Here is a 57,671-nt window from a genome sequence, read left to right as displayed (position 1 = left end):
CGGCCACGAAAGTGGCTCCATGGAGTCCTTGGGCCGGCCCGAACGATTCCCGCGGAAGGCTGTGCGCGATCATGAAGTGGCGGCGAACGGTGAGGCTGAACATCGTTAGGCCTGGTTTCCTTCCCGGTTCGGAGGCTCGGGGTAGGCAATGACGTGGCAGAGATCGTCAAGCTCGCCGTTTTCCAGGCCGTCGAAGACCTCGGGTAGCTCCTCGAACGGTGACTCTCCCGTGAGGAACGCGTCGAACACCGGGTCCCGCAGCAAAGACACCGCCAGCTGCAGCCGCTCGCTCGACGTCCTGCGGTGCCGGCGCGAACGGGACACCACCCCGACTTGGCTGGCGCGGATAGATAGGCGCCGGGCGTGGAAGTCCTCCCCCAACGGCAAAGAAACAGCCCGGTTGCCGTACCAAGAGAGCTCGATAATCTCGCCCTCGTCACCCACGAGCTGCAGACTGCGGGCCAATCCTTCATCGGTGGCCGAGCAATGGAACACGATGTCGCAGTCCTGCTTTGCGTCGTTCGGAAGGACGAATTCCACCCCCAGCGATTCCACGAACCCGCGCTTCCCGGGATCCGTTTCCACGAGTTGCAAGCGCCCAAGCGGGAAGCTGCGCAGCAGTGCTGCGGTCATGCCGCCCACCAGCCCGGCCCCGACGACGGCGATCCTGTCGCCAAGGCGGGGTCCGGCTTCCCAGAGGGCGTTGAGGGCAATCTCCGCGATGCCGGTCAGCACGGCGCGGCGTGGCGACACGCCCTCGGGTATCCGGGTGAGGGATGCGATCGGAACCACGTAGCGGTCCTGATGGGGATGCAGGCAGAAGACGTTCTGGCCGGTCCAGTCTTCGGGGCCTTCTTCAACGACGCCAACCGACAGATAGCCGAACTTGACCGGCGCCGGAAAGTCTCCCGTTTGATGGGGTGCACGCATGGCCTTCGCAATCCGTGCCGGCACGTGCGCTTCGTGGACCACCAGTTCGGTGCCCCTGCTGATACCTGAATACAACGCACGAACCAAGGCCTGGCCCGGCGCCGGAGCCGGAAGCTCCTCACGCCGAAGTTCACCTTGGCAGGGGCCCACGGTCCAGTAGGCCAATGCCGTTTGTGTGTGCTGCTGTGCTCGCTGCGGGAGAGTCATCGTGTCTGTGAATCTAGCCCTGCGGCTGCGTTTGCGGAAGCGATGGTGCTGAGGAGGGGCGGGCCGTGTGGGCGGCCGGTCGTGGGCCGGCCGTCTACGGCAGGACCGGCGGGGCCGTTTTGGGGAACAGGCCTCCACTCCGGTACCCTATTTCAGTTGGTGACGTGTCCGAGCGGCCGAAGGTGCAACACTCGAAATGTTGTTTGGTGTAAAAGCCAACGTGGGTTCAAATCCCACCGTCACCGCCAATGAAAACCCCCGGGAAACCGGGGGTTTTCTGCATTCTCAGGAGCTTCGTGGTGCATTTTTGGTGCATGTTTCGAGGAATTGCAGCTGGGACGGAATGCCAATGCCCGCGCATGAGCCGTGGCGACTGTTCCGGCGGCGGCGCCAAGATCGTTCACCTCAGAGATGGAAGTTCCATCTGGGCCAGCCTCTTCACGGCTTCGGGAGTCACCCGGCCCCGTTCCTTGTCCAAGGCCAGCCTCAACTGCGCGGCGAGAATGTTGCGACGCAAATACAGAGCCATTTCTCTCCGCGACGCCGGATCCCTCCGGAGCTTCCCGTCGGGCGTTCTCAACGTGACGAAGGGTGACGGCAGCTTTGGGGGCGTTAGTTGTGCTAGTCGTACTACTGCCCCCGGCGTCTTGCGTCCCTGGACTTCGTCGAGGGTAATCCGGAGTTGGGCCGCCCGGATTCCGCGCCGTATACGCAGGATGGTTTCTTCCCTGGAGGACCAGTTCTCGTCATCATTGGCGACCATCGGGGCGTCCCTCTCTGCGCGTTGCGTCCGTGATTGCAGAGAGCCCAATAACCGCCAAGGCTCTTTGTCTAATAGGGGAGGCCCGGCGCCCAGCACGTCTTTACGCTGGCTGTCTCTCGGCCAGGTAGGAAAGCGTGGCATCCAACAAGTCTGCGATGTCTTGCCCACATGCGCTACCGAACTCAATGTCGATCATGGCTTGGAACCGTAAAGTGCCGTCGCCATAGAATGCCGGACGAGTACGGCGCCTATTGTTTTTCTTGCCATCCGCCAGGGCCGCTCCGGCGAAGCCGTGGCGCACGACTTGTTCCCAGTCACCTTTTGAGGTCGGCCGTGAACTTCTCTCAACAACATGCCCTCGCACCATTCACTCGATGGCAGCAGCGGCATCGATTAGGTACTCTCCGTGTCGAGTTCCGTTCACATCGCCTCGAGGGAAGTCACTACGCATCAGATCACCGATGGGAAATGACTCGCGCGTTCCTCACCAAGGCAGACATGGATCCGGTCACCCGGGCCGGCGGACTGCTTGTGCTGCTCCACGGCATACAGCTGACCCGAATAGTCGTGATCACGCGCTCACAGATCGACGCAACGTCTCGACCCGTGAAACTCATGGTCGGCGCAGAACCGATCGAACTGCCCGAGGTTCTCGGAGAGGCGATCGTTCAACTGCTTGATGCGCACCGGAACCGTTCGGAACCGTGGCTCTTCCCCGGCAGGAACCCAGGCCGGCCCCTCACTCCCGGTCCGTTGAGCCGTCGACTTCGCAATGAAAGGCTTCTTGCCGGCAGCGCACGCGTCACCGCTCTGATGGAGCTGACTCGACAGCTGCACCCTCGCATCGTGTCCGACCTGCTCGGCATCACACCCGCGTCAGCCGCTGCATGGTCCTGCGGTCGTCAAGTTTTTGAGACAGGTTCGTCGTTGGTTAGGCGGCCAGGGATTCCTGGGCGCTGGTGTGGTGGGCTGCATGGGCGGTGGCTGGCGGGACGCCCCCGGCCCGTCGGTTGGGCCGGCGGCGGTTGTACCAGCCCTCGATGTAGTCCATCACGGCGGTCCGGGCGGCGAGCCTGGAGCCGAAGCGGTTGTGGTGGTAGAACTCGGTCTTCAGGTGCGAGAAGAAGTTCTCGGCGACCGCGTTATCCCAGCAGACCCCGACCTTGCCCATGGACTGGGTCACCGCGTTGGTGCCGCACCATTTCTGGAATTCCTCCGAGGTGTATTGGGTGCCCCGGTCCGAGTGAAAAATAACGGAGTGCCCGGCGAGGTGGCCGTGGTTCCGGGCCATCCGCAGCGCAGCCGTGCACAGGCTGGCGCGCATGTGCTCGGCCATGGACCAGCCGATGACCATGCCGGAGAAGAGGTCGATGACCGTGGCCAGGTAGAGCCAGCCCTCGCCGGTGCGCAGGTAGGTAATGTCTCCGACCAGGCGGGTCCCGGGCACCGTGGAGTTGAAGTCACGTTTCCCCTCGGGATCGAGCATGTGGTTCTCGATGTGGGCGGTCTTGGCCTGCGGGTCCTGGAGCGTGGTCTTTTTCCATGCCTGGGTGCGGATGGCGCGCAGGCCGTGCTCGCGCATGATGGCCCCCACGGTGGGGGCGGAGACCCTCACCCCGGACGCGTTCAGCAGCAGGGTCAGCTGGTCCCGGCCGGCACGCCCGGACTCCTTGGTGTAGAGCTCGGTGACCGCGGTGACCAGCTCCTCGTGCCGGACGGCGCGGGGCGAAGGGCCGGCAGGGTTCCGCCACCGGTAGAACGAGGCCCGGGAGACGTTCAACGCCCGGCACAGCCACGCCACGGGATGGTTGGCCTTCTCCGCTTCGATGAACTCGTAAAAGTCCTCTACTTTTGCTTCGCGGCAAAGAAGGCGCTGACTTTTCCCAGGAACTCGACCTCGGCCTTCAACCTCGCGTTTTCGGCCAGCGCTTTCTGGTGCTCGTCCCACGCCACCGGCCCCCGGTCCTCAGCTTGGGCAGGGGCGTCCGGTTGCCTGTCCCTAGACCTGTGAACCCAGTTTCCCAGCGTGCTTTCCTTCACCCCGATCTCCTGGGCGATCTGCTTCACAGGCCGGTCCGAGGACAAAACCAGTCGAACCGATTCCTCCCGGAACGCGGCGTCGTATGTCTTTCTGCGTGTGGTCATCTGAAACTGAGGCTCCCATCAAGCTGTCTCACAAAACCATACGACCGCAGTCCCGTCTCGCCGGCGGCGAATGGTCAGAATATCCAGCCCCGCGAAACTAGAACGGTTCCCGTTCGACGAAAGGATCGAACCGTGCTCGACCGACCTGATATTGTCTGCATCGGGACGTTACATGAACGTGCCGCGGCGCTTGAATGCGGCACCAGGCGAGAGCTGGCAAGACATCATCGGCCTGAAGCCGGACGTCCTTGCCCACTTCCACGAGTCTGCACAGGAACCCCACTCTCCTTCACAACGACGCTGATGTTGGTTGGGACCTGCTGAGGTGGAGGTGACGGCAGCGAAACGCGGGGAGGCGGGTTCTGATCCTTACCCATGATTTCTCCTAATTCGAAATCGAGAACTGACCTATCACGAAGAGCCACGACACAGCGAGAAGTATCCCGCCACAATGGAACCACCGCCGCAGGCCCTCCAGGCGTTCATTGTCCTGATCGTGTACCGCAAGCTTATCGCCAACAAGTGCCCATTCGACGGCATACTCGCTCATTCCCTCCGTCAGAGCGTTCCGGGCGAGCAACGTGGCGTCGATCTCGCCCCCACGCTCGACCCTCAGACATCGAAGACCACAACACCCAGACACCAGCGCTGCCAGGACGGCCAGAACGGTGAAGAAGGCTGGGAGCGAGACATGTACAAGCTCGCTATACTCGGGTAGGCCTGGCAGACGCCTCAGAACACCAAAGATCTCCTTGACAGCACTTTGAATTCTCGGTGCTTGCGCTCCAAGAGCCGCAGTCGCCGCTCCTGCCAGGAAGATGGCCCGAGTACGCATCGCGTCATGTCGCTTGTGGGTAAGTTCGCGTTGGCGGTTCAGTTCTTCATGAACGAGTCGAAGTTGCGCCGCCGGCAACTCGCCGATCTGCTTCGGATCATGGTCAGTCTCTGGTGGCATTGCATGAATCTCCTCGGAGATCAGGCCAAGCCCGGCTGGGTCAGTGCCTTCGGAGGAGGTCTGAGGGGCGGCTCGGTGCACCGGGGCGTCCTCAAGGCGATCGTCCATTGATCGAAGCCCTTTCGTCTACCTACTTAACTTGCGGCTATGCCGGGCGATGACCTGCAGAGCAGTTAGCCGGTTTTGTTCAAGACTGGCCGCTACGGATTCCGCGTCTGCCCAAGAGCTGTTGGCGGCCAACCCTTTGATGAACGCCTCGACGTCCGTGCGGAGATCCGTGAGGTCATCTTTCGTGATCACACGGGTCCTGGATGGAACATGAGCCGCAGCTTCAAGCTTCTCACCAGGGTGAAGCAGCACCGGGATCGGCTCCTGATCGTCTGGGTATCGATCTGCGAACCACCCCATGGAATGCACCAGCTGCTCAGCCTCGCTTTTGACGATCACTGGGTTGTTCCGCGAGATGTCCGTCTTCAACTCGATGACTGCATACTGGTTGTGAGTCAGAGCCCATAGGTTGTCTGGCCCACCGTCCCGGTCTTCCTTTTCAGGACGGCTGGACCCGAACCCAAGGTGCAGCCCGAGGAGCCTGATCTGTTCTTCGGCGCGGTCTGCCGCGAACTCGACGCCCCAGGCGATGTTGTCGAACAACGACGCCACGGCGAGCTCCATGGTTCGCGGCTCACAGTAATTGGCTCCCAAGTACTCTGCAGCAGCCTTACCCTGAGCGGCAGGACCGGCCAGCTTCTTCCTGGACGGCGCAATCCGTGGCTTAAGGACTCCTGAGTTGAGCTTGCGGGCAGCCGCCAGGGTCTTCTGCGCGGCGATCGGGTCAACGAAGTGCTCGTAGGTGGCGAGTTCCTCCAGGCACCACCCTTTGAGCAACGGATCGGTAACCGTGTCGATCGCTCCTCGGAGGACCTGTACCGCCCCGTCCGCGTCGCCGGCCGCTGCTAGATTGAAAGCCCAAAGGCCCAGGCTTCATTGTCGGCCATGTTCGGCGGCCACCGAGCGAGAATAGAGCGACGTCTACATCTCGCGCAGTCCAGGACTGCCCGTGGAGTCAACTTGGTCGGATGGCACCGACACTCGCTGGGGATGTTCTTGTCGGGTTCGTTGAGACCACTCATGCAGACAGTCTGGCAGGAGCCTCCGATGGTGCAAGGGCCGCCAAATTCTGTTAAATTTCTAGCGCATCGCGTGACGCCGCCTGAAGGGTGCAGCGAGCCGCCCAACCTGGCGAGGGCCCCATTGTGGCCTTGTGACTAGTCGCGACTGAATATTCCGCGATCTTCAACGCTTAGACCAGGCTCGTGTACGTCGTCCATGATGGCGACCTCGTCGTCCGGAATGTAAGACCGGCGAACTTCAACAAGCGAACCGGGCATGATTCGACAGCAGTCGAGCAGGTCCCGGACCTTGAATGCAGATTCCTCACAGTCGCAAGCTCACCCCCCGACCTTGGCAATCGGCGATCACGGGTTTCGGAAGTTTCTTGCCGTGTTGGTGTCACGTTTCGGAAACTCGTGACACATACAGGGTGCCTGGCATGGGAGGGGGTGTGAATTGGCTCGGACTCAAGGCGGGTTACTTGACTTCAACCTGCCGGACAAACACAGGAGCACTGAAGTTTCCTGCAGAAACGCTTCACTATTAGGGGAGTTAGATTGAAGAACATCAACCGTAGAGCCTCGGTCGCTTTGGGGGTTACTACTCTTCTTGCCGGGTCGATGCTTGTCGGATCAGCGGCGTTTGCCGACGAGGGGAAGACAGGGTCCGACCCAACAACGACCGGCTGTTACATCAACTCTTACGAGATCAAGTCCTGGTCGCTCAATGACCAATACTCCGGTGCTCGGGGCATCGCGACCGTACAGGGGATGTTCTCGTCCCGGTCCGACTGCTTGACCAACTGGACCAACATCTACGGGTGGGCCAATGGGTACCACTACAATCCCGCCATCACAAGGCTCACGGACTGGGCTACCTACGGCGGACCGACCGGTTGGGGAGCAAATGGAGCCGAACACAGCCCCCAGGTGTACGCGCCAGGATCGACTTGCGTCAGGATTCAGGGGTACATCTACCGCGACTCCGACAATCGAGACGTAGGCAGCCAGTATTCGGATGTTTGCTGACCTATCAGCAATGGGGGGCGCCTTCAACGGGCGCCCCTTCGCTGTGCGCAGACGGGTACAAAACGGTTGGTTACTCTTGGGGAGATCAGAATTGAAAATGAAGTCTCGGACGGCAATTCTCGCATTGGGGGTACTCGGCCTATTGACCGGGTGCACCCCCGGCTCCGGCAAAATCCGCCCGGCGGGCCTCAGGGCCCTACCGCTGTGGAGCATCTACATATGAGCTATCTGTCCGACGAAGTGCTCACGCTGAACGCCTCCGTCACTGAACTCAACTACCGCTGTTTAGCAGACAATGGCTTCCCGGAGTTCGTCGCAGTTCTCCCGGCTCAAAAGGCCAACAAATTCCGGACAATTCCACCGAACCTTGACTTCAAGGCGATGTTTGACGATGTAACCCGCAGCCCCTGGTTTGAAACAAAAGACGACGCCAAGGCGCTCGGGTACGGTCGAAACGCCAAAGGTTTGGACACTCGGGTCGTTGTTTCGGATCCGGCCTTTCTCGCAGTGGCCAAGGAGTGCGGGGACAAGGTTCAAGCCAAGCTTCCCGGCAGCCATGATGTCCTTGCGACGTATGCCGATATTGGCGTGAAGATTATTAAGGCGATCAATGATGCCGGGGAAAGCAGCTTCAAAGCATCCAGCGGCGCGGTCTATGACTGCATGGCGCAACACAAGTTCCCGGTCTCATCCACAGCACCTAACAGGGTGGCCCCCTGGGGAGTGGACTTCGGTGTTCCGCTGGGAAGCCAGCCGCCCAGACCTCCTGCGAACGACCCCGTCTCAAGCCATGGAGTGAACATCATCCCTGCCGTGCCTGGATCGGAGTATGCCCCGTCTGCTGAAGAGAAGGAATCGGCAACGATCATGTTCAATTGCTCGATTGAAACCGGTGTCAGGACACAGTGGAAAAAGTCCGTCGACGATGCGATCCGTGCCACTCTGGCAGAGAATCAATCTTCCCTTGATTCGTTGCGAACCAAATTGACTGAGATGGCAAAAGCTGCGTCCGATGCGGTTGCTTGATTCCATGCAGTCACCTAAAGAGGGGCGGAGCATTGGAAGCCGTCCGGCCAGGAACAAGTGTGTCAGGCGACAGTTCTCGCTCAAGACCGAGCTCCTGTGAGTGCTTGCGTAAGATTGTCAGGTTGATACCGAGGGAAATGGATGGGGCCCGGTAGCGATGTCTCAGAAGAATGATGCCGCAAAGCGTGGGGCGCGGCGTTTGAGGGCTGGAATGATCGTATTTTTCTCGGTCTTCGCCCTCCTTGTAGGTCGCCTGGTATGGGTCCAAGTCATTGATGGACCGGCTGTGAGTGCTGCAGCGCAGATGAAACGAACTGTTTCGCAGGATATCCCCTTCACGAGGGGTGAGATTCTCGATGAGCGCGGCCAGGTTCTCGCCCGGACGATACTGACCTATGACATCGTGACGGACCCCAGCCGGAGCTCGGCCTTCGATACCTTCGATACCCCTTTGCCTGACAGGTCAGTTCGCCATGTCACCCGCGATCAGGGAATCACCGAGCTGGCCCGGATTCTTGGCCTCGATGTGTCTGCCGTTAAGAAGGTCCTCAGCGGGGAAGGCAAATTCGCATACGTCGCCCGAGCCGTCACACCCGACGTGGAACAGCGGGTGGCTGACCTGAGGTTTCCCGGTGTGTCATCCAATGCGGTGCAGAAGCGCGAGTACCCCCTTGGCGCGGTTGCGGGGAACCTCGTGGGGTTTGTCGACGACCGGATGCAGGGCGCTGCCGGCGTCGAACAAACCCTGAACGATCAGCTCACCGGAACACCCGGCAAGCGTCAGTTCGAGACGGGCGCCGACGGGATTCTCATCCCCGTAGCCCCCATCGAACAGGTGAAGCCGGTCAACGGCAAGAACGTTCAGCTGACCATCAACAGCGATCTTCAGTACTTTGCGCAGAAAGCGATCTCGGACTCCGCGGCCCAGCTCCACGCTGACTGGGCCAACATCGTTATCGTGGAGGCCAAGACCGGTAAGATCCGCGCCATGGCCGAAACCTCGCCCATGGACCCCAACAATCCCGGGGCCAGCAAACCTGAGGACCGGGGCGTGCGGTCCGTGACTGCGGCCCTTGAACCTGGATCGACGGAGAAGTCAGTCACCGCGGCCGCGGCCCTCCAGGAGGGCAAGGTACAGCCCCTGACGCAATTGGAGATTCCCCCGAGCTACACCATCGACGGTCAGCCCTTCGACGACTCGTTTAGACACGGGACACTGCACATGACTTTCGCCGGTGTACTTGGCTACTCCCTCAACACAGGCACCGTCATGGTAGGCAAGGACCTGACAGCCCAGCAGCGCTACGACTACCTGAGAAAGTTCGGAATCGGGGAGAAAACAGGAATACCACTCCCCGGCGAATCAACAGGCATACTCGCCTCCCCCAATAAATGGGACGTCCGTCAACAGTACACAGTGCTGTTCGGCCAAGGAGTTGCCCAAACCCCTTTGCAGACCGCGATGGTCTATCAAACCATCGCCAACGGTGGCGTCAGACTCAAGCCGCAACTCATCGAGTCCACCACCGACGCCAACGGCAAAGCAACACCTACCGAACGGGACTCCGGAGTGCGGGTCCTGACCCCGGAAACCGATAAGTCACTCAAGGACATTCTCGAGAGTGTCGTGACCGCCGGTGAAGTCCAGGACGTGAAAGTTCCCGGGTACCGTGTCGGCGCGAAAACCGGCACGGCGGAGACGGCGACAGCGGACGGGAAAGGACTTAACGGTTACACCGCTTCGTTGGTGGGCATGGCCCCGATGGAAGACCCGCAATACGTTGTGCTTGTGAACGTCCAGCACCCGCAGGGCGACATCTATGGGATTTCGCAGGCTCAGGTATTCAACTCGGTCATGTCCTCAACACTGTCGACCTACAACGTCGGCGCCTCCACTACGCCTTCCGTCGCACTGCCGCAGAAGTACTGAAATACCGTCCTCTACAATCAGGGAATCCATAGGAAGCAACCAGCCGGTATCCGGGGACCGCTGGCTAAGCGAGATCCTCAGGCTTTTTGATATCGATGCTGTGGGCAGCGAAACGGGCGTAATTTACGGGGACAAGGGCGTTGAGCTAGAAGATCAGCCTTTAGTCTGGGCCATTCGCGTACTCGTTGCGAGGCGATTCGGCATCCCGGAAGCAATATGAATGAGCCAGGCCGGAGGCCCGCATGGGGGGTCCTTCGGATCTAGTGTCGCGTTTCTGAAATTGTGGGACGGTTGACTTTCGCGTGGATCTGTTCCTGGGTCTTGGTCCAGACGAAAGGGCATCGGTCGTTCCAGCCGGTCATGATGAGCATGCGTTCCGCGCCAGCGGACGCGCTTATCGGTTTGATCCCCGCGAGAACGCTTGAATCACCCTCAGGTGTCGTCGTGGGCCGAGGGCGGCAACCAGAGGAAAAGCCACCTCCAAGGCGCCTTCCAAGTCAGGATGTGATGAGTCGAGACAGCCTTTACGAATGGGCCTCGACATCGCTTACACCCCGGCCTTCGGACCGGAGTATGTCTCTCTTTGTCTGAGTTGGTAATTGCAGGCTGGGCCGGCCGTGAGGTCACAAACAATCTCTCCCTTGGCCGCGCCGATTCGTTGCCTACTGTGCCTATGCTGGGCCCATGGGGAGTGACCCATTGACGACGCCGGATGCGCGGCGCCTCCTCGCGGCATTGGCGAACGGCGAGGCTCGGAGGGTCTTTGCTGAGATCAGCATTGGCGAGACCCCGGGCGGCTCGTTCACGCCAGGAAAACTCTCGCAAGCGAAACTCGCACGGGCGCTCGGGCTCCTGACCGAAGCGGGGCTCGTCGAGGTGGCTGAGACCGAAGGCAGCATCCGCTACCGCATTCGCGAACATGCCTTCCGAGACGCGCTGGCGAGCCTTTCGCCCGCGCCCCGCCGGTCCGGCGTCGAGCGCTTCTCGACGGCGGACGGCCGCATCGACCGCTATCCCGCGCGGGAGGCAGACCGACTCGAGCTTCTCGCATTGGTAGCCGCGCGCATCCTAAGCTCCAGCGAGCGTGTGGCGGAGCGAGAGCTGAACGAACGCCTGGCCGGGCTCACGGACGACGTGCCGATGCTCAGGCGACGCCTGGTGGACTACGGCGTCGTAAACCGCACGCCAGATGGCTCGGCCTACTGGCTTGCCCTCTCCGCACGCGATCACGACGCCATGTAGACCACGCCAGAGAGTCGGCGCACGGCTGCCAGATGACACTCACCCCAGCGCACAGCGGCCCGTCCCAACAGGTACAGGGCCAAACCAAGGAGGACTTGCGGGGGCGCGCGCGGTTAGGAGATACTGATGAGGCACAAGCATCCGCCGCATACTATGCGGCAAGTCCTACAGCCACTCCGCAAGGGGTGGCTGTAGTTGTATCTACCGGGGGCGTTATAAATGTTGGTCTGCTACATCGATGAATCAGGCGACGAGCAACCCCTTAGGACACCCACAGATCCGCCGGTGCTCGTGATCGCAGGCTTGGTAGTGAACCACACAAGAGCCAAGACCCTCATCATGGACTTCCTTCAAATCAAGAAGGAGTTCAACCCAGTAATCGGCTCGGATTCCGTGATGCTTTCAGAACTGATTCGATTCGAAGTCAAAGGAAGCGAGCTCCGGAAAGACATCAGGTCCGGCAAGCGCCGAGCAGTGCGCAGAGCAATTGGATTTCTGGACAAGGTCATGAACCTCCTGGAAGAGCACGGCGTGTCCATTGTCGGTGAGATCTTCATTAAAGGGCAGGCGCCGCTTAAGCGCTGGGTCTACTCGGACGCTGTGGTCTCAATAGCAGAGCAATTCGAAGCACAGCTTAGGACCGCTCAAGTCGAAGGAACGATGATCCTGGATGCCCGGACGAAGAGTAAGAACGTTCCAAGCGTCCACACCGTAACAACTCAACGGTTCCGCCGCGGAGGGGACCCGTACCCTCATCTAATCGAAGCGCCGGTCTTTGGACACAGCGACGCGCACGTGGTTCTTCAAATAGCGGACATCTTGGCCTCTGCGTTTCTGTTCCCCATGGCCTGTGCCAGCTACTGCAACTCACTATTGGACAACGTTCACATCGACTCCGCATACGACATCATCAGAGACCGCTACGGCGCCCGGCTCCGTCTTCTTGAGAGCCGGTACCTGAACGCGGACGGGCGGAAAGTTGGGGGCATCCGAGTTTGTGATCACATGAACAGGCAACCGTCCTTGGCTCTATACCAACAGATGGACTTCGTCTACGCGACTGCCGCGTCACCGCTCAAGAGAGTCGCAGCCGACGCTGCTTCTAGGTAGGGACGCCCACTAGGAACGGGGGCAGCCGCGATTCAGCCAAACGTCCATTGTGAGCGCTCGGGACCGGGCATACGCTGGGAGAGGCACAAGCGCTTGGCACTCCTACCGCGTTGAGAGGGCGCTGCATGGACTCCAATTCCATCACCGACACCTTCCGCCGGCCCCTGCGGGACCTGCGGATTTCCGTCACGGACCGCTGCAATTTCCGTTGCGTCTATTGCATGCCCAAGGAGATTTTCGGCAGGGATTTCGTTTTCATGCCCCGGGACCAATTGCTCACGTTTGAGGAAATCACCCGGCTGGCCTCGATCGCCGTCGGGCATGGAGTGCGGAAGATCCGGCTGACCGGCGGGGAACCCCTGCTGCGGAAGGACATCGAGGAACTGGTCCGGATGCTGGCCTCGTTGCGCACTCCCGACGGGCTGGCGCCGGACCTGGCGATGACTACGAACGGCTCGGTCCTGGCCCAGAAGGCCCAAGCCCTCAAGGACGCCGGGCTGAACCGGGTAACGGTGTCCCTTGACTCCCTCCGGGAGGAAACCTTCCAGGCCATGAACGACGTCGGCTATCCCGTTGCCAAGGTCCTGCACGCCGCGGACGTCGCCCAAGCGGTCGGCCTGGGACCGGTGAAGATCAACATGGTGGTCAAGCGCGGGACCAACGACCAGGACGTCCTTCCCATGGCAAGCCACTTCAAGGGAACCGGGTTCATTCTGCGGTTCATCGAGTACATGGACGTGGGTGCGTCCAACGGCTGGAAAATGGATGAAGTGGTGCCCTCTGCCGAGATTCTGGCCCGCATCAATGCGGTGTTCCCGCTGGAGGCAGTGGTGCCCAACTACCCCGGCGAGACCTCGGACCGCTGGCGCTACGCAGACGGTAGCGGCGAAATCGGCGTCATTTCCAGCGTGACCCAGGCATTCTGCCACGGCTGCACGCGGGCCCGGCTCTCCGCCGATGGCAAGCTGTTCACCTGCCTCTTTGCCACGGCCGGCACCGACCTGAGGGCGCTCCTGAGGGGCGGCGCGTCCGACGTCGAGCTTTCGACGGCGTTGTCCGCGCTGTGGGGCGGCCGCACGGACCGCTACTCGGAACTGCGCGGTGCCCGCACACCGCGGGACGTTTCCCACACACCTAAAGACCCCGCCGCGGCACACAAGATCGAGATGTCGTACATCGGCGGGTAGCCCAGCCGAACGTGCCCCAGCAAGTGACCCTATGCTGGTGCCATGACGCAGACGTCGATCAGCTCCGCCACAGCGCTGGCCGAAATGCTGGCCGCCACCGGTTACCTCGCCGATGAGGGCCTGGCCACCATCGGCTACCTCGCCCTGAGCATGGAACGGCCGCTGCTTCTGGAGGGCGAACCCGGCACCGGCAAAACCTCCCTGGCCGAGGCCCTGGCAGAGGCTTTCGGACTGCCGCTGATCCGCTTGCAGTGCTATGAGGGAATCGATGCCGCGCAGGCACTGTATGACTGGGACTTCACTGCCCAAATCCTGCATCTGCGCAGCGTGGAGGCCAGCGGCGGCTCGGGAATGAGCGTGTCCGAGCTGGAAAGCTCGCTTTACGACAAACGGTTCCTGCTGGCCCGGCCCATCCTCAAGGCGCTGCAGCAAAGCCCGGCCGTGTTGCTGATCGACGAAATCGACCGGGCCGATGACGAGTTCGAGGCGTTCCTGCTGGAAGTGCTCTCCACATACCAGGTCTCCATCCCCGAGTTCGGCACGGTCAAAGCGGACACTGCGCCGATTGTAGTGCTCACTTCCAACCGGACCCGTGACCTGCACGATGCGCTCAAACGCCGGTGCCTCTACCACTGGATCGACCACCCGGGGCTGGCCCGCGAAGTGGAAATCGTGCGTACCCGGCTCCCCCAGGTGCCCGCGCTCCTTGCCGAGCAGGTGGTGCGCGTGGTGCAGCAGATCCGGGTCACCGACGACGTGCTCAAGCCTCCCGGCGTGGCCGAAACCCTGGACTGGGCGCGCGCTCTGCATCAGCTCGGCCGGGCCGAGCTTGATCTGGCCTCGGCCGCGGCCAGCATCGGCGCGCTGTGCAAGTACCGCGAAGACACCGAACGGGTCTCGGCGGCCCTGTCCCGGATGCTCGGCTGAGCCCATGCCACCGGCCGGACAGAGCCCAGAACACAGCGCCGAGGAAATTCTGCTGGCCTTTGCTGCTGCGGTGCGCGCGGCCGGCGTGAAAGTGACCGCGGACCGGTCGCGCAGTTTCGTCGAAGCCGTTGGCAGGCTCGCGCTGGACCGCCGTTCGGACGTGTTCTGGGCCGGGCGGGCCACTCTGTGTGCCTCTCCGGAGGATTTGCCCGCTTACCAGCGGACCTTTGAGGCCTGGTTCGCGGTTGAACATTCTGCCGCCCAACGTCTGGAGGCCTCCGCAACAACCGTCAGCGCTGCCGCTTTGGACAACGACGACGGCGGCCCGGAAGGTGGGCGGGAACAGTTGCGGGCGCTCGCCAGCCGCCGGGAGCTGCTGCGGCACCGCGATGTCGCCATCCTGGACGACACCGAGCGGGCGCTTCTGCGCCGTATGTTCGAGGAGCTGCCGGTGCGCGTGCCCACCCGGCAGACCCGGCGCAAGCATCTCGACCGGCACGGCGACGTGGACCGCGTGCGAACCCTGCGCGACCAACTGCGGCGCGGCGGGGAACCGGGGCCGCTGCGCCGTGCCCGGGCGCCGCGCAAACCCCGCCGCATGGTCTGGTTGATCGACATTTCGGGCTCGATGGCGCCCTATGCGGACAGCCTGCTGCGCTTGGCCCACCGGGTAGTGGAAGCCGCCCCGCGCCAGGTGGAGGTGTTCACGTTGGGCACCCGTCTGACCAGGGTGACAAGCGCACTAAGGGTGCCGGACCCCGACAATGCCCTGGCCCTCGCCGGCCGCGCCGTCCCTGACTGGTCCGGTGGAACCCGGCTTGGAGAGGTGATGCGTGCGTTCAACGACCGCTGGGGCCAGCGCGTGATGGTGCGCGGCGCCGTCGTCGTGATTGCCAGTGACGGCTGGGAGCGCGGCGACCCGGCACTGCTGGGACGCCAGGCCGAACGGCTGCACCATTTGGCCAGGCGGATCATTTGGGCCAACCCGCACCGGGGCAAAGCTGGGTACCAGCCCCTGCAGCTGGGAATCAGGGCGGTGCTGCCGCACGTTGACTTCTTTATAGGGGGACACTCAATGCAGAGCTTCGAGGAGTTGTTGGACGTGGTTGCCAATGCGTGAGGTCTTGGACGATCTGGTCGCCGCCATAGTGGCCGGCCACACAGTAGGACTCGGAACAGTGGTTCGCACCTTCCGTTCCGCACCGCGACCGGCCGGGGCCGCCATGATGGTCGACGCCGACGGCAGTGCGGTCGGCTCGGTGTCCGGCGGCTGCGTTGAAGGCGCGCTCTACGAACTGGCCACCAAGGTGGTCCAATCTGGCCGGCCGGTGCTCCAGCGCTACGGCATCAGTGACGACGCTGCGTTCGAGGTTGGCTTGACCTGCGGCGGAATCCTGGACATTTTTGTTGAGCCGGTCTCCACCAGGATCTTCCCGGAATTGCCGCAGGTGGCGGACGACGTCGGCGCCGGCCGGCCGGTGTCGGTGGTCACCGTGATCGAACACCCCGATCCGGCATGGCTGGGCCGCCACTTGGTGGTCCGCCCGGAGGGGTTCGTCGGCTCCCTGGGCAGCGAGCGTGCCGACCATGCGGTCTGCGACGACGTCCAAGGCCTGCTGGCCGCGGGCCGCAACGCCACCCTGATGTATGGACCGGACGGTCAGCGGCGCGGGGAGGGCATGCGCGTATTTGCCCTCAGTTTCGCCCCACAACCGCGGATGCTGGTGTTCGGCGCGATTGACTTTGCCGCAGCCGTCGCCAAGCAGGGCAGCTTCCTGGGCTACCGGGTGACTGTCTGTGACGCACGCGCGGTTTTCGCAACGGCTGCCCGGTTCCCGCAGGCGGACGAGGTAGTGGTGGAATGGCCGCACCGCTACCTCCAGGCGCAGATCGCTGCCGGCCAGGTGGATCAGCGCACGGTGATCTGTGTGCTCACCCATGATCCAAAATTCGACGTGCCGCTGCTGGAGTTGGCGCTGCGCCAGGACGTGGCCTATGTGGGGGCGATGGGATCCCGGCGCACGCACCACGACCGCTTGGAACGGCTGCGCGAGGCGGGCCTTACGGAGGCCGAGCTGGCCCGGCTCTCAAGCCCGATCGGCCTGGACTTGGGGTCCCGTACGCCGGAGGAAACAGCCGTCTCCATCGCCGCCGAAATCATTGCCTTGCACTGGGGTGGCGGCGGCCGAAGATTGAGCACCATGGAAGCCCGGATCCACCACGAGCCCACGGCTGACGCGGACCACGAGGATGCGGGGTACGAACTCAAGTCGACCTAAGGCGCTCGCCTTCTCCGAGGAGTAACCTGTGTCACATCAGGACTGGATGCCGGGCGGTCGTGCTCGTCCTCCAAGCGACAGGAGATCCCAATGGCGAGTTCCAAGACGATCACCGTCGAAGTCGATGATGTGAGCTACACCGACAATGTCGAGCCACGATTGCTGCTGGTCCAATACCTGCGCGAACGGCTTGGCAAGACCGGCACATTGATCGGCTGCGACACTACCAACTGCGGCGCCTGCACCGTCCATCTGGACGGTGTCAGCGTCAAATCCTGCACCATGTTCGCGGTTCAGGCAGACGGCCACAGCGTCACCACCATCGAAGGCCTGGCCCGGGACGGAAAACTCGCCCCGCTGCAGCAGGCCTTCCACCAATGCCATGCGCTGCAATGCGGCTTTTGCACACCCGGCATGATCATGCAGTCGGCATCCCTGCTGGCCGAAAACCCGCACCCCACCGAGCAGGAAATCCGGGACGGCCTGGAGGGGAACCTCTGCCGATGCACCGGGTACCAGAACATTGTCGCGGCGGTCCAGGCCGCTGCGGACGGCACGGTTTCCTCGAACAGCACGCTGTCCGCGGACAGCGACGAAACGGAAACGGCAGGTGTGGCATGACCGTCACCGAAGTCGGCAGGGCCCGCCTCCGCAAGGAAGATGCCCATCTCATCACAGGGCGCTCGCGATATACGGACAACATCACACTGCCCGGCATGCTGCATCTGGCCATGGTGCGCAGTCCATTCGCGCACGCGAAGATCACTTCGATCGATGCCTCCGCCGCGAAGTCTTCACCCGGCGTCGTTGCCGTGCTTACCGGAGCCGATGTGGCCGCCCAGCAGGGAAGCCTGCCCAACGCCTGGCCGATAACGCCGGACCAAAAGGCCCCAGCTCACCCGGCAATCGCCGTCGATGCCGTGGCTTTTGCTGGTGAAGTGGTTGCTTGCATCATTGCCCGCAGTGCCGCCGCCGCCCGCGACGCAGTCGAACTGGTCGATGTCAGCTATGAGGAGTTGCCTGTTGTCCTGGATCTGGAGGAGGCTTTGAAGGATGAGGTGCTGGCCCACCCGGACCTGGGCACCAACAAATCAGCTACTTGGGTCTTTGACTCGGGCGAGGCCGGCACCGGCAAACCGATCGCCGAGGCGCTCGACGGTGCCGAAGTCCTCATTGAGCGTACGTTTTACCAGCAGCGGCTCATCCCGGCCTTCATGGAGCCCCGATCGACCGTGGTGGACCCTACGGGTGAGCAGATCACCGTGTGGTCGGCCACCCAGATACCGCATATTCTGCGGCTCATGCTGGCGCTGACCTTGGGCATCCCGGAAAGCAAGGTGCGCGTGATCGCCCCCGACGTCGGCGGCGGCTTCGGCGGAAAACTGCAGGTGACCCCCGAGGAAGCCATCACGGTGCTTGCGGCCCGGCACACCGGCAAACCATGCAAGTACACCGAGACCCGCAGCGAATCCCTCATGGCGGCCCACCACGGCCGTGCCCAGGTGCAGAAGGTGAAGCTCTCGGCCACTAAGGAAGGGATCGTCACCGGGCTGGATGTGCATCTGCTGGCGGACATGGGAGCCTACCTTGGCCTGGTCACTTCCGGGGTCCCGATCCTGGGCGCCTTCATGTACAACTCCATCTACAAGTTCCCGGCCTATCGGTTCGAATGCACCAACCTCTTCACCAACAAGGCGTGGACCGATGCCTACCGCGGCGCAGGCCGACCGGAAGCAACCTTTGCGATCGAGCGCTTGATGGACGAACTCGCCGTCGAACTCGGCGTGGATCCCTTGGCGGTGCGGGAAAAGAACTGGATCAAGCACGAAGAATTCCCCTTCACAACCGTCGCCGGGCTCGAATACGACAGCGGCAACTACGAGGCGGCCACTGCGAAGGCTCTGGAGCTCTTTGGCTACGACGAGCTCCGGGCCGAGCAGGCGCGGCGCCGCGAAAGCAACGATCCCGTCCAACTCGGCATCGGCATCTCCACTTTCACCGAAATGTGCGGCTTGGCTCCGTCCCGGGTGCTCGGCGCGCTCAGCTACGCCGCCGGCGGCTGGGAGCACGCCCAAGTGCGGGTGCTACCCACGGGCAACATCGAGGTGGTCACAGGATCCTCTGCCCACGGCCAGGGCCACGAAACCGCGTGGAGCCAGCTCGTCGCTGACAGGCTGGGAGTGCCGTTCGAAAATGTCGAGGTACTGCATGGGGACACCCAGATCTCCCAGCGGGGTCTGGACACCTACGGCTCCCGGTCGCTGACCGTCGGCGGCATGGCGGTGCTGGCCGCGGCGGACAAAGTGATCGAGAAGGCCAAGATTGTGGCCGCACACATGATGGAGGCCAGCGAAGAGGACATCGAGTTCGCGGACGGCAAGTTCAGTGTCAAGGGCACCGATCAGTCCACGGCTCTCGGTGAAATCGCTTTCGCCGCCTTCTCCGGGCACAACCTGCCGGACGGGTTTGAGCCCAATCTGGACTCGGATGCCACCTACGACCCGCAGAACTTCTCCTTTCCGCACGGCACCCATCTGGCCGCCATGGAAGTGGACACCGAGACCGGTCGGGTCACCATCCGCAAATACGTCTGCGTGGACGACGTCGGGGTGGTGGTCAATCCTCTGATTGTGGAAGGCCAGGTCCACGGCGGCCTGGCGCAGGGAATCGCGCAGGCCCTCTATGAGGAGGCCGTGCACGACGACGCCGGCACCCTGGTCACGGGCTCGTTTGTGGACTACCTGGTACCCAGCGCGCCGGATCTTCCGCACTTCACGACGGCGCGCACCGAGACCCCTTCGACCACCAACCAGCTGGGGGCCAAGGGAGTCGGGGAGGCGGGAACCATCGCCTCGACGCCCGCCATTGTCAACGGTGTGCTGGACGCAGTGCGGCATCTGGGCGTGAAGGACATCAAAATGCCCTGTTCGCCGTCGCGCGTGTGGGCCGCCCTTGAAGAAGCCAAAATGACCGGAGGTGTGCAATGATTCCGAGCGCATTCGATTACTCCGCGCCCGCTACCGTGGCGGAGGCGCTGGGCGCGCTGGCCGACGCTGGCGACGACGTGAAGCTGCTGGCCGGGGGTCAAAGCCTGATCCCCGTGATGAAACTGCGCCTTGCCGACCCGGCGATGGTGGTTGATCTGGGCCGGATCGGTGAGCTGTCCGGGGTGCGCGACGACGGCGATGCCCTGCTGATCGGAGCCATGACGACGCACCATCAGATCGCCAACGACCCGCTGATTGCCGAGCATGTGCCGTTGCTGGCCAAGGCGGCGGCGACGGTCGCGGATCCGCAGGTCCGCCACCGGGGCACGTTCGGCGGCGCTCTCGTGCACGCCGACCCGGCGGGAGACATGCCAGCGCCGGTGCTGGCCGCGGACGCGACGTTCATCCTGGCAGGTCCGAACGGAGAGCGCCGGGTGGCAGCGGCGGACTTCTTCCGGGGCTACTTCACCACCGCCGTCGACGACGGCGAGATCCTCACCCATATTCGGGTGCCGAAGTACACCGGATGGGGTGCGCACTATGAGAAATTCACCCGGGTGGCCCAGCAATGGTCCATCGTCGCGGTGGCCGCGATGGTCCGGGTGGAGGGCGGCACCATCGCCGAGGCCCGGATCGGTCTGACCAACATGGCCAGCACGCCCGTGCGGGCCGCCGCCGTCGAACAGGCACTGGTGGGTGCCCCGCTGACCCGGGAAGCGATCGCCACCGCGAGCGCACACGCTGCCGAAGGGACCGATCCTGCCAGCGACCTCAATGGGGACGCGGCCTACCGCCGCCACCTGGCTGAGGTCCTGACCAAGCGGGCCGTCATCGCGGCCGCCGGGCTCTAGCGGAACGCGGCGAGAGGGAGACGTGGAACTCAAACATCACTTCGTGGTTCCCAGTTCGCTGGAGGACACCTGGCATTCCTTCAACCAGTTGGAAGATATCGCGCCCTGTTTCCCGGGAGCGACCCTCACGTCCGTGAGCGGCGACGAGTTCACTGGAACGGTCAAGGTCAAGCTCGGGCCGATCGCCATGATTTACACCGGCACCGGTGAATTCCTCGAACGCAACGAGGCCACGCACACGGTGGTCATTTCGGCCGCAGGGAAGGACAAACGCGGCAACGGCACCGCTGGCGCCACGGTGACGGCCGTGCTGACGCCCGGCGGCGACGGCACCTCCGTGGACGTGACCACAGACATGAACGTCACCGGCAAACCAGCACAATTCGGCCGCGGCGTCATCCAGGATATCTCGGACAAGTTGCTGGACCAGTTTGTCCAGTGCGTGATCGGGAAGGCGGGCGGCGGGGCCTCAAGGGATGTTGAGCCGGGCTCCGCAGGTCCTGCGGAGCCCGAACCGGCGGCGGTATCCCAGCCTCCGGCGGAGCCTGTGGCGGCACCTGCGCCCGTCGCACCCTCCGCGCCGGCGTCCGAGTTGAATCTGGGCTCGGCCGTGTGGCCCGTCCTCGCGCGCCGCTTCGGCCCTGCCGTGCTCTGCGGCGCCGCCGTCCTGGCCCTGGTCGTCTGGCTGTCCCGGCGGCGCGATAAGGAGATCTAGGAGCGCTGGCTGCTCCTCCGAACAACAAGCTCCGGCATAAACACGACCTGCTGGTGTTCGTGTTCGAGTTCATTGTCGATTTCGTCGAAAAGGAGCTCGGCCGCGCGTTCGCCAATGAGCTGCCGTGGCTGCCTGATGGACGTGAGCGGGATGCTTGATTGGGAGGCGAAGTCAATATCGTCGAAGCCAACAATCGCGATGTCCTCGGGTACCCGGAGCCCGTTCTCGGTAAAGGATTGCAGGAGACCGAGGGCGAGTTGGTCGTTGGCAGCAAAAACCCCGTCAGGGCGCGTGTCCGGCCGGAGATCGTTGATCACGTCGCCAATGTGGCGGCCGCGCTCGAACTTCAGGTTCGGAGTTTCAAACAACTGGAGCCGGACGCCTGCCGCCTCGGTTGCGGCAAGTGCACCATGGTAGCGATCATCAACCTGTTGAAGGGTAAACGGCCCCCCAACAAAGGCTGGACGGGTTGAACCGACGCTCAAGAGGTGCTCCATCGCGGCCCTCCCGCCCGCTGTGTCATCGACTGAAACTGAGCAGAAGTGGCCGGTGCTCGCGAGCCGGTCCACGAGGACTGAAGGTATGCCCCGGGAGCGCATGACCTCAAGACGCTCGATGACATCCCCCAAGGGAGTAATCAGGATGCCTTGGACACGCTGTTGTTCAAAGAGGTCAAGGTAGGACTGCTCCCGGACGCTGTTTTCCGCGCTATTGGCCAGGATGAACGAGTGTTTGTGGGCATCGGCTACGTCCTCGGCTCCGAGCGCCACATCGGTGAAGAAGGGGTTCCGGACATCGAGAACCAGCATGCCCAAGCTCCTGCTGGAACCTGACCGCAGGCTTCTGGCCGATTCGTTGCGCACGAACCCAAGCTGATCGATTGCGGCCAGAACACGGTTCCTCTTGTCGGTTGAGACCTGCTCGGGTTTGTTCAAGACATTTGACACCGTGCCGACGGAAACCTGGGCCAGGACGGCGACATCCTTCAGCTTGGCGCCCAAGTTGTTCGGCACGTCGACCTCCCGCTATATGAATCGAATCAATAAGTGATCCAATACTACTCACTGCCTCAATTCCTGGAGTGCCGCCGTCCCCGCGCGCGCGGGCTCGTAGCGTTGCAGCGCTGAGCTGGAAGCTACCAGCCGGCGTAATTCCTGGAGACTGCGGTGCTCCTTGGTGGCCGCGCGTGCCTGCACCAGGACGTTCCCAAGCGCCGTGGCTTCCACAGGACCAGCAACGACCGACTTGCCGGTGGCATCCGCGGTGAGCTGGCACAAGAGCCGGTTTTGCGAGCCGCCGCCCACGATATGGACCACGGACGTCTGCTTGCCGGAAAGTTCTTCGGCGCGTGCCAGGGTTCTCGCGTAGGCGGTAGCGAGGCTGTCCAGAATGCAACGCACGACGGCGGCCGGACGGTCCGGGAGGACGGCGCCGGTGGCGCGCACGGCGGATCGGATCCGCTCGGGCATGTTGTCCGGCGCGATGAACGCGGGATCGTCTGCGTTGATTTGCGGGCCTCCCGCGGGCAGTGCGGCCGCGGCGTCGAGCAGTGTAGCCAGCGACGGCGCGTAACCGTCAGCAGCCCAGGTGCGCATGCATTCGCTGAGCAGCCATAGCCCGCCCACGTTGCGCAGGTACCTGACGGTGCCGTCGACCCCGCGCTCGTTGGTGAAATTGGCCAGCCGGCTTGCTTCGCCAAGGACCGGGCTGTCCAATTCCACGCCCACCAAGGACCAGGTCCCGGAAGAAATGTAGGCGAAGTCTTCGCGCGACGCCGGCACCGCGGCCACGGCCGAGGCGGTGTCGTGCGATCCCACGGCAACCACCGCAGTCTCCGGCGGCAACCCTGTCCGGGCCGCGATGTCCGGCAGCAGCGTGCCCACGGTTTCGCCGGGCTGAATGATGGCGGGGAACACGTTTTTGGGCAGGCCGAGGGGCTTGAAGAGTTCGGTGGCCCACTCCCCTGCGACCGCGTCGAAGAGCCCGGTGGTGGACGCATTGGTGGCCTCGGTCCGGCGCTGCCCGGTGAGTTTGAACGCGATCAGGTCCGGGATGAGCAACGCCTGGACGCCGCGCAGTTCCCGCTCGGTGGCGAGCTGGTAGATCGTATTGAACTGCAGAAATTGCAGCCCGGTGGTGGCGTAGAGCCGCGCCGGGTCCAGCACCTTGTGGACGTTCGCGACGGCGGTGCGGCCCCGCTCGTCGCGGTAGCTGAACGGCTGCGCGAGGAGTTTGCCGCTGGCATCCACCAGCCCGTAGTCGACTGCCCACGTGTCGATCCCGATGCTGGCGATCCGCTCCCCGCTCGCAGCGGCCGTATCAGCGGCCGCCGCAAGTCCCTTGAGCACCTCCTCGAAGAGGGCATCGAAGTCCCAGTGGAGTCCGCCGTCGAGCTCTACCACGCCGTTGGGGAACCGGTGCACCGTTTCCAGCGAGACCGTCTTTCCTGACACAGGGTCCTCGCCCACGCGGCCAAGCATGACGCGTCCGGAGGACGCTCCGATATCGACGGCGGCGAACAACTGGGCGTTCATCGGAGGAAGGCCGCGGCGACTCCGGCGTCCACCGGGATGTGCAGGCCCGTGGTGTGCGAGAGTTCGTTGCTGGTGAGCACGGCGGCCGCGTTGGCCACGTGCTCGGGCAGGACTTCGCGCTTGAGCAGGGTGCGCTGGGCGTAGTACTTGCCCAGTTCCTGCTCGTCGACCCCATAAACGGCGGCGCGCTTGGCGCCCCAACCGCCGGCGAAGATCCCGGAGCCGCGGACCACGCCGTCGGGGTTGATCCCGTTGACGCGGATGCCGTACTCGCCCAGTTCCGCGGCAAGCAGGCGAACCTGGTGAGCCTGGTCAGCCTTGGTGGCCGAGTAGGCGATGTTGTTCGGACCGGCGAACACGGAGTTCTTTGAGGAAATGTAGACAATGTCCCCGCCCATGCCCTGATCGATCATGACCCTCGCCGCGGCCTTGGAGACCAGGAACGAGCCCTTGGCCATGACGTTATGCTGCAGGTCCCAGTCCTTCTCCGTGGTTTCCAGCAGCGGCTTGGAGATCGACAGGCCCGCGTTGTTCACCACCAGATCCAGCCCGCCGAAGGCCAGGACGGCCTCCTGGACGGCGGCAGCTACCTGGGCCTCGTCGGTGACATCGGCCTGGATTCCGATGGCGACGTCCGCGCCGCCGAGTTCGGCGGCGACAGCCTGCGCGTTGTCCAGGTTGAGGTCCGCGATGACCACGCAGGCGCCCTCTGCCGCGAGGCGGGTCGCGATCGCCTTCCCAATGCCCGACGCCGCGCCCGTCACCAGCGCAATGCGCGTGGCGTGCGACTTGGGCTTCGGCATGCGCGCGAGCTTGGCTTCCTCAAGGGCCCAGTACTCGATCCGGAACTTCTCGGATTCCTCGATCGGGGCGTAGGAGGAAATGGCCTCGGCACCGCGCATCACGTTGATCGCGTTGAGGTAGAACTCCCCCGCGACCCGTGCGGTCTGCTTGTCCTTGCCATAGGAGAACATGCCCACTCCGGGGACCAGGACGATGGCCGGGTCCGCGCCGCGCAGGGCCGGGCTGTTTTCATCGGCGTGGCGGTCGTAATAGGCTTGGTAATCCTCTCGGTATGCGGCGTGGAGTTCCTTGAGGCGCGCGGTGCTCTCCTCGATGCTGGCATCGGCGGGCAGATCCAGGACGAGCGGCTTGACCTTGGTGCGCAGGAAGTGGTCCGGGCAGGAGGTGCCCAGCGCCCCGAGGCGGGGATGCTCGGCGCCTTCGAGGAACTCCAGGACACGCGGATCGTCGCTGAAGTGGCCCACCTGCGGCTTATCGGCCGAAGCGAGGCCACGGATCACGGGAGCCAAGGCGGCCGCCTTCGCGCGACGCTCGGCCTCCGAAAGTGCGGCGTAGCCGGGGAGTTTGGCGCCGAAGGGTTCAGCTTTCCCGTTCTGGGCGATGTAGCGTTCGGCCTGCTCGATGATCCACAGGGAGTTGGCCTCGGCTACCTCGCTGGTGGTGCCCCAAGCGGTGATGCCGTGGCCGCCAAGGATGGTGCCGATTGCCTGCGGGTTGGCTTCCTTGATGGCGGCGATGTCCAGTCCCAGTTGGAAGCCGGGGCGGCGCCAGGGAACCCACTCGACCTTCTCGCCGAAGATCTTGGAGGTCAGCGCTTCGCCGTCCACCGCCGTCGCGATCGCGATGCCGGAGTCCGGGTGCAGATGGTCTACGTGCGCTGCATCGACGAGTCCGTGCATGGCGGTGTCGATCGACGGCGCGGCGCCGCCCTTACCGTGGAGGCAGTAATCGAAGGCGGCCACCATTTCGTCTTCGCGCTCGACGCCGGGGTAAACAACCTTGAGTGCCTGCAGCCGGTCCAGGCGCAAAACAGCCAGGTTTTCGGCCTTCAGGGTGCCCAGGTCGCCGCCGGAGCCTTTGACCCAGAGGAGCTGGACGTCCTCGCCGGTGACCGGATCCTTTTCTGTGCCCTTGGCCGAGGTGTTCCCTCCGGCGAAGTTGGTGTTCCGCTTGTCCGCACCCAGGCGGTTGGAACGGGCGATCAGTTCTTCAACAGTCTTGTAACTCATGTTCCTAAGCGCCCCATCCGGCTTGCTGGCCGCCCACGCGGTCCTCGTTGATCTTCTTCTGATAGCCACTGGCCTTGAACGCCGTCATCGGGTCCGCGGGCAGGCCGCGCGATTCGCGCCACTCGGCCAGGACCGGCCGGACATCGGTGTAGAAGGCATCGTTGAAGATGCCGTTGGCGGCCAGGACATCACCCTCGCGCTGCGCCTCGGCCAGCGCGGCGCCGTCGATAAGCAACGCACGGGCGGTCATTTCCTGGACGTTGAGGACCGAGCGGATCTGGCCCGGGATCTTCTCCTCCAGGTTGTGGCACTGGTCCAGCATGAGGGCGACGCCTGCATTCTCTCCTGCGGACTTGCCGAATCCGCCACCGCGGATGACCTCGTGCATGATACGGAACAACTGGAAAGGATCGGCGGCACCGACGATCAGGTCGTCGTCAGCGTAGAAACGCGAATTGAAGTCGAAGGATCCGAGCTTGCCCAGGCGCAACAACTGCATGACGATGAACTCGATGTTGGTACCCGGGGCATGGTGGCCGGTGTCCAGGCAGACGAAGGCCTTCTCCCCCAAGGCCAGGGTCTGCGCGTAAGAGGTACCCCAGTCCGGAACGTCGGTGTGGTAGAAAGCCGGCTCGAAGAACTTGTATTCCAGCACCAGGCGCTGGTTCTCGCCGAGGGCTGCGTAGATCTCCTGCAGGGACTCGGCCAGGCGATCCTGGCGGCCGCGCATGTCGTCCTGTCCCGGGTAGTTGGTGCCGTCTGCCAGCCAGATCTTCAGGTCCCGGGAACCCGTTGCGTGCATGATGTCGATGCACTCCAGGTGGTGGTCGATGGCGCGGCGGCGCACCGTTGCGTCCGACGACGTGAGGGAACCGAACTTGTACTCATCGTCCTGGAACGTATTGGAGTTGATGGTCCCCAGACCGACGCCAAGGCCGGCCGCGCACTCCCGGAGGGCGGCGTAGTCATCCACTTTGTCCCAGGGGATGTGCAGTGCCACAGTCGGTGCAAGGCCCGTCAGTTCGTGGACCTTCGCGGCGTCGGCGAGCTTCTCCTGGATAGTCCGCGGCGTGCCGGGCGTGCCGAACACTTTGAAGCGGGTGCCCGAGTTGCCGTAGGCCCACGAGGGAACCTCGATGGCCAGCTCTTCCAACCGGCCCAGCGCCGTTGCTACGTCTTTCATGATGGTTGGTTCTCGCATTCCGTGGTGTCCAGCGTGAAGCCCGGGAGTCTCGGGCCTCAGATCAATGTTTGGATTGTTTGAATCGTTTCATTAATACGATTCAAACTACGCGTTCCTTGAGAAGGTTGTCAAGAGTCAAGTCCTGGTGCGGCGGGGTCTTGGACGAATTGACAGCCCGCGGTGAGGGGACAGTGCGCGATAGGCGTGCCGCCGTCGACGTTCCCGCTCGTTGCGCGATTAGTCTTCGCGCCGCGCGGGCGCGTAGGGGACGTCGGCAGTGACGCCTGCGGGTACTTGTCGGCCTGCCAGCTCGCGCACCAGCACTTTCAACTCATGCCTGAACATCGAAGTATCGATGGACACTTGGGCGAGGACTTGCTGCTCCGATTCGGCAGCCCGCTCCAACGCATCCGTGCCGGCGTCGGTCAGTGACACGACGTGCACCCTGCGGTCCTCGGAACCGCGGTGGCGCGTGATGTGGCCGTGGGCTTCGAGTCTATTGAGGGTCTGGCCCATGGTCTGGGCCTGTACCCGCACAATCTGGGCCAGGGTGGTCTGGGTGATGGGACCGGTGGCTGCAAGGACTTCCATCGCTATGACGCCAGCATGGGTAAGGCCGATCGACCTGAGGTTTTCATCCCAGGCGTGTTCCACCAGCCGGGCCGCTGTAGACAACAAGCGCCCCGTGGGCCACCGCTCAATGTCCGGCATGTCTCCATTGTAGATGCGGGGGGATTTTGGGGGGTGGGGTGGGTTAACTACTCCTGTGGCCGCCACTCCCGTTGATAGAGGCGGCATTCGAATTCAGTAGGCTGAGGCCAAAATTGTCTTCGACAGGGACTACTAATGTTTGGATTGAGCCGGTGACGCCCTTGGTTCGGTGGGGCCGAGTTGTTCGGTAGGGTCGGGGCGCCTTGGAGTGTGATGGCCTTCATGCTCCGTAGTGCATCCAGACGCCTTTGACTTCGGTGTAGGCGTCGATCGAATATGGACCCATTTCACGGCCCCATCCACTCGACTTGAAGCCACCCCAGGGTGCTGCCATGTCCGGGATGGGAGGCATGTTGACAAAGATGGCTCCGGCCCGGATACCATTCGCGAGTCGATGGGCGGCGCCGAGGTCCTTCGTCCAAACCGTGGCGGCAAGACCATAGTCAGTGTCGTTCGCGCGATTGATGAGCTCTTGCAGCTCGTCGTCGTCATCGTAGGCCATGATGGACAGGACCGGTCCGAAAATCTCATCCGTGGCGATGGTCATAGTGTCCTTGACGCCAGCGAAGACCGTGGGCTGGAAAAAGTAACCGGTTTCCGCGGCCCGCCTGCCGCCCGTGATGAGTTCGGCACCTTGCGGAACTCCTGTAGCCACGAGCCGTTCAACGTGTGCCAGGTGTTCGGCGGAGACCAGCGGTCCGAGCTGGGTGCTGGCGTCGAGGCCCGAGCCCAGCGTCAGCCCGTCCATTCCTGCAGCGATCTTTTCAACAAACTCGGCTTCGCGGGTCTTATTGACGTAGAAGCGGCTGTAGGCGGCGCAGACTTGCCCAGTGTTGAGTGTTCCACCGGCGATGCTACCTGCCACGGCAGCATCGATGTTGGCGTCGACGGCGATGATGGAGGGGTTCTTCCCGCCGAGTTCGAGGGTGACGCGCTTGAGGTTGTTGGCGGAGCCTCGGACGATGGACTTGCCGACGGCGGTGGAGCCGGTGAAAGAGACCTTGTCGACTCCCGCGTGGTCCACGAGGGCAGCACCGGTAGAACCGTCGCCGGTAGTCAAGTTGATGACGCCTGACGGGAATCCGGCTTGGGCAGCCAGTTCCACCAGCCGGATAGCGGTCAGCGGGGTCTGCTCGGCTGGCTTGATGACAACAGTGTTACCGGTAGCAAGCGCCGGAGCCAGCTTCCAGGCGAGGATCATGAGAGGGAAGTTCCAAGGAGTGATCAACGCACAAACACCGATGGGTTCGCGCCTGGTGTAGTGCAGGGTATCCGGGAAGGAGATAGGCGACGTGGTCCCCTCGATTTTGGTGACCCAGCCGGCGTAATAGCGGAAGTGCTCTGCCGCGCCTTTGACCGAGACAGCCCTGGAGATACCGATCGGCTGTCCCTGATCCTTCGTCTCCAACTCGGCAAGTTCCTCTGCGTGCTGGCTGATCAGGTCCGCGAGGCGGAATAGCAATGCTGCGCGTTGGACCGGAAGGAGATTCCGCCAGTCGGGGTTGTTGAAGGCCGCGCGTGCCGCATTGACGGCGTTGTCCACATCGCTGCTACTGGCGAATGCGACCTCCTTCAGCACCTCTTCTGTAGCTGGGTTGATCGTCGCGATCGAACCGCCATTTGCTGCGACCCATTCGCCATCGATGAACAGCTTCGTTGCCATATCGGAACTCCCTCTTCAAGTGCGACGTTTGCGGGCGTTCATTTGCCTGCGCCCTTGCCTTGACTATGACGCAGGGCACAAGGGCAGGTCTTGTCTGTGGCGGCATGCCACTTGACCATGGACGAAGGTTGCGGAGCCTTGGGGCAGTGGATCTTTGTTCAGGACTCGTTGCGGTAGCCAGTGGGCGAATTGCCGAAGGCCGCTCGGAAGATACGGCTGAAGTGCGCAGCATCCGTAAAACCCCAGCGGGCCGCGACGGCCGACACGGGACGGCCTGCCAGCACGGGATCCCGCAGGTCACGCCGGCAGCGTTCAAGCCTGCGTTGCCTGATGGAAGCAGCCACGGTGGTGTCAATCTCCTGGAAGAGGTCGTGCAAGTGTCGGGTCGAGATGTAGTGCGCCGCCGCGATCAAACCCGGACCCAACTCCGGATCGCCGAGATTGCTTTCGATGTAGTCATGGATCCTGCTCAGCAACAACAAGTGAGGGTCGCGACCGGCCTCGACCAGTTGGTCGAGCTCCCCGTTGAACAAGGTAGTCACCAGGTCCAGGGCGTTATGGGCCAGGCGAAGGCCGTTGGCGCCGGACAACGCTTCCAGATTGTCTGCCAGACGCACCAGAAAGGGGCTGATGAGCTCACCCAAGCCCTGGTCGCCGGGGATGCGCATCGCGGTGACTTGCACCATGGCTTCAACCGGGAGATCCAATAGCCCGTAGGGAAACATGAGCACGAGGGTCCGGAACTCGCTGTCGAAGGAAAGTTCGTACGGCCTGGAGGTGTCATAGATAGCGAGGTCGCCGGGGCTTAGCACGGCTTCGCGTTCATCCTGCACGAGGCGGCCGGTGCCCGATAGCTGGATGCTCAGTTTGAAATAGCGTTCCGTGGACTTTGCAATCAGGGCAGGCGTCCTGACCACAGTGTGCCGGCCGGCCTTGACCTCAATAACGGAGATATCACCGAGCACCCGGGAGCGCATGGTCCCGTGGAAAGTGGCAGCATCGTTCGAACGGACCATCAGCGGCACGAACGACTCCGAGATGGCGCGGCTCCAGTCCTGGAAACTGTCAGCCACGACTGTCTGAACTGTGGCAGAACCGGCATCGGCCACGGCGATCATCAAACTCCTTCTTAAGTGCCCCTCGCCCCGCAGACCCTGGGCTGCCGGGTGTGAGCTTGGCCGCAATTCTACACTCCTGTGATTCGAAGCATGGCGCGTGCATGGTTCGACAAGAACCTTGCTTTGTGAGACAAGTCACATACTGCGTTCCCGGTGCAGGATTGCTCATGATGGCCAGCGGCCAGTTGGCCGTGACAGCAGAAGAGGCCTAGCCGGGGCCGGACATGCCATTCTCAAAGCAGGCTGAAGGGAAGCGCCCATGACCACGCCGAAATCCGTCATTGTCGTCGGAGCAGGATCTGCGGGATGCGTCGTCGCCCGCCGGCTCGCCGATGCGGGGGTGCACGTTAGGGTGCTCGAAGCCGGAGGCGAGGACAGCAATCCGGCAATCCACGATCCCAGCCGGATGGGTGAGCTATGGCACAGCGCCGACGACTGGGACTACTACACAGTTCCGCAGGAGCATGCATCTGGCAGGCGTCTCCATTTGCCGCGAGGCAAGGTGCTGGGCGGATCCCACTCACTGAACGCAATGATCTGGGTCCGTTGCGCCCCGGCCGACTTCGACCATTGGGCGGCCGAAGGCAACGACGGCTGGTCCTGGGCGGATGTACTGCCTATCTACCAGCAGATCGAGGCACTTCCCGGCGACGACGGCATGCTCGACGTGAGCGACGACTATCCGCTGGATCCCATCCAGGGCGCCGTGATCGATGCCGCCGTCGAGATCGGCCTTGAGCGCAACCCGAACTACAACAGCGGCCGGCTTGATGGTGTGTCGCAGCAGCAGCTCACCATCCGCGATGGCAAGAGATTGAATACCTACATCGCGTATCTCAAGCCCGTGCTAGGTGCACCCAACGTGGAACTTGAACCCGGCTGCCATATACACCGGCTCCTGCTTGAGAACGGACGCGTGAGCGGGGTCGAATACGAGCGCGACCGGGAGCTGCTGAGGGCCTACGCGGATGAAGTCATTTTGTGCGCCGGGGCGATCGACTCGCCCCGAATCCTGCTGCGGAGTGGGATCGGGCCGGCCGAAGAGCTCGCGGATCTTGGCATCGCCCCCGTTCACGATCTCCCTGGCGTCGGAAAGAACTTGCACGATCACTTGCTTGCCCCCGTCATTTTCACCACAACCCGAGATATTGACGCGCCGCGTCCGGGCGTTTCGATCACCCAAAGCCACCTGTTCTGGAAGAGCCATCCGGACCTTGACGTGCCGGATACGCAACCTATCCATTTCAGCGTTCCGATGTACCAGGACGACATGACGGGGCCGGACCGCAACGCGTTCACCCTCATGGCCGGGATCGTCAGCCCGTTGAGCCGCGGAAGCATCCGGCTGTCGGGTAGCGATCCACACGATCCATTGTTGATCGACCTCGCGGCCCTGAACGAGGAGGAGGACGTGCGTGCGCTCGTCGCCTCCCTCCGCCAATGCCGCGCGATCGGCGCTGCTTCTGCCCTCGCCGGGGCCTGGGGCGCTCAGGAACTGTACCCAGGTCCCGCCGTCGTCGACGATGAAGGATTGCGCGACTATGTGCGCCGCCGTGCGGTGACCTACCACCACCAGGTGGGAAGCTGCAAAATGGGAGTCGACGCCCTCGCCGTGGTGGACCCACGCCTTCGCGTGCACGGACTGGCGGGCTTGTATGTAGCGGACGCCTCGATCATGCCGCGCATCACCACCGGCAACACCAATGCGCCGTCCATCATGATCGGGGAAAAGGCCGCGAAGTACATTCTGGAGGACTGAGAACACACCCGCGACGTGAACCGCACGCGACTTCCGGCGCGGTCCTTCTTTGGGGGCCGCGCCGGCGGCGTGCCAATCAGCGCGCCGGGTCGAACTCCTCAGGGTGCACTGTGGTCGAAATCAAGCGGCCGAACGCACCAAATGTGAAGTGCGTTGGCACCTCGCCCGACTCGTCGAGTCCGAACAATGCGCCGTGGGAGCGGATGCTCCGGACGTTGCGATGGTCGGCAATGGTTACCGAAGCACAGGGGATGACTTTCTCGCGCCAGGCAAACACGAAAATGCCCGGACGGATCTCGTAGACCGTGTTCTCGTCAGTGTCGGCAAGGCCCTTCTCAGGACCAGCGAGGCACTGCCACGTGTACCACTCGGGGCTCAAGTAGATGTGTTCGTAAGCGTGCTCGGGGCTGTAGACCCACAGGACCCGCCGGCCAATCAGGGCGCGGCTCGGGACGGGCGCTGGGCCGATCGTCGGAACCTCGGCGATGGTGCCGGCGTCGAACAGTTGCTTCACACGGGTGCCCCGGGAATTCTCTTCGTCGATGATCGTGACCACTGTCAGGGAACGCCCCGATTTCAGATCCAGCACGAGGCTGACGGCGTCGAGTGGACGCACCTGCGTCTGGAACTGGACGAAGTAGAGCCCTCCGTCCACCATGAATGCCTCGTACGAATCATCCCCGTGCTCATCGCCGTGCGGGTCGCCGTCGGCTGCGTCGTAATCCCAGTTCACGCGGTCTTCGGTAAAGGTATGTGTAATGACAGATCCGTTGGATGCATTGATGGCGATAGTCCGCCCGGTTAGGTCCGGCGAGTGAGGCGCCTTATTGGCATCGAAACCCGGAGCCAGGCCATCCAAGGGCAGCCAGTTGGCGGTGTCGAGAAGATTCACGGTCGTGTGGTTCCTTCCAGTTCTCAGCCAGCGAGCGCTGGCACTGCTTTGAGTATTGGGCGGATGGAAGTGCAAAGTCTTGTCTACAAGGGAAGGGCACTTGACCTCAGCGGAACGGATTGCGCACCAGTGTCAGCATCAATTCCGCCCCTCAGCTGTGCCGATTTGGACAAGTGAAGTTCACTCACAGACAAGTCCTCGGCGCGGGGCCAATTTACGCTGGACCATACCGTCGCGCCGAAGTGATCCATCCCACAGTGCCGATGTTCACCTGAATTGCCGCTCCGAGAGAATTGAGAGCCTTCATGATTTCCAAGCTGACGAAAATCGGTGCAATCGCCATGGCCAGCGCCCTGCTGATGACTGCCTGCGGCGAGGACACCAACAGCACCAAGGCAGCCGCGGCCGGAGACGACATCGTCGTTGGCTCCGTCAACGCGCTGAGCGGCGGAGCAACGTTTCCCGAGGCTTCGGCGGCATCCAAAGCCGTCTTCGATGCCTTCAACGCTTCCGGCGGAATCAACGGCAAAAAGATCAACTACGTCATCACGGACGACAAGGGAGATCCCTCCACCGCATCGCAATCTGCCCGGGACGTCGTTGAGTCCAAGAAGGCCGTGGCCATGGTGGGTTCGGCCAGCCTGCTGGATTGCGATGTCAACGCCAAGTACTACCAGCAGAACAAGATCCTCTCCCTGCAGGGAACCGGCGTGGACCCCGCATGCTTCTCCAGCCCGGCGGTCTCGCCTGTCAACGTCGGCCCGTTCCTCGATACCGAAATGACCCTGACGTACGGCTCTGAGAAGCTGGGCCTCACGGACATCTGCGGGTTCCTGGAAATTGCAGGCAGCACGGGCCCCGCCTACAAGGCGGCCATCGACAACTGGTCTAAGAAGACCGGCAAGAGCCTGAAATTCCTGGACGACAGCGTTCCCTTGGGCAGCCCCGATTTCACGCCCCAGGTGATCAAGGCAAAGAACTCCGGCTGCAAAGCTGTCTCCATCAATGCCATTGAGCCGGACGCGATTGGCCTGCTCAAAGCCGCTGAAGCCCAGGGCCTTACAGATGTGACGTGGCTGTTCCTGACGTCTACTTACACCAGTGAATTCGCCAAGGCTGCGGGCAGCGCAGGCAAGGGCGTGTACGTCCCCGCGGAGTTCGCGCCGTTCACCGACCCGAACGAAGCTGCCAACAAGGACTGGCGGGCCCTGATGGAAAAGAACAACATTCCGCTGACGTCCTTCGCCCAAGGTGGATATCTGGCCGCAACCTACTTCATCGAGGTCCTCAAGGGCATCAAAGGTGACATCACACGCCAGTCCGTTACGGATGCGCTACTCGCGATGAAACCGATCGAAAACCCCATGGTCGGCACGCCGTATGTCTTCGGCCCCGGGGACAAGCATGGCTCCAACACGGCCGCATGGCCGGTCCAGCTCAAGGACGGGGCGTGGGTCAAGGCCTCCGATACCTGGATGCGCCAGAACTAGCGGTCTCCAGCAGGGTGCCGGTGATCGGTCCTGCAAAGCCGGAACCAGCACTTGCCAAATGTTTGAGAAAGAAAGGACACCATGCTCCAAGGCGCATCGGCCGGCCTGGCCGCCGGAGGACTCTACGCGGTGATCGCCGTGTGTTTGACCCTCATGGCGAGACTTGTGCGGGTCGTGAACTTTTCCCAAGTGGCCATCGGCATGTTTGCCGCCTATCTGGCGGTGATCTTCGCCGAGCAACACCTCCCCCAGTGGGCGGCAACCGCGGCCGGCGTCTGCGTCGGCGCGGTCGTCTCCGGCCTGATCGGCTGGATCATTGCGCAGTGGCTTCCCGAAGCCGGGATCGGGGCCCGCTCAGCAGTTTCAGTCGCTTCCCTGCTGCTTCTGGTCTCCTTGTCGTTCATTCTCTTCGGCAGCAAGCCCAAGACTTTCAAATCCCTACTTCCGGGGCCGGCCTTCAGCATGGGCAACGTTGTGGTGACCCAGGTGACGGTGGTCATGGTGGCATTGGCCTTGGCAGTCGCGGTCGGATGCCATGTGCTGCTCACCAAGAGCAAGATCGGCACCAAACTGCGCGCTCTGTCAGAACGCCCGACGACGGCGGAACTTCTGGGAGTGCCGGCCAAGGGCCTGAGCATCGCCGTATGGGCAGGCACCGGCCTCATCAGTGCGGCCGCGGTGTCCATCGTGGCGCCGACCCAGACGAATGACCCCATTTCCCTTTCCTTCATCATTGTTCCGGCCTCGGCCGCGGCATTGCTCGGCGGCTTCCGCAGGCTTGACCTGGCTGTCGTCGGCGGATTGGCCCTGGGCATGTTGCAAGGTGCCTTGGCCCAGTTCGAGCAAATGTCCGTTCTCCGCTACTGGGTTCCGTTCCTGATCATTGTCGTTTTCCTGCTGTGGGCAGAGAGAAAGGAAGTCTGGGATGTTGCGCGCTAACTCCCTTCTGGCCCGCGAGCGCATGAAACCCCTTGCGATCGCTGTTGCCTGCGTCCTGGTCGGCTGGCTCCTCAGCGCGGTCCTGCCCGCCTACTTCGTCTTCCTCGGCACCACCGCGATCGTCGCCATGATCTCCCTGCTAGGCCTCGGCATTGTCACCGGGAGTGCCGGAATGATGGCCCTGTGCCAGCTCAGCTTTGCCGCAGTGGGCGCCTGGGCTGTGTCCTGGCTTAATTCCGTGGATGCTCCGGGCGGCCTGGTGGTGTGGCTCCCGCTAGGCGGGCTGGCCGCGGCAGCTGCGGGCGTCGTCGTCGGCCTTCCAGCACTCCGCCTCCGGGGCGTGAACCTGGCGGTGGTCACCCTCGGCTTTGCGGCGGCCGCAGACCTAACCCTGGGCAAGATCCAATTCCCCGGAACCCAAACGGGGATCCAAGTGGCTCGTCCGGATCTTTTTCCCGGCGACCGCCGGTACTTCCTCTTCGCCGTGATTGTCCTGGCGCTGTGCAGCCTCCTGGTCCACTATCTCCAGGCGAGCCGCTGGGGAAGCGGTTGGAAGTTCGTCGCCTTCTCGGAGCGCGGAACGGCTTCGGCCGGGACAAGCGTTACCGTGACTAAACTGACCGCCTTTGGGGCAGGTGCGTTCCTGGCAGGAGTCGGCGGAGGGCTGCTCTCCGGCCAAGTGGGGCTCGTTTACCCCAGCAGTTTCACCACCATCCAGTCCCTGGCCCTCTACGTCCTGGCGATTGTCTCGGGCTCCTACCTGATCGACATGGCCGTGCTCGGCGGGATCCTCTGGGTGCTCGTTCCGGAATTGCTCAAGCGCTTTGGGATTTCGCAGGACTGGGGGTTTGTCATCTTCGGCGCCCTCGGCATTCAGTCCCTGACAACCGGCTCCAACCTCGGCGCCGACCTCCGCGCCATGTGGTGGCGCAGGACCCAGAGGCGCCGCAAGTCTGCGGAGGCGCCGGCAGCCGCTGACGCTGCTCGGGCACCTGCCGTGCCGGACGCCGGAACCAAGGTCCCTGCGGCGACCAGCCAGACGTCGGCGGTCCCGGCTGCGGTGAGGCGTCCGACGTCGTCGGCTGTGTCGGGGGCCGGCGCGCTGCTTTCGGTGCGCGGACTGTCAGTCACGTTCGGCCACGTGACGGCGCTCAGCGAGGTGGATCTGGACCTCACCGAGGGCTCCGTCACAGGGCTAATGGGCCCCAACGGGGCTGGAAAATCGACCATGGTTGACGCCCTCGCCGGGTTCCTGCCGCAACACCAGGGAACCATCCAGTTGGCCGGCCAGTCCCTCAACGGGCTCTCGCCTATGGACCGCGCCAGGTTGGGAATCCGAAGGACCTTCCAACAGGACCGCGTACCGCCGACGCTTAGCGTCGGCGCCTATGTCCGCTTCATCGCACGCGGACAGGCTTCGGACGAGCGCGTCGAGGAACTCTTGAGATTCTTCAACTGCCCGCCGCCGTCGACGCAACTGGCGAGGGTCGACGTCGGGACGCGCAGGCTGATCGAGGTCGCGGCCAATATGGCGGCGTCGCCGCGCCTCCTGCTGCTTGACGAGCCAGCCGCAGGGTTGTCCCACGAAGAACACGTTTCCTTCGCCGAGCAGTTGGTCCAGTTGCCCGATCGCTTTGGAACCACGCTGTTGCTGATCGAACACGATCTGGACATGGTCCGCTCCGTCTGCAACGACTTGGTGGTCTTGAATTTCGGCGAGGTCATCGCATCCGGCCAGCGCGACGACGTCCTAGCAAATCCGCAGGTCATGACTGCCTACATGGGCGAATTGGAGGTCTCATGAGCGAGTTGATCCTCGACGACGTGAGCGTCAGCAGGGGATCCGGTCCCGTGGTGTCCGGCGTCTCGTTGGTAGTGAAACCGGGCTCCCTGTTGACTCTGGTTGGCCCGAACGGTGCAGGGAAGACCAGCCTGCTGGAGTCGATTTCGGGCATCGTTTCCACCAGCAAGGGGAATATGTCCCTTGACGGTGTTCCGTTGGGCAAATTGTCCAGGATCAAGCGTTCGCGCTTGGGACTTGTCCATGTGGAGCAAGGCCGCACGGTCTTCCCCTCCCTGACCGTCCAAGAGAACCTGGAACTGACGGCCAAGTCTCCTACTGGGGTTGATGAAGCCCTTGAGCTCTTCCCTGAGCTGCAAAAACGGCGGAGTTCTGCGAGCGGCCTGCTCTCTGGCGGTGAGCAGCAAATGGTTGTCCTTGCCCGGGCCTTCGCTGCGCGGCCCAAGTACCTTCTGATCGACGAAATGTCCCTCGGGCTGGCTCCCGTGGTTTTCCTGCGGCTCTTGCCCATCATTCGGCACATCGCGGATTCGGGCGTCGGCATCCTGATGGTGGAACAATTCGCGCAACTGGCACTGAAGATTGCGGACGAAGCCATCGTGGTGACTGGCGGGCGGGTGACCTATGGGGGCCCGGCCGAACCGTTGATGACCGACCCCGCGCTGCTGCACCGCGCTTACCTCGGAATGGCGGAAGTCTAGTTTCGCACCCTGTCGGGGCCCGACGCCGGCCCTCATCAAAGCGACAGCCTGCCGGATGTGCAGGCCTCACCGAGCAAAGGACACACCATGTCACTGCAGATCTTTGTCAACGCGGTCATCCGGACGCAGGACCCGAGGCGTCCATGGGCCCACTCCATGGCCGTTTCCGACGGCCAGCTTGTGGCGTTCGACGCTGACGCCGAGGCACTTGTGGGCGACGACACCGAAGCTGTGGACCTGGACGGCGCCTTCCTCATGCCCGGCCTGATCGACATCCACAACCACCATTCCCTGGCGGGGGCCGCCGATCTGTTCGAATGCAATTTCCTTCCAACCGATGGCGTAGACACCATTCTGGAGACGGTTGCCCACTGGAGCGCGACCCTCGAACCCGGGGCCTGGGTAATCGGAGGCAGCTGGGGCAGCGGCCTGTTCGAACAACTCTCTCGCTTGGACACGCTTGCCCGGCTCGACGAGGCCAGCGGAGGACGACCGGTCCTGCTCAAGGACGACAGCAAACACAACCGCTGGGTCAATTCCGCCGCCATGGCATTGGCTGGGATCGATGCGACCACCAGCGACCCTGAAGGAGGCGAAATCCTCCGCGACGCGGCTACCGGGCTCCCCACGGGTGTCCTGATCGAGGCTGGTGGCGTGTTGGTTGAGCGGGTCGTGGCAGCATCCCAGGGATACAGCCTGGAACAGATGGCGCGCGCGTGCGCCCGTGGCATCGAGATTCTCCACTCCTACGGCGTCACAACCTTCCAGGACGCAGCAACCTCGCTGCAAATAATGGAAGCGCTGCGGCACCTGGACCAGACCGACGCTTTGGAGGCCTGGGTGGTCAGTTCCATGCAGGTCAACGACTTCATCTTCGGTACAACCCCGCTGGGCGAGGAACTGGTCTCCAGGGGTGAGGAATTCCGAACCACCCACCACCGTCCCGACTTCATCAAGATCTTCCTCGACGGCGTGCCGCCGTCCCGCACGGCAGCTTTCTTGGAGCCCTACCTGCCGGACGAGCACCACGCGCACGACTTCGCCGGCTACACAACCATGCCTGCCGAAGACCTCGAAGGATGGCTCCGCCGGACTGCAAAATCCGGCATCTCGGCCAAAATCCACTGCACCGGCGACGCTTCGGTCCGCATGGTGCTCGACGCCGTCCAAACCATCCGGGACGAAGGCTTCCACGAGGCGAAATACCAGATAGCCCACGGCCAGTTCATCCACGAAGACGATCTCCCCCGATTCGCAGCGTTGGACGTCAGCGCTGACATTTCGCCGTCGCTCTGGTTTCCTGGAGTTATTTACGAAGCCATCAAAACGGTCCTCCCGCTGGAACGCGCCACGAAGATGCAGCCCAATCGCGACCTTCTGGACAGCGGCGCGACCATCGGCGGGGGCTCGGACTGGCCCGTCAGCGTCTCCCCCAATGCATGGGAGGCCATCCAAGGGCTCATCACCCGTGCCGACCCCACGGGACAATTCCTTGGAACCCTCTGGCCCGAACAAGCCATCACTCTCGAAGAGGCGCTGGCCTGCTACACGACCGCGCCCGCGCGAATGCTCGGACTATCGGATCAGCTTGGCTCCTTGGAACCGGGCAAAGCCGCAGACTTCATCCTGCTCGACCAGAACCCCTTCGAGGTGGATCCTAACGCGCTCGGCAAGACTCAGACCATCCAAACCTGGTTCGCCGGCAAGCAAGTCTTCCAACGCGCCTGACCCCACAGACAGGAGGAAATAGTGGAACTGGGACTCGAGGGCAGGACGGTGATCATCACTGGCGCGGCATCCGGCATCGGACGGGCATGCGCGCGGGCGTTTGCCGCGGAAGGCGCCAGTATCGCCTTAATTGATATTGACTACGACGCCGGCAGTTTCCTGCAGCGCGAACTGGCCGCCGGAGGGTCGTGCATGTTTGTGCCGGCAGATATCACCGACGCGGGCCAATTGGAATCCGCCGTGCAGTCCGTTGCCCAAGCGTTTGGCGGGATCGATATTGCCGTCGGATGCGCCGGTACTTCGGGACCGGTCGGCGTGCCGCTGCGTCAAGTGAGTGTGTCCGACTTCGAACGTGTCATGAGCGTCAACGTGACCGGGCAGTTCTTGCTCGCCCAGCAATGCTCGCCATTCTTGAAGCTGTCCGACGTCGGTGCCATGGTGCTCTTGGCCTCTGATTCCAGCTTTGTCGCAGCTCCGGGGATGGTTCCCTACAACGCATCCAAGGGCGCCGTCCTGCAACTTACGAGGGCGCTGTCCGTTGAATTGGAGCCGGACGGGATCCGCGTGAATTGTGTGTGCCCGTCCGTGGTGGACACGCCTATGGCACGTGCCGACCTGGGGCAGACCTCGGAGACTTTCGCGGCCCAAGAGTACCCCGTCCAGACCGCGGCACAGGTGGCCAATCACGTGCTGTATTTGGCATCCCCGGTCTCCGCGCCAGTGAACGGGACAAGCCTCGTTTCCGACTACGGCTATCTGGCGCGGTCGTCATTTCCGGCATGAAGATCCCCTTGCAGTAGGAACCGTCCCTGATGAAAGGACCAGCGTGACCACGTACAGCAACACCTTGGCGGGCCAGTCGGCACTCGTGACCGGTGGCGGCACAGGAATCGGCGAAGCAATTGCTGCCCGGCTCATCCGGGAAGGCGCGCGGGTCGCCGTCGTCGGAAGGCGGCGGGAGCCGCTTGACGCCGTCTCGGAGAAGCACGGCGCGTTGTCCGTCGTCGCGGACATGAGCGATTCCGCCCAAGCCCGGGCCGCCGTCGACGCCGTCATCGCCGAATTTGGCCGGCTGGACATTGTGATTGCCAACGCTGGCGGGCACGGCTTTGCCTCTGTCGCCGATACCGACGACGACGCATGGCAGGCAAGCCTCAACGCCAACCTGACAACCGCCTTCACCACTATCCGGGAAGCGTTGCAACACCTTCGAAGCTCTGCTGGTCGGGTGGTGATCGTTTCTTCGCTTGCCGGGCTTTTCGCCGGTCCCAATGTGGCGGGTTACACGGTGGGAAAGCATGCGCTCATCGGCCTGACCAAGTCCTTGGCCAGGGACTATGGAGCATATGGAATCCGGGTGAACGCGCTGTGTCCCGGGTGGGTTCGGACTCCCATGGCCGACGCCGAAATGGACCAGTTTGCCAAAGCGGCCGGCCTGGCGGGGAGGGACGAAGGCTACAGTACCGTCACGGCTAATGTTCCGTTGCGACGGGCTGCGGATCCTGCCGAAATGGCCGGTGTGGTGAACTTTCTGGTGTCGCCGGACTCGTCCTACATCACGGGTGCCACAATTGTCGCCGACGGCGGAGCCCACGTTGTCGACCTGCCCACCATCGCGTTCGCCGGCGTCCTGTAGACCATCCCTCGCCACCACACAAAAGGCTGCCAAAGCCCGAAAATCAAGGCCCAAACAAGGAGAACGCCACTCACGTCCAGTTCGTGGGGCCTACAACCCGAGCTCTTTCTCTGCGGTGACCCAATTATGGGCAATGGCTTTCTGCGCGTCCGCGAGGGCAATCCGGTGGGAGCAAACGGCCTTATTGAGCCGCGTTTCAATGGCGTCCTTCGGGTTAGTGGTTCCCGGTGCGCCCTCACGGTTCGGCTCGGGCCACAGATTGGACACCGCGTTGGTGCCACCAAGCTGGAGGCTGATCAGGTGGTCGAATTCAGTGGAAGAAACCGGAACCAGGCCGTATTCCTGGAGGCTCAGCTTCTTGACCTTGTCCGTGTCCGAGACAGGGGCACGGACAGTGGCAGTGTAGCCGGCCCTGCAGATCGTACTGCCGATGTTCTCTTCGCTCACGGCCGGATCAATGGCGCCGGGCGTGCACGACGGGTCAGGAAGAACCTCGCCTTTGGCGGCGTTCAGTGTCCTCACTTTGCACTGATTGGGAGAGAGTGCAATATCCCTGCTGACCTTGTCCGGTGAATGGATGGCTTTTGGCGCGGCTTCCTGCGCCACGACGGCGTCGGGAGCGGCGGCAGGTCCTGTCTCGCCCGGCTGGACGGGTTCGACGTCGTCCCCTACGTCCGCGGCGACACTCGGCGACGCTGAGGCATCACTGGAAGCCGCCGTTGAGCGGGCTTGCTGCTGGCCGACGTACCAGAGCCCGCCGACCACAATGAACCCGACCAGTATGACAGCGAGAAGGACATGGGTTTTGCGTGAAGAGGTCATTTTTCCTGTGGTTGCAAGGACTCGGAGCGGGGTCGCCGGCACGAAATGGGAGATCCCGGGCCCGCCTCCCCATTTCTACCGCCGAAGCATCCGGGAGCCCGCGAGGCGCGCAGGCGATGAAGCCAACTCGAGTAATGACACCCCGGCGGGCAACGCCCATACTGGGAGCATGAGCGTCAAGACCCGCCGCACAGCGGAGGGCGCCGCTGTTGCCACCTCGGCCACCACCGCCCCCGCTGCTCCGACAGAACCAGCCGCACCGGTTGCACCAACCACGGGTCCCATCACCCGGGAAGAACTGCAACTCGCTTCGCGCAACCACGCCATGCCCTTGGAGATGCTCCGATGGCCCGTCACACCCCTGGGCATGCACTATCTCCTAGTCCATTTCGACGTCCCCCGGATCGATCCCGTCTCCTGGCGCCTGAATATTGGCGGGCTCGTGGACCATCCGCACGAGTACACCCTGCCCGAGCTCCAACACCGCGAGCGCCGCACTCACGCCGTCACAATGGAGTGCGCCGGCAACGGCCGCTCGCGGCTGGAACCGCGGCCTGTCAGCCAGCCGTGGGACCAGGGTGGAATGGGCACAGCTGAGTGGACCGGAACCCCGCTCGCACCGTTGCTGCTCGACGCCGGGGTCTCACACGACGCCGTCGAACTCGTTTTTACGGGCGCGGACCGCGGGATCCAGGGCGGCGTGGAGCATCAGTACGCGCGCAGCCTGACGCTCTCGGAAGCAATGTCCGACGACGTCCTGCTCGCCTATGAGGTCAACGGCCAAGCCCTGCCGCCGCAGCATGGCTACCCTGTCCGGCTGCTCGTCCCAGGCTGGTACGGGATGACGAGCGTCAAGTGGCTGCAATCCATCGAGGCAATTGACCACAGCTTCGACGGTTACCAACAGCTCGACTCCTATCGCTACACCCAGAACGCGGACGATCCCGGCGAACCCGTCCAGCGGATGAAAGTCCGCTCCCTCATGGTTCCCCCGGGCGTTCCCGATTTCTTCACGCGGCAACGCACCGTCGACGCGGGGCCGGTCCAGCTAAGCGGCCGGGCCTGGTCCGGCAACGGAACCGTGGACAGCGTGGAAGTCTGCGTGGACGGCTTGTGGGAGATGGCACAACTGGAGGCGCCTGCCGGCCGGTATGCGTGGCGCGGATGGACGTTCACGTGGATCGCAACAGCCGGTTCCCACGAACTGGCATGCCGTGCAACCGACTCCACCGGACAGACTCAGCCCGAAACGCCGGAGTGGAACTATCAAGGCATGGGAACCAATGACATCCAGCGGCTGACCGTGACGGTCAGGGAGTAAGCGGTCCTCAAGCAAGCCCGAACTGGGCCGTTGACCGCGTGCAATGGCTTGAGTACTGTGAATCCACTATCCATCCGCGCCGTGGAGGCAGCAATGGGCGGCACTTCCAAGAGCAACGCTGACTACGAGTTCCTCACCGTCTGGCGCGTAGCGGGGACCCCGCATGAGGTCATGGATATTTTGGGCGACGCCGGAACACTGCCGCGCTGGTGGCCGTCGGTGTACTTGAGTGTTGTTCCGCTCGATCCAGGAAATGCGGATGGCACGGGCAAAGCCTTCTCCCTACACTCCAAGGGTTGGCTGCCGTATACCCTGCACTGGAGGTTCAAGGTCACCGAACCCATCACGGAGCAAGGTTTCGCGATCTCAGCGAGCGGTGACCTGAGCGGCACCGGGCGCTGGACTTTCGAACAGGATGGGCCAGAAACGGTGGTCACGTATGACTGGCGAGTCAGCACATCGAAACCGCTGCTCCGGCGGCTAAGCTGGCTGCTCAAGCCCGCTTTTGCCGCGAACCACCATTGGGCTATGGCCCGAGGTCAAGAAAGCCTCGCCCTGGAATTACGACGACGACGTCCCGGCACGGACCGCTCCAAGGTCCCGCGTCCGGCGCCGCCTACGTTTGCAAGCAGATACCGCTGGCCAAGGAGTACAACGCATGCCTGACGATAACAAGGGCGAAGTCCGCTGGTTGCCGCAGCCTGAGGAGCAAGATTATCCGGGCGCGGCGAACTATCTATCCCTGCTTGAATCCGACGACGTCGTTGCCTCCGTGGTCGCAGCGCTCAAGGATGCGCCCATCCAGCACCGCAAGGCCAAGGACATTCTCCGGGCCGCCCGGCTGGCGTTGCTGCCCGAGGACAACGCCCACGTTGCCTCGGACCTGAAGAAGATCAAGGAGGGCAAGAAGCTATCGCCTATCCTCATGGTCCGGGGCGACCTGGCCCGGGGCATTCCCGCGCAGGTGGCCGATGGCTACCACCGGGTGTGTGCAAGCTACTACACGGACGAGAACACCGACATTCCTCTCAAACTGGCTGACGCTCCCCGGTAACCACCGCATACCAACCGCAACGCGGTAGAAGGAGGAACGTGTGTCGTTCTTTCAGCTTTCGCTGATCGCCGCGGTCGCGCTCCTCGGGCCGTTGCTCGCGCTGCCTCGGAAATGGCACATTCCCGTTGTACTCGGACAGTTGCTGGCAGGCATCGTCATCGGACGCACGGGTCTCGAGCTGGTGGACTCCTCGGATCCGACCTTCACGTTTGTGGCCGACGTCGGATTCGCCCTGATCATGTTCGTCGCCGGAACGCATGTCCCGGTGCGGGACAAAGCCATCCGTCCCGCACTGGGTGGCGGCGCCCTGCGCGCCGGCGTCGCCGCGGTGCTGGCCGCCGTCGTCGGAGTCGTCATCGCTTTTGCCTTCGGCACCGGACATGCTCCCCTCTATATCGTTCTGCTCGCGTCCTCCTCGGCGGCGTTGGTCCTGCCGATCGTCGATTCGCTTCGTCTGACAGGGCCGAAGGTCCTCACGACGACGGCGCAGGTCGCGGTGGCGGATATCGCTTGCATTGTGGCGCTTCCGCTCGCCGTTGACCCGCCTAATGCGCCGAGGGCGGCCGTCGGGGCCGCCGTCGTCGCGGCGTGCGCGGCGGTTTTGTTCTTCGTGCTTCGCTGGCTCGAGAACAGCGGTAACCGCGGACGGCTGCATGACGTGTCCGAAGACCGGAAGTTCGCCCTGGAGCTGCGGATCCAACTGGCGCTGCTCTTCGCCCTTTCCGGGCTGGCGGTCCTAGGCCACGTGTCCATCATGCTGGCTGGGTTCTCGTTCGGCCTTGTGGTCTCGGCTGTAGGCGAACCCCGGCGCCTTGCGCACCAACTCTTCGCCGTGAGCGACGGCTTCCTGGGGCCGGTCTTCTTTGTCTGGCTTGGTGCGTCGCTTGACCTGCGTACCCTCGCAGGGAGCCCGCGGATGATTCTCCTCGGGATCTGCCTCGGTTTTGGAACGCTGTTGGTGCATGGAAGCCTCCGGGTCCTCGGCCAGCCCTTGCCGCTCGCGGTGCTGGCAGCCTCTCAATTGGGAGTGCCGGTTGCCGCCGCCACCATTGGCTCCCAACTGCATCTGCTGGAACCGGGAGAAGCCGCGGCCATGATCCTGGGAGCGCTCATCAGCATCGGGGCAAGTACCATCGCGGGCTCACGGGCCGCCCGCACGTTTTCGGAGCCCGCCTCGGAAACCGCGGGCGAGGGTCCGGCCGGCAAAGGGCCGGCGGGCAAGCCGTCCGAAGGCGGTCCCGCCACGGCTGCCGGATCGCCCAAACCCGCGGCGTGACATCCGGTAGTCTCAGATCCATGTTGTGCCAGGGGGAAGGGACTACCAAGTGAATGCCGCGGATATAGGTTCCGATGGCTGATGTGTTCATGTACGTGGATGAGACTGGCAACTTGGACTTCGACGGGGCCGGCAAAGGCGCCGCGGCCAGCATCTACTTCGGGTTCGGTTCCGCGGTTTTCCGAGAGGATCACGGACACCATCTTTGGGACGGACTAACGCTTCGTGCACGGCTCGAAGGAACGGGAACCCAACTGGCCAAGGGCTTCCACGCGAAGAATGATCGACATGCCGTTCGGAACGAAGTCTTTGCCGCAATCCATCGGCAGAAACCTCGAATTGACACTACTTTTCTCTGCAAGGCGAATGCTTATGATGCAGTCCGCGCCCGGGGGCAGATGGAGCTCTACAAGCTCGCCTGGCGGCTGCACTTCAGCGAAATCGCCAAGCAAGTCTCCACGCGTGAAGATACCCTGTACGTCATTGCCGGCACTTTCGGCACGAACAAGCGGAGCGAACTCGCGCGGGAGTCACTCCGTGAAGTCTGCAACTCCCAGGACCGAAACATCGTCTTGTGCGTTTGGGAATCTTCATCGTCATGGGGGCTTCAAGTGGCTGACTACGCGCTTTGGGCTGTTCAGCGACGCCTGGAAGAGCGTGAATGCTCGTGGTTCGAGCCCGTGATCCAGCCGCAGTTGAGGTCATACTTTTTCCCTTGGGGCCGGGCAAGGTAGTGGCCAGCTATCCAAGATTTCTTGGAAGACATCCCATGGACGTCTTGTCACTGACCACCATCAGTGTAACCGGCCCAGGTGAGGGAGTCACGCAAGACCCATCCGAAGGCGGTCCGGCCACGAACCACCGGTAGAATTGCGGGGTTGCCTTGCCGAACCTAGGCGGTCCATCATCCGCTGGAACACTACCGAGGGAGGAATCCGTGCGCACATCGCATGCCCGGACGCCCTTCCACGCCATCCGTTCGGGCGCTCTTGCTGTCGCCATTGTGGCTCTTGCGGCAGGGGCCCACGTCCTCGCCGGCGGTGAGCTTCCCGTGGCTCCGGTCTTGCTCGCCGTCCTTGCCTTCACTGGTCTCGTCACAACCTTGGCCACCCGGTTCAAGCTCGGCTTCCTTTCCGTGGCCGCGCTCCTGGGAGCCGGACAGTTGGCCCTGCACGAAGCGTTCACCGCATTCGGCCCGCTCGCCGTCGCGGCTCCGGGCTCACCGGCGCACCACATGGGGGTGGAGCACCTTGCCCCGGCTCTCGCCACCGGAACGATGCATCTGCACGAACTCGACACTCCCCTCAGCTGGTTGATGCTCACGGGACACGCCCTTGCGACTGCCGCCTCAGCATTCCTTTTGGCGAGGGGCGAGCAAGCGCTGTGGCAGCTCGCGGCGTGGCTCCGGCCCCTTCTCCAGCTCATCCGTTTGGTCTTCAAGCCCGACGCCGGCAGCTCAGCTGTTGCGTTCAGCGCACCCGCCGTATTCATCCCCCACCCATGGCGGAACCTCAGGCAAGACAGCAGACGCGGCCCGCCTGCCGTCGTCGTACTCTCCTGACTCCGCCCGGCACCGCCTTCAACTGGTGACGGGCACATCCCCGTACTTTGGCGCTTTCGCGCGCCCGTTGAAAGGCACCAAGCATGAAAAAGTCCTCATTCCGCCGTACCCTCTCTGCCACGGCAATCGCGGGCTGCACCGCCGCATTGATGATGGCCGGCCTCGCAGGCGCCTCGGCACATGTCTCGATCAACCCGGACAAGACCGCGGCCAACTCCTACGCCCTGCTGACCTTCGGCGTCCCGCACGGCTGCGACACTTCGGGCACCACGAAGGTGACCATCAACCTGCCGGAAGAACTGACGCACGCGACGCCCACGGTGAACCCGAACTGGACCATCGAGAAAGTCACGCAGACGCTGCCCGAGCCAAAGAAGCTGGCCGACGGCACCTCCATCACCAAGCGGACCAGCCAGATCGTCTACACGGCCAAGGCCCCGTTGGACCCGCACCAGCGCGATGCCCTGGTCTTGTCCGTGAAGCTGCCCGACACCGCTGGCAAGACCCTCTACTTCCCTACTCTCCAAAACTGCGAGCAGGGGCAGACAAGCTGGGCTGAAATCCCCAAGGACGGCCAGGACCCGCACTCGCTGAAGGCTCCGGCGCCGTCGGTGGCCGTCACCGCAGCGGATGCTGCAGCGGGTGACGGTCATACGGCTGCTTCAATCTCCGCAGAGCAAGCAGCTTCGGTGTCCGACGACGGTTCGCAGGCGCGCAGCTGGGCCGCCCTGATCGCCGGCGTGGCAGGGCTGGTGCTGGGTTCCGCGGCATTCTTCCGCAGCCGTTCCGCCCGGGCTTCAGCGTCCAAGTAACGACTCCGCTGGTTGGCGCCCGGAACATTACGATCCGTGCGCCAATCCGGCGCCGTTGCCGCGCCGTAGTTGACTCGGGCATATGACGACGAAATGCTGTGCCCATGACGAATATGCGAGTCAAGAACGGTCTCCTGCTCACGATGGCAGCAGCCTCGGTATTCCTGCTCTCCGGCTGTTTCCAAGCCCAGGCCCAGGGTCCGAGCACCGGCACGCCGAGCGGTTCGGCTTCGGCCTCTTCTTCGATGTCCGCGTCGAGTGCTCCCAGCGCTAGCGGCAGTTCCACGCCATCAAGCACCGGGACCATGGCATCCGGCGTCCCTCTCTGCAAAGCAGCCTCGCTGACACCTTCTGTCGATTCCACCGGCGGCGGCGCGGCAGGCAGCCTCTACATGAAGCTCATCCTCACTAATTCGGGCACCGAATCCTGCGTGCTGAGGGGGTTCCCAGGCGTCTCCCTCACGGCCGGACCCACCGGTGATCCGATCGGCGCGGCCGCGGCGCGCGACGACACCCAGCCGGTTGCAGATGTGGTCCTCGCCCCCGGGAAGGCCGGCTTCGCCCAACTCCGCTACACCCAGGCCGGCAACTACCCGGACTGCACCCAGGTTGCGGCCGCAGGCTTCCGTGTCTACCCACCCGAGGACACCGCCTCGGTGTTCATCCCCCAACAACACCAGGCTTGTAGCAACGCAGCGATCAACCTCTTGAGCGTTCAGGCTTTCCAGGCGGGGTAGCGGCGGGGTTGGTGCGGCCCGGCGGTTTAGCCGCTGAACCTTATCCTGCGCTGTTCCTTATTGTGTCGGTGCCGTGGGGCATGATGGAGGAATGCAGGAGCGGGAGCTACGGGGCGGTTCAGGCCACACAGCCATGGACCGCTTCAGCCGTGCCACGCGGGAGTGGTTCCTGGGTGCTTTCGCGGCGCCCACACCGGCCCAGGACGGCGCGTGGAAGGCCATCTCGTCCGGCTCGCACGCTCTGGTGGTGGCGCCCACTGGTTCCGGTAAGACGCTCGCAGCCTTCCTGTGGGCCCTTGACCGGCTCTTGTCGGTATCCCCGGACGCACCTGCTGATGCGCTTCCCGGGCTTGAGGACGCACCCGGCCGGGCTCGGGCCAAAGCCCCCAAACGCAAGACCCGCGTCCTGTACATCTCCCCGCTCAAGGCTCTCGGCGTCGACGTCGAACGCAACCTCCGCTCGCCGCTGATCGGCATCACGCAAACCGCGAAACGGCTCGGGTTGCCGGCTCCGCTGGTCAGCGTCGGGGTCCGCTCCGGGGATACGACGACGGCGGACCGACGCGCGCTGCTCAGTCACCCACCGGACATCCTCATCACCACGCCCGAATCCCTGTTCCTGATGCTGACATCGAAGGCCCGGGAGACGCTCAGCGAGGTGGACACCGTGATTGTGGACGAGGTCCACGCAGTTGCCGGCACCAAGCGCGGCGCGCACCTCGCGGTGTCATTGGAGCGGCTCGATGCACTGCTGCCCAAACCTGCCCAGCGGATCGGGCTCTCGGCCACAGTGGAGCCGCGCGAACTCGTGGCGCAGTTCCTCGCGGGCTCGGCTCCCGTGGAAATCGTCGCACCGCCTTCCAGCAAGAACTGGAACCTCAGCGTCAGCGTCCCTGTGGAGGACATGTCAGACCTGGCGGGAGCGGCCGGCGCCTTCGACTCGGGACCCGCCTCCGGCCTGCAGCCCCAAGCGTCCATTTGGCCGCATGTTGAGGAGAAGATCGTTGATCTTGTCCTGTCCAAGCAGTCAACCATTGTCTTCGCGAACTCCCGGCGCCTCGCGGAGCGCCTCACCGCCCGGCTCAACGAGATCTACGCGGAGCGCCAACTCATGGCGGTTGACGTGTTTTCGGCTGCGGCTAATTCGGTGGCGGCCTCGGTGCCGGCTGATTTTGGGGCGCCGTCCCCGGGGCTTCCATCCTCTACGGCGACTCCCGCGCACATGATGGCCCAAGCCGGAAGCACCAGTGGCGCCGATCCAGTCCTGGCCCGGGCACACCACGGCTCCGTGTCGAAGGACCAGCGGGCACTCATCGAGGACGATCTCAAATCCGGTCGGCTGCGGTGCGTTGTGGCCACGTCATCCTTGGAACTCGGCATCGACATGGGTGCGGTAGACCTGGTAGTCCAGGTCGAGTCGCCGCCGTCGGTAGCCAGCGGACTGCAACGGGTAGGCCGCGCCGGCCACCAGGTCGGTGAGATCTCCGAAGGCGTGCTCTTCCCCAAACACAGGGCAGACCTCGTCCACACCGCCATCACCGTGGAACGCATGCTGAGCGGCCAGATCGAACGCCTGCATGTACCCGCCAACCCTCTGGACATCCTGGCCCAGCAAACCGTCGCCGCCACAGCGCTGGGAAGCATCGAGGTTGAGGACTGGTTCGCCACTGTACGCCGCTCGGCTCCGTTCGCCACCCTGCCCCGCTCGGCTTTCGAAGCCACCTTGGACCTCCTGGCCGGCCGGTACCCTTCGGATGAATTCGCCGAGCTCCGGCCGCGCATCGTATGGGACAGGAACGCCGGCACCATCGAAGGCCGCCCAGGAGCACAGCGCCTTGCCGTGACGTCAGGAGGAACCATCCCGGACCGCGGACTCTTCGGCGTCTATATCATCGGCACCGAAACCGAAGGCTCTGGCTCCGGCGGGGCTCCTTCTGCCGGCGGCGCCTCCGAAGCGTCCGCGCAGGAGCCCAGTCCGGCGTCGCGCGCTGCCAAAGGCGGCCGACGCGTCGGCGAGCTCGACGAAGAAATGGTTTACGAATCACGCGTCGGGGACATCTTCGCCCTGGGGGCCACGAGCTGGAAGATCGAGGACATTACACATGACCGTGTCCTCGTCTCGCCGGCCTTCGGCCAGCCCGGAAAACTTCCCTTCTGGAAGGGCGATTCCTTGGGCCGCCCGGTGGATCTCGGGCGCGCGCTGGGAGCATTCGTGCGCGAGCTCTCCGCTTCGGACCAAGGGCCTGCCCTGGAACGCTGCAAGGCCAGCGGCCTGGACGACTTCGCCGCGGGCAACCTGCTCCAGTATCTGAATGAGCAAAAGCAGGCCACGGAAGTAGTCCCCAATGACCGGACGCTCGTGGTCGAACGGTTCCATGACGAACTCGGCGACTGGCGGGTGGTGCTTCACAGCCCCTTCGGCATGCCGGTCCACGCACCGTGGGCCCTCGCCGTCGGGCAGCGGCTCCAGCAGCGCTACGGGCTGGACGGCTCCGCGATGGCCGCCGACGACGGCATCGTACTGCGCGTGCCGATGATGGAAGACGAACCTCCCGGAGCGGAGCTGTTCCTCTTTGACCCGGAAGAACTCGAGCAGATCGTGACGGCGGAGGTTGGCGGCAGTGCCCTGTTCGCCTCGCGCTTCCGTGAATGCGCTGCCCGCGCATTGCTGTTGCCGAGGCAGAATCCGGCGAAAAGGCAACCGCTCTGGCAGCAACGGCAGCGCTCAGCGCAATTGCTGGACGTTGCCAAGAAATACCCTTCCTTTCCCATCGTTCTCGAAACCGTCCGCGAGTGCCTGCAGGACGTCTACGACCTCCCCGCTTTGAAAGACATTGCTGCTTCGATCGAGCGCCGCGAACTTCGCTTGGTACAGACCACTACCCAGCAGCCCTCCCCCTTCGCCAAGTCACTGCTCTTTGGCTACGTGGCGCAATATCTGTACGAGGGCGATTCACCGCTCGCGGAACGCCGGGCCGCCGCTCTGGCCCTCGACTCCACGCTCCTGAATGAGCTCCTGGGCAGGGTGGAACTGCGCGAACTCCTGGACGCCAAAGTCATTGAGGCCACCGAACTCGAGCTCCAGCGGCTGGCAGCGGACCGGCAAGTCCGTGGCATGGAAGGCGTCGCGGACTTGCTGCGCTTGCTGGGACCACTGACCGTGGAAGAAGTGGCTGCCCGGCTGCAGCCCGAAGAAGGAGTGGAGGCTTCCCCGGATCTGCCAGCGTTGCATTTGGCGGCCGCCTCGCACCTCGCCGCCGCCTCGCACCTAGCCGCTTTGCGGAGGGCCAACCGCGCCCTCACCGTGACCCTCAGCGGCGTGGAGCGATTCGCCGCGATTGAGGACGCAGCCCGGCTCCGGGATGCCATTGGGGTTCCACTTCCCATGGGCGTCCCTTTGGCCTTCATCGAACCCGTCCATGACCCGCTCGGCGATCTCGTCTCCCGTTACGCACGGACCCACGGGCCCTTCACGGCCGAAGAAGCTGCGGCCAGGCTGGGACTCGGTGTCGCCGTCGTAAGCACTGCCCTGAAACGCTTGGCAGCGGACGGCAGGGTGGTGGAGGGCGAGTTCCGTCCGCACCCCAGCGTGCCGGATGCGGTTCCCGGTGAGGCATCTGTCTCGCTCGAGCCGGCGGTGGCGCCGGAGGTGCCCGCTATCCCGCTCCGCGAAATCTCATCTAGTAGCGAGTGGTGCGACTCCGAGGTGCTACGCAAGCTCCGGCGTCGATCCTTGGCCGCGCTGCGCGCCGAAGTGGAACCAGTGGACGCTGCTGCGTACGGCCGGTTCCTGCCCGCCTGGCAAAACGTGTCCGTACCCTCTGCCGGCCGCCCTGGTTCTTCTGGAGGCAGGGGCGCCCCGGCGCTGCGTGGGCTGGACGGCATCATGACTGCCATCGACCAGCTCTCCGGTGTGCCCGTTCCGGCGTCGGCGTGGGAGTCCTTGGTGCTGGCCAGCCGGGTCTCCGACTATCAGCCAGCCATGTTGGATGAACTCATGGCCGCAGGTGAAGTCTTGTGGTCCGGTGCCGGATCGTTGCCTGGGAACGACGGTTGGATCAGCCTCCACGTGGCCGAAGCTGCGGAGCTGACCCTCAACCCGGACCCTGAATTCGAGCCCGGCGACGCCCAGCTCCGCCTCTTGGAGCATCTCCAGACTGGTGGGGGTGCCTACTTCTTCCGGCAGCTCACCGAAGTTGCGGGCGGCATGGATGCAGTGCTCAGCGACGACGCAGTGGTGTCTGCCCTATGGGATCTCGCCTGGGCCGGCCGCATCACAGGCGACACGTTCGCTCCCGTCCGCGCGATGATTGCCGGGGGGCGCACCGCGCACAAGCAGCCCGCCCGGCCGCCGCGTGCCAGGTCCCTGCGGATGAGCAGGCTCGGCCGTTCGCACGGCACGGGGCTGATGGGATCGCCAGGGCTCACAGGCGGACGCTATGGCTCAGTCACCGGAGCGGCACCCACTCCCCCGCTGGCCGTTGGCCGCTGGTCCGCGTTGCCAGCTCCCGAGCTCGACCCCACCATCCATGCACGCGGTACCGCCGAACTCCTCCTCGACAGGTACGGCGTTGTAACCCGCGGATCCGTGATGGTGGAGAACATCGTGGGCGGATTCGGTCTGATGTACAAGGTCTTGGCCCGCCTGGAGGAAGCCGGCCGGTGCCGCCGTGGCTACTTCATCGAGCACCTCGGAGCCGCCCAGTTTGCCGTTCCCGCCACGGTGGACCGCCTCCGATCCTTCACGGAAGATGCCCAACTCGCCAAAGCCGAGCCAATCGCCTTGGCCCTTGCCTCCACGGATCCGGCCAACCCGTATGGCGCCGCCCTCCCCTGGCCCGCGCTGGCTGTCGACGCGGGGTCGGGCCACCGTCCGGGACGGAAGGCCGGAGCCCTGGTGGTAATGGTCGGCGGCGCCCTGGTTCTGTACGTTGAGCGCGGTGGGAAGACCCTACTTACCTTCAGCCATGACGACGCCATTCTTGCGGCTGCGGCTGCTGCCCTCGTTGGCGTAGTGCGCAGGGGAGCCGTGGACAAGCTGATCATGGAGAAAGTCAACGGCCATGACCTCCTGGACACTCCAGTGGCCTATGCCCTTGCCGCGGCCGGGGCGTACTCCACGCCCAAGGGATTGAGGATCCGTGCCTGAAATGGGGATCCGTGCCTGAGGGCGACTCGATCTGGCGAGCTGCCGCGGAGCTCCACAAGGCCCTTGGGGGCCAGACCCTCGTTTCCTCCGACTTCCGGGTGCCCAGATTCGCCACGCTGAACCTGGCCGGATGGACCGTGTCCGAGGTAGTGCCGCGGGGAAAACATTTGCTCATGCGCTTGCTGGGGCCAACTGAGGCCGGGACGGCGGACGCCGGGCCTGCTGACGCCGGAGCCATCCAAGAGGCCGCGCCGGACATGCCGGGATCGGTACGGGCCGGAACGGACACGCTTGGATCCGCTGATCCCGGCCCAGCGCGCCGGGCCTTGACCATCCATTCGCACCTGAAGATGGAGGGAAGCTGGCAGGTCCATGCCCCCGGGGGACGCTGGAGGAAACCCGGCCACACGGCCAGGTGCATCCTCCGCACGGCGACTGCCGACGTCGTCGGCTTCTCGTTGGGCGTCCTGGAAGTGATCCCGACGCCGGACGAGGCCCGCGCGGTGGGGCACCTTGGGCCGGATCTCCTGGGGGCGGACTGGGATGCTGAAGAAGCTGTTCGTCGGCTACGATCCGCGCCGGACACTCCGATTGGCGTCGCGCTGTTGGACCAAAGGAACCTCGCCGGCATCGGCAATATCTACCGCTGCGAAGCGTGTTTCCTGGCCGGGGTGCATCCTGCCGCGCCCGTATCGGCTGTCCAGGATCTGGCGGGGATGCTCGAGGAAGCCAAAGTCCTGCTTGAGGCCAACCTGGGACCTGGACCTCGGACGACGCGCGGCCCGCGAGCCCTGCGTCCCGGGTACTGGGTATACCGCCGCGAGCACCAGCCGTGCCTTCGCTGCCGTACGCCCATTCGCCGCGACATGCTGGGACCGGCGTCGGGGTTGGAAGACCGGGACATCTACTTCTGTCCGGAGTGCCAGCCTGCTCCTTGACGCTGCCCGACTCGCCTGGCGCTGCGGGAATTCCCTGGCGATGCGGGAATTCCGGGGGCGTCAGGGAATTTGCGCGTCGCCAGGAAGAATCCGCGTCACGGCCCGGCGAGCACCTCCTCGGGGGCAATCTGGGAAGCCTTCTCCGGGACCGTGAACAGGGGCAACAGCAACTGCACTAGAGGACCAATGGCCAAGGCGTAGACAACAGTTCCCACGCCGACGGATCCGCCAAGCAACCAACCCACACCGAGCACAACAACCTCGATCAAGGTCCGGGACAAGCGCACCGACCAACCCGTGCGGCGGGCAAGCCCGGTCATGAGACCGTCGCGGGCACCCGGGCCAAGCCGAGCGCCAATGTAGCAAGCGGAGGCTATGCCGTTGAGGACCACAGCGCCAGCGAGCATGGCGATCTGACCACCCAAATGCGAGAAGACCGGGATCAGGGCCAGGCCGATGTCCGCGAAGACGCCCACCAGCACGGCGTTGGCGAGGGTTCCGAAGCCGGGCATCTGCCGCAGAGGGATCCAGAGGAGCAGCACGAGGAAGCTAACAACCACCACCACGGTGCCTATGCTCCACCCGATCTTTCCCGCGACACCTTGGTGGAACACATCCCAAGGGTCCAGGCCAAGGCCGGCCCGGATGAACATGGCCAGGGAAACCCCGTACATTGCGAGGCCGATCAGGAGTTGGGTGATTCTGCGGGTCATCATGAGACCATGCTCCCGAAAACTGGCATTGCTTTCCATAGCCAGTTTGCAATACTGGTCTTATGCCCGGATCCCTGAACCCCACAGCCATGGTGCGTCTCCTAGGCCCGTGGAACACTGGCGCCGCTCCCGCCTATCGCGAGCTTGCCGACGTCGTGCGCCTTTTGGTGATGGACGGGCGGATCCCGCTGGACGTCGCCCTGCCGAGCGAGCGCGCACTCGCGGTCACTTTGGGCGTCAGCCGGACCACCGTCACCGCAGCCTATGCCAGCCTTCGCGAGCAAGGATTCCTCAGCGGCGGGCAAGGCAGCAGGGGCCGGACGAGCATTCCGCACCGAACGGTTCCCGTCGGCGGACCGGGCCTCGCTGTTCCGGATGGGATTCTCGACCTCGCCTACGCCTCGCTTCCGGCAACAGGCGAAGTGGTGCACCGGGCTTTCGCCGATGCGTTGGTTGATCTCCCCGCGCTGTTGCCGAGTTTCGGCTACGACGCCGTCGGCCTTCCGCCCCTCCGGGAAGCCATAGCGGACCGCTACACAGCGGCCGGAATCCCCACCACGGCCGCGCAAATTCTGGTGACTTCCGGCGCTCAGCACGCGTTGAACATCATCCTGAAAACCCTGGCCGGGCGACAGCAGAAAGTACTCGTCGAGCACCCCAGCTACCCCAACGCGCTCGATGCCATCCGCGCTTCGGGCTCACGCACGGTGCCGGTCCCGATGCCGCCCGCCGCGGAGCCGACGTCAGGCGAAGATCCCGCCTCGGGCGAGGATCCGGCCTCGGGCGGCTGGGATATCGAGGGCATGGTGGCGGCGATGCGCCACCAACGCCCGGCCATGGCCTACCTCGTGCCCGACTTCCACAACCCCACAGGGCGGATCATGTCCAACCTCCAGCGCCGCCGCCTGGTCCGCGAGGCGGTAGGAACAGGCACCGTACTGGTGGTGGACGAGACGCTGCGGGAGTTGAACCTCGACGCCGTCGCTACCTCCCCGCTCGCCGGCTTCAGTTCGGCGGTGGTGACCATCGGTTCGCTCAGCAAGTCGCATTGGGCCGGGCTCAGGACCGGGTGGATCCGCGCTGAGGAAGACCTCATAAGCCGCTTCGTGCAAACCCGGACCACGATGGATTTGGGCGGGCCAGTCGTCGAACAATTGGCCGCGGCGCGGCTGGTCCGTGCCTTCACCGAGCCGCTGGACGCCAGGCTTGAGGAATTGCGCCGAAACCGGGAAACACTCCTTGGGCTACTCGCCGAACACCTGCCCGATTGGCGCGTGGAACGGCCCCGAGGCGGGCTCACGGCATGGTGCAGGTTGCCCACGGCGTCAAGCACTGCGCTCACCGTGGTCGCCCCGGATTTCGGGTTGCGACTGGCGGCCGGACCGCGCTTTGGGGTCGGCGGGGCCTTCGAGCACTTCATGCGCGTCCCGTACACCCTGGCGCCGCCCCAGCTTGAGTCAGCGGTGCTGGCACTACGCGACGCCCAGGCCAGGCTCGATGCCTCGCCGCAACTCCGGAGGACCTTGAAGGCACCCAAGGAAGCCGCCGCCGTCGCGTAGGCCGCTTGCCCGGTTCGTTCAATGACGCCCGAATTACCATGCGACGCGCGGATGGCCTGGCGACACAGGAGTTCCCTGTGTGTCAGCCTGTTGCGTGACACTTTTGTGGCGGGGAAGGAACCTTATGGAAATTCCGAGTCGTCCGAGCA

48 protein-coding genes and 1 tRNA gene (1 of these 49 running past the window's edge) are annotated in these 57,671 nt (G+C 63.7%); 34 read left to right on the top strand and 15 right to left on the bottom strand.

Annotated elements, in window-relative coordinates:
- Both OOZ51_RS11230 and OOZ51_RS11225 read right to left on the bottom strand, forming a co-directional pair.
- Window positions 1-103, bottom strand: partial view of a 6-pyruvoyl trahydropterin synthase family protein gene (locus OOZ51_RS11230; protein ID WP_265979621.1) — the 5' portion only. Its footprint begins 293 nt before the window's first position; the window shows 103 of its 396 coding nt (coding positions 1-103); the start codon lies at window positions 101-103; its stop codon lies beyond the left edge, outside the window.
- A gap of 2 nt (window positions 104-105) precedes the next feature.
- Complete coding sequence (locus tag OOZ51_RS11225; RefSeq protein ID WP_265979620.1) at window positions 106-1,137, bottom strand: zinc-dependent alcohol dehydrogenase; 1,032 nt, start codon at window positions 1,135-1,137, stop codon at window positions 106-108.
- A 158-nt stretch (window positions 1,138-1,295) separates the two neighbouring features.
- Here OOZ51_RS11225 and OOZ51_RS11220 point away from each other — a divergent pair.
- Window positions 1,296-1,385, top strand: a tRNA-Ser gene (locus tag OOZ51_RS11220).
- Window positions 1,386-1,537: 152 nt separating this feature from the next.
- Here the strand turns inward: OOZ51_RS11220 and OOZ51_RS11215 are convergent.
- Together OOZ51_RS11215 and OOZ51_RS11210 are read right to left on the bottom strand one after the other, a co-directional pair.
- Window positions 1,538-1,900: a hypothetical protein gene (locus tag OOZ51_RS11215; RefSeq protein ID WP_265979618.1), complete on the bottom strand. Its 363-nt coding sequence runs from the start codon at window positions 1,898-1,900 to the stop codon at window positions 1,538-1,540.
- Window positions 1,901-2,831: 931 nt separating this feature from the next.
- Window positions 2,832-4,045, bottom strand: a protein-coding gene (locus OOZ51_RS11210) for an IS3 family transposase (RefSeq protein ID WP_265979617.1) whose coding sequence is annotated in 2 segments (ribosomal slippage) — window positions 2,832-3,784 and window positions 3,784-4,045 — 1,215 coding nt in all. Because the reading frame shifts where the segments join, the coding sequence is not laid out codon by codon here.
- Window positions 4,046-4,496: 451 nt separating this feature from the next.
- Here OOZ51_RS11210 and OOZ51_RS11205 point away from each other — a divergent pair.
- Entirely contained in the window at window positions 4,497-4,763 is a 267-nt protein-coding gene (locus OOZ51_RS11205) for a hypothetical protein (protein ID WP_265979615.1), read from the top strand.
- A 123-nt stretch (window positions 4,764-4,886) separates the two neighbouring features.
- Complete coding sequence (locus OOZ51_RS11200; RefSeq protein ID WP_265979613.1) at window positions 4,887-5,111, top strand: hypothetical protein; 225 nt, start codon at window positions 4,887-4,889, stop codon at window positions 5,109-5,111.
- 15 nt (window positions 5,112-5,126) lie between these two features.
- Here the strand turns inward: OOZ51_RS11200 and OOZ51_RS11195 are convergent, their stop codons facing one another.
- Entirely contained in the window at window positions 5,127-5,885 is a 759-nt protein-coding gene (locus OOZ51_RS11195) for a hypothetical protein (protein ID WP_265979611.1), read from the bottom strand.
- A gap of 1,472 nt (window positions 5,886-7,357) precedes the next feature.
- Here OOZ51_RS11195 and OOZ51_RS11190 point away from each other — a divergent pair.
- The 12 genes from OOZ51_RS11190 to OOZ51_RS11135 all read left to right on the top strand — a co-directional run bounded on the left by OOZ51_RS11190 (window position 7,358) and on the right by OOZ51_RS11135 (window position 21,392).
- Window positions 7,358-8,164 carry a hypothetical protein gene (locus OOZ51_RS11190; protein WP_265979609.1) on the top strand — a complete coding sequence of 269 codons (807 nt, stop codon included), beginning with the start codon at window positions 7,358-7,360 and terminating at the stop codon, window positions 8,162-8,164.
- A 211-nt stretch (window positions 8,165-8,375) separates the two neighbouring features.
- Complete coding sequence (locus OOZ51_RS11185) at window positions 8,376-10,094, top strand: peptidoglycan D,D-transpeptidase FtsI family protein (RefSeq protein WP_265979607.1); 1,719 nt, start codon at window positions 8,376-8,378, stop codon at window positions 10,092-10,094.
- 684 nt (window positions 10,095-10,778) lie between these two features.
- Window positions 10,779-11,336: a DUF2087 domain-containing protein gene (locus OOZ51_RS11180; RefSeq protein WP_265979605.1), complete on the top strand. Its 558-nt coding sequence runs from the start codon at window positions 10,779-10,781 to the stop codon at window positions 11,334-11,336.
- Between the two features lie 219 nt (window positions 11,337-11,555).
- Window positions 11,556-12,446, top strand: a complete 891-nt coding sequence (locus OOZ51_RS11175) for a DUF3800 domain-containing protein (protein ID WP_265979603.1) — start codon at window positions 11,556-11,558, stop codon at window positions 12,444-12,446.
- A gap of 125 nt (window positions 12,447-12,571) precedes the next feature.
- Window positions 12,572-13,633, top strand: a complete 1,062-nt coding sequence (gene moaA, locus OOZ51_RS11170; RefSeq protein WP_265979601.1) for a GTP 3',8-cyclase MoaA — start codon at window positions 12,572-12,574, stop codon at window positions 13,631-13,633.
- A 42-nt stretch (window positions 13,634-13,675) separates the two neighbouring features.
- Window positions 13,676-14,560, top strand: a complete 885-nt coding sequence (locus tag OOZ51_RS11165; RefSeq protein ID WP_265979599.1) for an AAA family ATPase — start codon at window positions 13,676-13,678, stop codon at window positions 14,558-14,560.
- A 4-nt stretch (window positions 14,561-14,564) separates the two neighbouring features.
- Entirely contained in the window at window positions 14,565-15,680 is a 1,116-nt protein-coding gene (locus tag OOZ51_RS11160; RefSeq protein ID WP_265979598.1) for a vWA domain-containing protein, read from the top strand.
- Window positions 15,673-16,839 carry an XdhC family protein gene (locus OOZ51_RS11155; protein ID WP_265979597.1) on the top strand — a complete coding sequence of 389 codons (1,167 nt, stop codon included), beginning with the start codon at window positions 15,673-15,675 and terminating at the stop codon, window positions 16,837-16,839. The genes OOZ51_RS11160 and OOZ51_RS11155 overlap by 8 nt, the downstream gene beginning before the upstream one ends.
- Window positions 16,840-16,929: 90 nt before the next feature.
- Window positions 16,930-17,460, top strand: coding sequence for a (2Fe-2S)-binding protein (locus tag OOZ51_RS11150; protein ID WP_265979596.1), 531 nt, complete (start codon window positions 16,930-16,932; stop codon window positions 17,458-17,460).
- Window positions 17,457-19,826, top strand: a complete 2,370-nt coding sequence (locus OOZ51_RS11145; protein WP_265979595.1) for a xanthine dehydrogenase family protein molybdopterin-binding subunit — start codon at window positions 17,457-17,459, stop codon at window positions 19,824-19,826. Before OOZ51_RS11150 ends, OOZ51_RS11145 begins: the two co-directional genes overlap by 4 nt.
- Window positions 19,823-20,677: an FAD binding domain-containing protein gene (locus tag OOZ51_RS11140; protein ID WP_265979594.1), complete on the top strand. Its 855-nt coding sequence runs from the start codon at window positions 19,823-19,825 to the stop codon at window positions 20,675-20,677. Before OOZ51_RS11145 ends, OOZ51_RS11140 begins: the two co-directional genes overlap by 4 nt.
- 22 nt (window positions 20,678-20,699) lie before the next feature.
- Window positions 20,700-21,392 (top strand): SRPBCC family protein, encoded by a 693-nt coding sequence (locus tag OOZ51_RS11135; RefSeq protein ID WP_265979593.1) that lies wholly within the window; start codon window positions 20,700-20,702, stop codon window positions 21,390-21,392.
- Here OOZ51_RS11135 and OOZ51_RS11130 read toward each other — a convergent pair.
- The 7 genes from OOZ51_RS11130 to OOZ51_RS11100 form a co-directional block, all read right to left on the bottom strand.
- Window positions 21,389-22,405: a LacI family DNA-binding transcriptional regulator gene (locus OOZ51_RS11130; RefSeq protein WP_265979592.1), complete on the bottom strand. Its 1,017-nt coding sequence runs from the start codon at window positions 22,403-22,405 to the stop codon at window positions 21,389-21,391. The two genes, OOZ51_RS11135 and OOZ51_RS11130, sit on opposite strands and share 4 nt — an antisense overlap.
- Before the next feature lie 48 nt (window positions 22,406-22,453).
- Complete coding sequence (locus tag OOZ51_RS11125) at window positions 22,454-23,926, bottom strand: rhamnulokinase (RefSeq protein ID WP_265979591.1); 1,473 nt, start codon at window positions 23,924-23,926, stop codon at window positions 22,454-22,456.
- Window positions 23,923-25,959 (bottom strand): bifunctional aldolase/short-chain dehydrogenase, encoded by a 2,037-nt coding sequence (locus tag OOZ51_RS11120; RefSeq protein ID WP_265979590.1) that lies wholly within the window; start codon window positions 25,957-25,959, stop codon window positions 23,923-23,925. The genes OOZ51_RS11125 and OOZ51_RS11120 overlap by 4 nt, the downstream gene beginning before the upstream one ends.
- A gap of 4 nt (window positions 25,960-25,963) precedes the next feature.
- Window positions 25,964-27,142 (bottom strand): L-rhamnose isomerase, encoded by a 1,179-nt coding sequence (gene rhaI / locus OOZ51_RS11115; protein ID WP_265979589.1) that lies wholly within the window; start codon window positions 27,140-27,142, stop codon window positions 25,964-25,966.
- A 237-nt stretch (window positions 27,143-27,379) separates the two neighbouring features.
- Window positions 27,380-27,853, bottom strand: a complete 474-nt coding sequence (locus OOZ51_RS11110) for a MarR family winged helix-turn-helix transcriptional regulator (RefSeq protein WP_265979588.1) — start codon at window positions 27,851-27,853, stop codon at window positions 27,380-27,382.
- A 220-nt stretch (window positions 27,854-28,073) separates the two neighbouring features.
- Window positions 28,074-29,516: an aldehyde dehydrogenase family protein gene (locus OOZ51_RS11105; protein WP_265979587.1), complete on the bottom strand. Its 1,443-nt coding sequence runs from the start codon at window positions 29,514-29,516 to the stop codon at window positions 28,074-28,076.
- Between the two features lie 158 nt (window positions 29,517-29,674).
- Window positions 29,675-30,634 carry an AraC-like ligand-binding domain-containing protein gene (locus OOZ51_RS11100; RefSeq protein ID WP_265979585.1) on the bottom strand — a complete coding sequence of 320 codons (960 nt, stop codon included), beginning with the start codon at window positions 30,632-30,634 and terminating at the stop codon, window positions 29,675-29,677.
- A gap of 259 nt (window positions 30,635-30,893) precedes the next feature.
- Here OOZ51_RS11100 and OOZ51_RS11095 point away from each other — a divergent pair, with 259 nt between their 5' ends.
- Window positions 30,894-32,393 carry a GMC family oxidoreductase gene (locus tag OOZ51_RS11095; protein ID WP_265979584.1) on the top strand — a complete coding sequence of 500 codons (1,500 nt, stop codon included), beginning with the start codon at window positions 30,894-30,896 and terminating at the stop codon, window positions 32,391-32,393.
- Between the two features lie 76 nt (window positions 32,394-32,469).
- On the opposite strand, the gene OOZ51_RS11090 is transcribed toward OOZ51_RS11095, so the two are convergent.
- On the bottom strand, window positions 32,470-33,312 hold the full coding sequence (locus OOZ51_RS11090) for a molybdenum cofactor biosynthesis F family protein (RefSeq protein WP_416346372.1): 843 nt from the start codon (window positions 33,310-33,312) through the stop codon (window positions 32,470-32,472).
- 278 nt (window positions 33,313-33,590) lie between these two features.
- Here OOZ51_RS11090 and OOZ51_RS11085 point away from each other — a divergent pair, with 278 nt between their 5' ends.
- The 7 genes from OOZ51_RS11085 (at window position 33,591) to OOZ51_RS11055 (ending at window position 41,580) form a co-directional block, all read left to right on the top strand.
- Window positions 33,591-34,775: an ABC transporter substrate-binding protein gene (locus OOZ51_RS11085; RefSeq protein WP_265979580.1), complete on the top strand. Its 1,185-nt coding sequence runs from the start codon at window positions 33,591-33,593 to the stop codon at window positions 34,773-34,775.
- Between the two features lie 81 nt (window positions 34,776-34,856).
- Window positions 34,857-35,714 (top strand): branched-chain amino acid ABC transporter permease, encoded by an 858-nt coding sequence (locus OOZ51_RS11080; RefSeq protein WP_265979578.1) that lies wholly within the window; start codon window positions 34,857-34,859, stop codon window positions 35,712-35,714.
- Window positions 35,701-37,518 (top strand): branched-chain amino acid ABC transporter ATP-binding protein/permease, encoded by a 1,818-nt coding sequence (locus tag OOZ51_RS11075; RefSeq protein WP_265979577.1) that lies wholly within the window; start codon window positions 35,701-35,703, stop codon window positions 37,516-37,518. The genes OOZ51_RS11080 and OOZ51_RS11075 overlap by 14 nt, the downstream gene beginning before the upstream one ends.
- Window positions 37,515-38,216 (top strand): ABC transporter ATP-binding protein, encoded by a 702-nt coding sequence (locus OOZ51_RS11070; protein ID WP_265979576.1) that lies wholly within the window; start codon window positions 37,515-37,517, stop codon window positions 38,214-38,216. Before OOZ51_RS11075 ends, OOZ51_RS11070 begins: the two co-directional genes overlap by 4 nt.
- Window positions 38,217-38,303: 87 nt before the next feature.
- Window positions 38,304-39,944, top strand: a complete 1,641-nt coding sequence (locus OOZ51_RS11065; protein ID WP_265979575.1) for an amidohydrolase — start codon at window positions 38,304-38,306, stop codon at window positions 39,942-39,944.
- A 21-nt stretch (window positions 39,945-39,965) separates the two neighbouring features.
- The gene (locus tag OOZ51_RS11060) at window positions 39,966-40,727 is read left to right on the top strand and encodes an SDR family NAD(P)-dependent oxidoreductase (RefSeq protein WP_265979574.1); all 762 of its coding nucleotides are present in this window, start codon (window positions 39,966-39,968) and stop codon (window positions 40,725-40,727) included.
- Between the two features lie 43 nt (window positions 40,728-40,770).
- A complete protein-coding gene (locus OOZ51_RS11055) occupies window positions 40,771-41,580 on the top strand; it encodes an SDR family NAD(P)-dependent oxidoreductase (RefSeq protein ID WP_265979572.1) in 810 nt (269 codons plus the stop codon).
- 90 nt (window positions 41,581-41,670) lie between these two features.
- Here the strand turns inward: OOZ51_RS11055 and OOZ51_RS11050 are convergent, their stop codons facing one another.
- A complete protein-coding gene (locus OOZ51_RS11050) occupies window positions 41,671-42,402 on the bottom strand; it encodes a hypothetical protein (protein WP_265979571.1) in 732 nt (243 codons plus the stop codon).
- 169 nt (window positions 42,403-42,571) lie between these two features.
- Between OOZ51_RS11050 and OOZ51_RS11045 the strand changes: the two genes are divergently transcribed.
- The 10 genes from OOZ51_RS11045 to OOZ51_RS11000 all read left to right on the top strand — a co-directional run bounded on the left by OOZ51_RS11045 (window position 42,572) and on the right by OOZ51_RS11000 (window position 55,250).
- Entirely contained in the window at window positions 42,572-43,723 is a 1,152-nt protein-coding gene (locus OOZ51_RS11045; protein ID WP_265979570.1) for a sulfite oxidase, read from the top strand.
- Between the two features lie 93 nt (window positions 43,724-43,816).
- A complete protein-coding gene (locus tag OOZ51_RS11040) occupies window positions 43,817-44,389 on the top strand; it encodes an SRPBCC family protein (protein ID WP_265979736.1) in 573 nt (190 codons plus the stop codon).
- Window positions 44,382-44,777 carry a hypothetical protein gene (locus OOZ51_RS11035; RefSeq protein ID WP_265979569.1) on the top strand — a complete coding sequence of 132 codons (396 nt, stop codon included), beginning with the start codon at window positions 44,382-44,384 and terminating at the stop codon, window positions 44,775-44,777. Before OOZ51_RS11040 ends, OOZ51_RS11035 begins: the two co-directional genes overlap by 8 nt.
- 40 nt (window positions 44,778-44,817) lie before the next feature.
- On the top strand, window positions 44,818-46,053 hold the full coding sequence (locus OOZ51_RS11030) for a cation:proton antiporter (RefSeq protein ID WP_265979568.1): 1,236 nt from the start codon (window positions 44,818-44,820) through the stop codon (window positions 46,051-46,053).
- Window positions 46,054-46,127: 74 nt separating this feature from the next.
- Entirely contained in the window at window positions 46,128-46,787 is a 660-nt protein-coding gene (locus tag OOZ51_RS11025) for a DUF3800 domain-containing protein (protein ID WP_265979567.1), read from the top strand.
- 203 nt (window positions 46,788-46,990) lie between these two features.
- Complete coding sequence (locus tag OOZ51_RS11020) at window positions 46,991-47,614, top strand: hypothetical protein (RefSeq protein WP_265979565.1); 624 nt, start codon at window positions 46,991-46,993, stop codon at window positions 47,612-47,614.
- A gap of 83 nt (window positions 47,615-47,697) precedes the next feature.
- Window positions 47,698-48,426, top strand: coding sequence for a YcnI family copper-binding membrane protein (locus tag OOZ51_RS11015; protein ID WP_265979563.1), 729 nt, complete (start codon window positions 47,698-47,700; stop codon window positions 48,424-48,426).
- Between the two features lie 104 nt (window positions 48,427-48,530).
- Entirely contained in the window at window positions 48,531-49,163 is a 633-nt protein-coding gene (locus OOZ51_RS11010) for a DUF4232 domain-containing protein (protein WP_265979562.1), read from the top strand.
- Window positions 49,164-49,254: 91 nt separating this feature from the next.
- Window positions 49,255-54,312 carry a DNA glycosylase AlkZ-like family protein gene (locus tag OOZ51_RS11005; protein WP_265979561.1) on the top strand — a complete coding sequence of 1,686 codons (5,058 nt, stop codon included), beginning with the start codon at window positions 49,255-49,257 and terminating at the stop codon, window positions 54,310-54,312.
- An 11-nt stretch (window positions 54,313-54,323) separates the two neighbouring features.
- A complete protein-coding gene (locus OOZ51_RS11000; RefSeq protein ID WP_265979560.1) occupies window positions 54,324-55,250 on the top strand; it encodes an Fpg/Nei family DNA glycosylase in 927 nt (308 codons plus the stop codon).
- Between the two features lie 95 nt (window positions 55,251-55,345).
- Here OOZ51_RS11000 and yczE read toward each other — a convergent pair whose 3' ends face one another.
- Window positions 55,346-55,966 (bottom strand): membrane protein YczE, encoded by a 621-nt coding sequence (yczE, locus tag OOZ51_RS10995; RefSeq protein WP_265979559.1) that lies wholly within the window; start codon window positions 55,964-55,966, stop codon window positions 55,346-55,348.
- Window positions 55,967-56,025: 59 nt separating this feature from the next.
- Here yczE and yczR point away from each other — a divergent pair, with 59 nt between their 5' ends.
- Window positions 56,026-57,522 carry a MocR-like transcription factor YczR gene (gene yczR / locus OOZ51_RS10990; protein ID WP_265979558.1) on the top strand — a complete coding sequence of 499 codons (1,497 nt, stop codon included), beginning with the start codon at window positions 56,026-56,028 and terminating at the stop codon, window positions 57,520-57,522.
- Window positions 57,523-57,671: the final 149 nt, after the last annotated feature.

It is taken from the genome of Arthrobacter rhizophilus, assembly GCF_026241105.1.
GTDB lineage: Bacteria > Actinomycetota > Actinomycetes > Actinomycetales > Micrococcaceae > Arthrobacter.
Note: the sequence above shows the minus strand (reverse complement) of the source record. Positions and strands in the feature narration are given on the sequence as shown.

Coding starts and splice junctions, on each gene's coding strand:
- OOZ51_RS11035 (WP_265979569.1), top strand. CDS start 44,382: ATGCCTGACGATAACAAGGGCGAAGTCCGCTGGTTGCCGCAGCCTGAG.
- OOZ51_RS11155 (WP_265979597.1), top strand. CDS start 15,673: ATGCGTGAGGTCTTGGACGATCTGGTCGCCGCCATAGTGGCCGGCCAC.
- OOZ51_RS11015 (WP_265979563.1), top strand. CDS start 47,698: ATGAAAAAGTCCTCATTCCGCCGTACCCTCTCTGCCACGGCAATCGCG.
- moaA (WP_265979601.1), top strand. CDS start 12,572: ATGGACTCCAATTCCATCACCGACACCTTCCGCCGGCCCCTGCGGGAC.
- OOZ51_RS11225 (WP_265979620.1), bottom strand. CDS start 1,137: ATGACTCTCCCGCAGCGAGCACAGCAGCACACACAAACGGCATTGGCC.
- rhaI (WP_265979589.1), bottom strand. CDS start 27,142: ATGAAAGACGTAGCAACGGCGCTGGGCCGGTTGGAAGAGCTGGCCATC.
- OOZ51_RS11100 (WP_265979585.1), bottom strand. CDS start 30,634: ATGATCGCCGTGGCCGATGCCGGTTCTGCCACAGTTCAGACAGTCGTG.
- OOZ51_RS11040 (WP_265979736.1), top strand. CDS start 43,817: ATGGGCGGCACTTCCAAGAGCAACGCTGACTACGAGTTCCTCACCGTC.
- OOZ51_RS11185 (WP_265979607.1), top strand. CDS start 8,376: ATGATCGTATTTTTCTCGGTCTTCGCCCTCCTTGTAGGTCGCCTGGTA.
- OOZ51_RS11205 (WP_265979615.1), top strand. CDS start 4,497: ATGGAACCACCGCCGCAGGCCCTCCAGGCGTTCATTGTCCTGATCGTG.
- OOZ51_RS11005 (WP_265979561.1), top strand. CDS start 49,255: ATGCAGGAGCGGGAGCTACGGGGCGGTTCAGGCCACACAGCCATGGAC.
- OOZ51_RS11075 (WP_265979577.1), top strand. CDS start 35,701: ATGTTGCGCGCTAACTCCCTTCTGGCCCGCGAGCGCATGAAACCCCTT.
- OOZ51_RS11070 (WP_265979576.1), top strand. CDS start 37,515: ATGAGCGAGTTGATCCTCGACGACGTGAGCGTCAGCAGGGGATCCGGT.
- OOZ51_RS11150 (WP_265979596.1), top strand. CDS start 16,930: ATGGCGAGTTCCAAGACGATCACCGTCGAAGTCGATGATGTGAGCTAC.
- OOZ51_RS11050 (WP_265979571.1), bottom strand. CDS start 42,402: ATGACCTCTTCACGCAAAACCCATGTCCTTCTCGCTGTCATACTGGTC.
- OOZ51_RS11085 (WP_265979580.1), top strand. CDS start 33,591: ATGATTTCCAAGCTGACGAAAATCGGTGCAATCGCCATGGCCAGCGCC.
- yczR (WP_265979558.1), top strand. CDS start 56,026: ATGCCCGGATCCCTGAACCCCACAGCCATGGTGCGTCTCCTAGGCCCG.
- OOZ51_RS11010 (WP_265979562.1), top strand. CDS start 48,531: ATGACGAATATGCGAGTCAAGAACGGTCTCCTGCTCACGATGGCAGCA.
- OOZ51_RS11140 (WP_265979594.1), top strand. CDS start 19,823: ATGATTCCGAGCGCATTCGATTACTCCGCGCCCGCTACCGTGGCGGAG.
- yczE (WP_265979559.1), bottom strand. CDS start 55,966: ATGATGACCCGCAGAATCACCCAACTCCTGATCGGCCTCGCAATGTAC.
- OOZ51_RS11080 (WP_265979578.1), top strand. CDS start 34,857: ATGCTCCAAGGCGCATCGGCCGGCCTGGCCGCCGGAGGACTCTACGCG.
- OOZ51_RS11105 (WP_265979587.1), bottom strand. CDS start 29,516: ATGGCAACGAAGCTGTTCATCGATGGCGAATGGGTCGCAGCAAATGGC.
- OOZ51_RS11145 (WP_265979595.1), top strand. CDS start 17,457: ATGACCGTCACCGAAGTCGGCAGGGCCCGCCTCCGCAAGGAAGATGCC.
- OOZ51_RS11110 (WP_265979588.1), bottom strand. CDS start 27,853: ATGCCGGACATTGAGCGGTGGCCCACGGGGCGCTTGTTGTCTACAGCG.
- OOZ51_RS11200 (WP_265979613.1), top strand. CDS start 4,887: ATGTCGCTTGTGGGTAAGTTCGCGTTGGCGGTTCAGTTCTTCATGAAC.
- OOZ51_RS11095 (WP_265979584.1), top strand. CDS start 30,894: ATGACCACGCCGAAATCCGTCATTGTCGTCGGAGCAGGATCTGCGGGA.
- OOZ51_RS11175 (WP_265979603.1), top strand. CDS start 11,556: ATGTTGGTCTGCTACATCGATGAATCAGGCGACGAGCAACCCCTTAGG.
- OOZ51_RS11025 (WP_265979567.1), top strand. CDS start 46,128: ATGGCTGATGTGTTCATGTACGTGGATGAGACTGGCAACTTGGACTTC.
- OOZ51_RS11125 (WP_265979591.1), bottom strand. CDS start 23,926: ATGAACGCCCAGTTGTTCGCCGCCGTCGATATCGGAGCGTCCTCCGGA.
- OOZ51_RS11165 (WP_265979599.1), top strand. CDS start 13,676: ATGACGCAGACGTCGATCAGCTCCGCCACAGCGCTGGCCGAAATGCTG.
- OOZ51_RS11160 (WP_265979598.1), top strand. CDS start 14,565: ATGCCACCGGCCGGACAGAGCCCAGAACACAGCGCCGAGGAAATTCTG.
- OOZ51_RS11180 (WP_265979605.1), top strand. CDS start 10,779: ATGGGGAGTGACCCATTGACGACGCCGGATGCGCGGCGCCTCCTCGCG.
- OOZ51_RS11215 (WP_265979618.1), bottom strand. CDS start 1,900: ATGGTCGCCAATGATGACGAGAACTGGTCCTCCAGGGAAGAAACCATC.
- OOZ51_RS11120 (WP_265979590.1), bottom strand. CDS start 25,959: ATGAGTTACAAGACTGTTGAAGAACTGATCGCCCGTTCCAACCGCCTG.
- OOZ51_RS11045 (WP_265979570.1), top strand. CDS start 42,572: ATGAGCGTCAAGACCCGCCGCACAGCGGAGGGCGCCGCTGTTGCCACC.
- OOZ51_RS11065 (WP_265979575.1), top strand. CDS start 38,304: ATGTCACTGCAGATCTTTGTCAACGCGGTCATCCGGACGCAGGACCCG.
- OOZ51_RS11190 (WP_265979609.1), top strand. CDS start 7,358: ATGAGCTATCTGTCCGACGAAGTGCTCACGCTGAACGCCTCCGTCACT.